At 62.3% G+C, this 49216-nt stretch carries 45 protein-coding genes and 1 pseudogene; 14 read left to right on the top strand and 32 right to left on the bottom strand.

All coding sequences use genetic code 11. From position 1 onward, the window contains the following. Window positions 1-437: 437 nt before the first annotated feature. The 8 genes from QRN46_RS27935 to cpaB are packed head-to-tail and all read right to left on the bottom strand — an operon-like array spanning window position 438 to window position 7885. Window positions 438-710 carry a DUF3613 domain-containing protein gene (locus tag QRN46_RS27935; RefSeq protein WP_197869849.1) on the bottom strand — a complete coding sequence of 91 codons (273 nt, stop codon included), beginning with the start codon at window positions 708-710 and terminating at the stop codon, window positions 438-440. An 11-nt stretch (window positions 711-721) separates the two neighbouring features. Further along, entirely contained in the window at window positions 722-1411 is a 690-nt protein-coding gene (locus QRN46_RS27930; protein ID WP_011332285.1) for a tetratricopeptide repeat protein, read from the bottom strand. Between the two features lie 11 nt (window positions 1412-1422). Beyond that, window positions 1423-2313 carry a type II secretion system F family protein gene (locus tag QRN46_RS27925; protein WP_011332286.1) on the bottom strand — a complete coding sequence of 297 codons (891 nt, stop codon included), beginning with the start codon at window positions 2311-2313 and terminating at the stop codon, window positions 1423-1425. After that, window positions 2310-3191 (bottom strand): type II secretion system F family protein, encoded by an 882-nt coding sequence (locus tag QRN46_RS27920; RefSeq protein ID WP_201817327.1) that lies wholly within the window; start codon window positions 3189-3191, stop codon window positions 2310-2312. Before QRN46_RS27920 ends, QRN46_RS27925 begins: the two co-directional genes overlap by 4 nt. Window positions 3192-3201: 10 nt before the next feature. Continuing rightward, a complete protein-coding gene (locus QRN46_RS27915; protein ID WP_285358644.1) occupies window positions 3202-4473 on the bottom strand; it encodes a TadA family conjugal transfer-associated ATPase in 1272 nt (423 codons plus the stop codon). After that, window positions 4470-5660, bottom strand: coding sequence for a CpaE/TadZ family protein (locus tag QRN46_RS27910; protein WP_011332289.1), 1191 nt, complete (start codon window positions 5658-5660; stop codon window positions 4470-4472). The genes QRN46_RS27915 and QRN46_RS27910 overlap by 4 nt, the downstream gene beginning before the upstream one ends. Then, a complete protein-coding gene (locus QRN46_RS27905) occupies window positions 5657-6925 on the bottom strand; it encodes a type II and III secretion system protein family protein (protein WP_011332290.1) in 1269 nt (422 codons plus the stop codon). The genes QRN46_RS27910 and QRN46_RS27905 overlap by 4 nt, the downstream gene beginning before the upstream one ends. 21 nt (window positions 6926-6946) lie before the next feature. Then, window positions 6947-7885 (bottom strand): Flp pilus assembly protein CpaB, encoded by a 939-nt coding sequence (gene cpaB, locus QRN46_RS27900; protein ID WP_011332291.1) that lies wholly within the window; start codon window positions 7883-7885, stop codon window positions 6947-6949. A gap of 337 nt (window positions 7886-8222) precedes the next feature. On the opposite strand from cpaB, the gene QRN46_RS27895 reads away from it, so the two are divergent. Continuing rightward, complete coding sequence (locus QRN46_RS27895) at window positions 8223-8423, top strand: Flp family type IVb pilin (RefSeq protein WP_041475130.1); 201 nt, start codon at window positions 8223-8225, stop codon at window positions 8421-8423. Between the two features lie 85 nt (window positions 8424-8508). Next, entirely contained in the window at window positions 8509-8916 is a 408-nt protein-coding gene (locus QRN46_RS27890; RefSeq protein WP_011332293.1) for a response regulator, read from the top strand. A 509-nt stretch (window positions 8917-9425) separates the two neighbouring features. On the opposite strand, the gene QRN46_RS27885 is transcribed toward QRN46_RS27890, so the two are convergent. The 4 genes from QRN46_RS27885 to QRN46_RS27870 all read right to left on the bottom strand — a co-directional run bounded on the left by QRN46_RS27885 (window position 9426) and on the right by QRN46_RS27870 (window position 15420). Then, window positions 9426-11090, bottom strand: coding sequence for a ShlB/FhaC/HecB family hemolysin secretion/activation protein (locus QRN46_RS27885; protein WP_285358640.1), 1665 nt, complete (start codon window positions 11088-11090; stop codon window positions 9426-9428). A gap of 134 nt (window positions 11091-11224) precedes the next feature. After that, the gene (locus QRN46_RS27880; protein ID WP_011332295.1) at window positions 11225-12904 is read right to left on the bottom strand and encodes a collagen-like triple helix repeat-containing protein; all 1680 of its coding nucleotides are present in this window, start codon (window positions 12902-12904) and stop codon (window positions 11225-11227) included. Window positions 12905-13210: 306 nt separating this feature from the next. Beyond that, the gene (locus tag QRN46_RS27875) at window positions 13211-14065 is read right to left on the bottom strand and encodes a MaoC family dehydratase (protein ID WP_011332296.1); all 855 of its coding nucleotides are present in this window, start codon (window positions 14063-14065) and stop codon (window positions 13211-13213) included. A gap of 2 nt (window positions 14066-14067) precedes the next feature. Then, window positions 14068-15420: a 3-oxoacyl-ACP reductase gene (locus QRN46_RS27870; protein WP_011332297.1), complete on the bottom strand. Its 1353-nt coding sequence runs from the start codon at window positions 15418-15420 to the stop codon at window positions 14068-14070. Window positions 15421-15597: 177 nt separating this feature from the next. On the opposite strand from QRN46_RS27870, the gene QRN46_RS27865 reads away from it, so the two are divergent. Next, window positions 15598-16875 (top strand): acetyl-CoA C-acetyltransferase, encoded by a 1278-nt coding sequence (locus tag QRN46_RS27865; protein WP_285358637.1) that lies wholly within the window; start codon window positions 15598-15600, stop codon window positions 16873-16875. A gap of 215 nt (window positions 16876-17090) precedes the next feature. On the opposite strand, the gene QRN46_RS29215 is transcribed toward QRN46_RS27865, so the two are convergent. Together QRN46_RS29215 and QRN46_RS29210 are read right to left on the bottom strand one after the other, a co-directional pair. Beyond that, complete coding sequence (locus tag QRN46_RS29215) at window positions 17091-17819, bottom strand: methyl-accepting chemotaxis protein (protein ID WP_371320909.1); 729 nt, start codon at window positions 17817-17819, stop codon at window positions 17091-17093. 129 nt (window positions 17820-17948) lie between these two features. After that, window positions 17949-18881: pseudogene (locus QRN46_RS29210) on the bottom strand (cache domain-containing protein); the annotation flags it as partial. Window positions 18882-19478: 597 nt separating this feature from the next. On the opposite strand from QRN46_RS29210, the gene QRN46_RS27855 reads away from it, so the two are divergent. After that, on the top strand, window positions 19479-20375 hold the full coding sequence (locus QRN46_RS27855) for a PA4780 family RIO1-like protein kinase (RefSeq protein WP_011332300.1): 897 nt from the start codon (window positions 19479-19481) through the stop codon (window positions 20373-20375). A gap of 56 nt (window positions 20376-20431) precedes the next feature. Next, on the top strand, window positions 20432-21649 hold the full coding sequence (locus QRN46_RS27850; RefSeq protein WP_201817349.1) for an MFS transporter: 1218 nt from the start codon (window positions 20432-20434) through the stop codon (window positions 21647-21649). On the opposite strand, the gene cueR is transcribed toward QRN46_RS27850, so the two are convergent. The 3 genes from cueR to QRN46_RS27835 all read right to left on the bottom strand — a co-directional run bounded on the left by cueR (window position 21603) and on the right by QRN46_RS27835 (window position 24867). After that, window positions 21603-22016, bottom strand: coding sequence for a Cu(I)-responsive transcriptional regulator (cueR, locus tag QRN46_RS27845; RefSeq protein WP_007958485.1), 414 nt, complete (start codon window positions 22014-22016; stop codon window positions 21603-21605). The genes QRN46_RS27850 and cueR overlap by 47 nt on opposite strands. Next, the gene (locus QRN46_RS27840) at window positions 22013-24406 is read right to left on the bottom strand and encodes a heavy metal translocating P-type ATPase (RefSeq protein WP_285358628.1); all 2394 of its coding nucleotides are present in this window, start codon (window positions 24404-24406) and stop codon (window positions 22013-22015) included. The genes cueR and QRN46_RS27840 overlap by 4 nt, the downstream gene beginning before the upstream one ends. Window positions 24407-24483: 77 nt before the next feature. Continuing rightward, entirely contained in the window at window positions 24484-24867 is a 384-nt protein-coding gene (locus tag QRN46_RS27835) for a hypothetical protein (RefSeq protein WP_064379277.1), read from the bottom strand. Window positions 24868-25015: 148 nt separating this feature from the next. On the opposite strand from QRN46_RS27835, the gene QRN46_RS27830 reads away from it, so the two are divergent. Continuing rightward, window positions 25016-25213 carry a heavy-metal-associated domain-containing protein gene (locus QRN46_RS27830; RefSeq protein WP_285358625.1) on the top strand — a complete coding sequence of 66 codons (198 nt, stop codon included), beginning with the start codon at window positions 25016-25018 and terminating at the stop codon, window positions 25211-25213. Window positions 25214-25329: 116 nt separating this feature from the next. Then, window positions 25330-26532 carry a multidrug effflux MFS transporter gene (locus QRN46_RS27825; RefSeq protein WP_285358622.1) on the top strand — a complete coding sequence of 401 codons (1203 nt, stop codon included), beginning with the start codon at window positions 25330-25332 and terminating at the stop codon, window positions 26530-26532. A gap of 11 nt (window positions 26533-26543) precedes the next feature. Here QRN46_RS27825 and QRN46_RS27820 read toward each other — a convergent pair whose 3' ends face one another. The 3 genes from QRN46_RS27820 to QRN46_RS27810 all read right to left on the bottom strand — a co-directional run bounded on the left by QRN46_RS27820 (window position 26544) and on the right by QRN46_RS27810 (window position 28222). Continuing rightward, window positions 26544-26717: a hypothetical protein gene (locus tag QRN46_RS27820; protein WP_011332306.1), complete on the bottom strand. Its 174-nt coding sequence runs from the start codon at window positions 26715-26717 to the stop codon at window positions 26544-26546. A gap of 166 nt (window positions 26718-26883) precedes the next feature. Next, a complete protein-coding gene (locus QRN46_RS27815; RefSeq protein WP_285358620.1) occupies window positions 26884-27897 on the bottom strand; it encodes a zinc-binding alcohol dehydrogenase family protein in 1014 nt (337 codons plus the stop codon). A gap of 31 nt (window positions 27898-27928) precedes the next feature. Then, entirely contained in the window at window positions 27929-28222 is a 294-nt protein-coding gene (locus tag QRN46_RS27810) for a putative quinol monooxygenase (RefSeq protein ID WP_011332308.1), read from the bottom strand. A 117-nt stretch (window positions 28223-28339) separates the two neighbouring features. Between QRN46_RS27810 and vimR the strand changes: the two genes are divergently transcribed. The 3 genes from vimR to QRN46_RS27795 all read left to right on the top strand — a co-directional run bounded on the left by vimR (window position 28340) and on the right by QRN46_RS27795 (window position 31814). Next, entirely contained in the window at window positions 28340-29269 is a 930-nt protein-coding gene (gene vimR / locus QRN46_RS27805) for a transcription regulator VimR (protein ID WP_011332309.1), read from the top strand. A gap of 305 nt (window positions 29270-29574) precedes the next feature. Then, window positions 29575-30309 carry an ArsR/SmtB family transcription factor gene (locus QRN46_RS27800; RefSeq protein ID WP_011332310.1) on the top strand — a complete coding sequence of 245 codons (735 nt, stop codon included), beginning with the start codon at window positions 29575-29577 and terminating at the stop codon, window positions 30307-30309. 125 nt (window positions 30310-30434) lie between these two features. Next, entirely contained in the window at window positions 30435-31814 is a 1380-nt protein-coding gene (locus QRN46_RS27795; protein ID WP_285358614.1) for an MFS transporter, read from the top strand. A gap of 49 nt (window positions 31815-31863) precedes the next feature. Here QRN46_RS27795 and QRN46_RS27790 read toward each other — a convergent pair whose 3' ends face one another. The 3 genes from QRN46_RS27790 to QRN46_RS27780 all read right to left on the bottom strand — a co-directional run bounded on the left by QRN46_RS27790 (window position 31864) and on the right by QRN46_RS27780 (window position 34995). Next, window positions 31864-32817, bottom strand: a complete 954-nt coding sequence (locus QRN46_RS27790; RefSeq protein WP_285358612.1) for an adenosine deaminase — start codon at window positions 32815-32817, stop codon at window positions 31864-31866. 81 nt (window positions 32818-32898) lie between these two features. After that, on the bottom strand, window positions 32899-33864 hold the full coding sequence (locus QRN46_RS27785) for an isopenicillin N synthase family dioxygenase (protein ID WP_236197481.1): 966 nt from the start codon (window positions 33862-33864) through the stop codon (window positions 32899-32901). A 57-nt stretch (window positions 33865-33921) separates the two neighbouring features. Continuing rightward, window positions 33922-34995, bottom strand: coding sequence for a BMP family ABC transporter substrate-binding protein (locus tag QRN46_RS27780; protein WP_221615447.1), 1074 nt, complete (start codon window positions 34993-34995; stop codon window positions 33922-33924). Window positions 34996-35281: 286 nt separating this feature from the next. Between QRN46_RS27780 and QRN46_RS27775 the strand changes: the two genes are divergently transcribed. After that, the gene (locus tag QRN46_RS27775; RefSeq protein WP_221615446.1) at window positions 35282-36373 is read left to right on the top strand and encodes a calcium:cation antiporter; all 1092 of its coding nucleotides are present in this window, start codon (window positions 35282-35284) and stop codon (window positions 36371-36373) included. Between the two features lie 137 nt (window positions 36374-36510). On the opposite strand, the gene QRN46_RS27770 is transcribed toward QRN46_RS27775, so the two are convergent. From QRN46_RS27770 to QRN46_RS27760, 3 genes are all read right to left on the bottom strand, one after another. Further along, on the bottom strand, window positions 36511-37869 hold the full coding sequence (locus QRN46_RS27770; RefSeq protein ID WP_285358607.1) for an 8-oxoguanine deaminase: 1359 nt from the start codon (window positions 37867-37869) through the stop codon (window positions 36511-36513). Window positions 37870-38053: 184 nt separating this feature from the next. Further along, window positions 38054-38749: an SDR family oxidoreductase gene (locus QRN46_RS27765; protein WP_074689711.1), complete on the bottom strand. Its 696-nt coding sequence runs from the start codon at window positions 38747-38749 to the stop codon at window positions 38054-38056. Between the two features lie 27 nt (window positions 38750-38776). Continuing rightward, a complete protein-coding gene (locus QRN46_RS27760) occupies window positions 38777-39127 on the bottom strand; it encodes a MerR family transcriptional regulator (protein WP_074689712.1) in 351 nt (116 codons plus the stop codon). An 83-nt stretch (window positions 39128-39210) separates the two neighbouring features. Between QRN46_RS27760 and QRN46_RS27755 the strand changes: the two genes are divergently transcribed. Continuing rightward, window positions 39211-39627: a hypothetical protein gene (locus QRN46_RS27755; protein WP_201817357.1), complete on the top strand. Its 417-nt coding sequence runs from the start codon at window positions 39211-39213 to the stop codon at window positions 39625-39627. On the opposite strand, the gene QRN46_RS27750 is transcribed toward QRN46_RS27755, so the two are convergent. From QRN46_RS27750 to QRN46_RS27725, 6 genes are all read right to left on the bottom strand, one after another. After that, the gene (locus QRN46_RS27750; RefSeq protein ID WP_201817359.1) at window positions 39624-40550 is read right to left on the bottom strand and encodes an ABC transporter permease; all 927 of its coding nucleotides are present in this window, start codon (window positions 40548-40550) and stop codon (window positions 39624-39626) included. The genes QRN46_RS27755 and QRN46_RS27750 overlap by 4 nt on opposite strands. Further along, entirely contained in the window at window positions 40550-41656 is a 1107-nt protein-coding gene (locus QRN46_RS27745; RefSeq protein ID WP_210709645.1) for an ABC transporter permease, read from the bottom strand. The genes QRN46_RS27750 and QRN46_RS27745 overlap by 1 nt, the downstream gene beginning before the upstream one ends. Before the next feature lie 12 nt (window positions 41657-41668). Then, window positions 41669-43219 carry an ABC transporter ATP-binding protein gene (locus QRN46_RS27740; RefSeq protein ID WP_285358597.1) on the bottom strand — a complete coding sequence of 517 codons (1551 nt, stop codon included), beginning with the start codon at window positions 43217-43219 and terminating at the stop codon, window positions 41669-41671. 537 nt (window positions 43220-43756) lie between these two features. Next, the gene (locus tag QRN46_RS27735) at window positions 43757-44338 is read right to left on the bottom strand and encodes an IMPACT family protein (RefSeq protein WP_221615440.1); all 582 of its coding nucleotides are present in this window, start codon (window positions 44336-44338) and stop codon (window positions 43757-43759) included. An 8-nt stretch (window positions 44339-44346) separates the two neighbouring features. Continuing rightward, entirely contained in the window at window positions 44347-44997 is a 651-nt protein-coding gene (locus QRN46_RS27730) for a TetR/AcrR family transcriptional regulator (RefSeq protein WP_011332324.1), read from the bottom strand. Window positions 44998-45092: 95 nt separating this feature from the next. Then, window positions 45093-46013 carry a LysR family transcriptional regulator gene (locus tag QRN46_RS27725; RefSeq protein WP_007958517.1) on the bottom strand — a complete coding sequence of 307 codons (921 nt, stop codon included), beginning with the start codon at window positions 46011-46013 and terminating at the stop codon, window positions 45093-45095. Between the two features lie 139 nt (window positions 46014-46152). Here QRN46_RS27725 and aptA point away from each other — a divergent pair, with 139 nt between their 5' ends. After that, window positions 46153-47502, top strand: coding sequence for an omega-aminotransferase AptA (gene aptA / locus QRN46_RS27720; protein ID WP_011332325.1), 1350 nt, complete (start codon window positions 46153-46155; stop codon window positions 47500-47502). A gap of 76 nt (window positions 47503-47578) precedes the next feature. Beyond that, window positions 47579-49072: a CoA-acylating methylmalonate-semialdehyde dehydrogenase gene (locus tag QRN46_RS27715; protein ID WP_011332326.1), complete on the top strand. Its 1494-nt coding sequence runs from the start codon at window positions 47579-47581 to the stop codon at window positions 49070-49072. Window positions 49073-49216: the final 144 nt, after the last annotated feature.

Below are 49216 nucleotides of genomic sequence, written 5' to 3'. Positions count from 1 at the left end.
TTCGCTGCACCTCCTCTCGATGCATGCGGCTGCGCCGCACGGTCGCTGCGCTCCCCCCCCGGATGAATCCCTCCACTCAGCCTTCCGATGGGGCCGGCACGTCAAAAGCTTTACTCGAGCTAACGCTCATCGTGTTGAGTGGTGGGAAGCGAACAGCGAACAGCGAACAGCAGACTGCTTTTTCTTGATCGTTCCCACGCTCTGCGTGGGAATGCAGCCCGGGACGCTCCGCGTCCCGATTCGAGCTGCCAGCGACTGTCGCTGGCAGCTCGGTTCAGTCAGAGCGGCTTGGCTGTGGGTTGGATGACGCTGTACTTCGACGTTATCCAGTACTCGGTTCACCGTCAGTTCGGTGGGCATGTTGTTGGAAACATCCCCCAAAATCACGCCATCTGTAGGACGACAAACACGTTGGGAAATGTGTGCTTGCGCCCCGTTTATCCTCCCGACCCACTGTCCACAGTCCCACCCTGCTTCTGGTCAAAGAATTCCGGAATCTCGTGTGTGTAGCTCTTCAGCCAGCGTTGCATGCTCAGTTCGCGTTCGGTGGGGGTGCTGGTCTGGGGTTTGGTGGAGGCGGCTTTGTTGCGGCTTTGCAGGAGCAGCCAGCCTTCGGTTTCCTGTTGTTGCGCCGAGGCGGGGCCGGGGTCGATGGCGTGGGTGGTCAGGGGCAGGGCGAGGAGGGTGAGGCAGAGCGCGGTGGCTTTCATGGCGGGGCTCCTTATTTGAGCATCGCGGTGGCGGCTGCGGTGACGGGGCTTGGGGTCTTGAGTTTCTGGGCGCGGGTCTGGGCCTCGTTGAATTGCTCAGGGCTCAGGTTCAGGCGGCTGACCAGTTCGGCGGCGCGGGTCCAGTCGTCCTGGTAGAGCAGCAGCGTCACCAGATTCAGGGCGGCCAGCGAATCGCTCTGCTTGAGTTCCATGGCGGTGAGGAATTCGAAGCGGGCGTCTTCTATGCGCAGTTGGTTGAGGTACACCACGCCCAGGTCGTTGCGGATTTTTTCGTCGGTGGGGGCCAGGCGGGCGGCGCGTTGCAGGTGAGCCTGGGCCTGGCCGTAGTCGGCGCGGGCGGCGGCGAGCTGGCCGAGGCCGTGTTCGGCTTCGGCGGCCAGGCAACTGCCGAGCAGGCCGCGATACAACGGTTCGGCTTCGCTGCGTCCCAGCAGGCGATAGACCTTGGCCTTGCGCAGGCGGACGTCGGCGAGGTTGTCCGGCAAGCTTTGCAGGTTGGCCAGGCTGGCGTGCAGTTTGCCGTCCTTGGCCATGTCGTCGGCCAGGGTCATCGACAGCTGTTGTTCCTGGCTCAACGGGCCGCAACCGGCGTTCGGGTTCAGGGCGCTCCACGGCGTCTGGCCGTTGCTGGCGCAGCCGCCGAGCATCAGCAGGGTCAAACTGGCAATCATTGCTTTCATGGCGATTCCTTCTATGAGCCCAGTGCCCGCGCCAGGGCACTGAAGCCCGGGCCTGCGAGGACGATCAACAGCGCCGGGAAGAGAAACATCATCATCACGACGGACATTTTGGCGGACATTTTCGAGATGTATTCCTGCAGCCTGGTCAGGCGTCGGTCATCGAGCAGTTGCTTGAGCGCCAGCAGCGATTTCATCGCGCCCCCACCCTGTTGCAGCAGTTGCTGAAGGATCACGCAGGTGTCGGTGAATTCGTCCACCGCCAGCAGGCGCGTGGCCTTGTTCAGTTCCTCGCCCAGTTCCAGGCCCGAGTCGACCCGGGCCAGCACCAGGCGCAATTCCTGGGTCAGCACCGGCAGCAACGTCTGGCCTTCGTGGCTGAGCACGCGCAACGCCTGCTCGACGGCCATGCCGGCTTCGAACAGGATGCGCAGCAAAGGAATGAAGGTCGAGATTTCCGTGGCCAGTTGTTTTTGCCGGCGGCCGGCGGCCATCGCCAGCAGGCGTTTGGGCAACAGGTAGCCGATGCCGAGGGCAAACAGCGGGGCGATCCATTGACGCTCGATGTGAGGAAACAGCACCCCTTGCAGCAAGACCGCCACGCTCAGCAACAGCAGCGGCGTACCGATCTGGCAGGCGGCGAACAGCGAGCGCTGGCGGGCGCTGCGCCAGCCGAGGCGGTTGAGCAGGGTCTGGGTTTCGTTGTCGAGCTTGACTGCGCGCTGGCCGAGGGCGCTGCCGCCAAGTACTTGCAGCAGGTTGCCGAAACGATTGTCGCGCAGCAGCGCACCTTCCAGCCGCCGCGTGACCTGTCGCGAGCGACGGCGGCGGTCGAGCAGGCCGCTGATCAGCAACAGTGCAGCGCCCAGCATCAACAGGGCGCTGATCATCAGAGGCATGGTCATAGGCTGCGCAACATCCGCCAGAGCAGCAGGCTGCCGATCACCTGCAGGCCGAAGGCGCTGGCGAGCATCATCTGGCCGGAATGGTCGTTCCACATGGCGATCAGGTATTTGGGATTGGACAGCAGAAAGTACCCGGCCAGCCCCACCGGCAGCAGGCCGAGCACCCAGGCGGTGATGCGGGTTTCGCCGGTCATGGCGCGCAACTGGCGCGATGCCTGGTCGCGTTCGCGGATCATCCGGATCAGGTTTTCCAGCAGTTCGCTGGCGTTGCCGCCGTAGCGGTGATTGACCTTGAGGCCGACGGCGAACAGGCGCAATTCGTCCTTTTCATACAGCTCGGCCACATCGCCCACGGCCTCCGGCAGGCTCACCCCCAATTGCACGTTGCGTTGTACCCGGCCCATGGCGTGTTTCAGCGGGTCCTCGCTGGCGTCGATCGCGCCCAGTACCGCGTCGGCCAGGGTGCGTCCGGATTTCAGGCTGCGCACCGTGTGATCGAGCAGTTGCGGCAGTTGCTCGATCATCCGCCGCAGACGGCGCTGATAGCGCCAGCTGACATAGAGACGCAACGCCAGCGGTGGCAGCACCAGCAGCAACAGAAAGCCGATCCAGCCGCCGATTGCCAGGCCTATCAGGCTGCCGAAGGCCCACAGCAGCAACCACAATTCGAGGCGATCCGGGCGGCCGAGACCCGCCCGCAAAAAGGCTCGCTCCAGTCCGGCCCAGCGCGGTTTCTCCGCCAACAGCTGAGGTTGTCCCTGATTCAAGCGGTCCAGTACCCGTTCGGTGCCGCCCTGGCGCCAACCGTTGTAGAACAGGCGCAGCGACAGCCCGAGCAACGCCAGACAGATCAGGATCAGCAACAGCGGTTTGAGCATGCCGTAGCCCTCACTGTGACAGCGCCGGTTCACGGCGCAATTTGTCACCGGCCGGGTTGACCGCTTCGCGCAGAAAACCGAAACCGGTGCGGCGGTCGAGACGGAACAGGGTGTTGGTGACGTAGACGTCGTCGCGTACCCCGACCACTTCCACCACTTCGCTGACGCAGCGGCGGCCGTCGGGCATGCGCGTCAGTTGAATGATCACGTCGAGTGCCGCGCAGATCATCTGGCGCAGGGTGCGTTCGGCAATGGTGCGGCCGGTCAGGCCCACCAGGGTTTCCAGGCGCAGCAGCGCGTCCTGGGCATTGTTGGCGTGGACCGTGCTCATCGAACCGTCGTGGCCGGTGTTCATTGCGGTCAGCACGTCGACCACTTCGACCCCGCGAATCTCGCCGAGGATGATCCGGTCGGGGCGCATCCGCAGGGCGTTGCGGATCAGGTCGCTGGCCTTCACTTCGCCGTGGCCCTCGGCGTTCGGCGGGCGGGTTTCCAGGCGCACCACATGCGGATGGCCGAGTTGCAGTTCGGCGACATCTTCGATGGTCACCAGCCGTTCGTGGGGGTTGATCAACTGGCTGAGAATGTTCAGCAGGGTGGTCTTGCCGGTGCCGGTGCCGCCGCTGATGAGGATGTTGCAGCGCTTGCCGACGGCCTCGGCGATGAAATCGAAAATCGCTTGGTCGATGGTCTGCATCGCCAACAGGTCGGTGCTTTTGAGCATATCCTTGCGAAACTTGCGGATCGACAGGCACGGGCCGTCGAGGGCGATCGGCGGGATGATCGCGTTGACCCGGCTGCCATCGGGCAGGCGCGCATCGACCATTGGCGACGACTCGTCGAGGCGTCGGCCGAGCGGGGCGAGGATGCGCTGCATCACCCGTTCGACGTGGTGCGCATCGATGAAGCGCAGGTCGCTCAGGTGCAGCACGCCCTCTCGTTCGATGAACACCCGGTGTGGGCCGTTGACCAGAATCTCGGTCACGGCGCTGTCGCGCAGCAGCACTTCCAGCGGGCCGAAACCGGTCAGCTCGTCGACGATTTCTTCAGCCAGACGCTCCATTTCGTAGCGGGAAATCGCCAGGTGCAGGCGGGCGATGTATTCGCCGACCTTGTCGATGACGAACTGCGACAACACTTGCCGCGAGCCTTCCAGCAGGTTTTTCCCCGATTCTTCGATGGCGTCGATGATGTAGCGGTGCAGCACCAGTTTCAGGCCGTCGTGGTCGGTGTTGCCGGTGGCGTTGCGCTGCGGCCCGCCAAACAATTGCTCGCTGCTCATGAGCTGCCTCGCAAGCGATCGAACCAGGTGACTTTGGGTTTGGCCAGGCCTTCGGAGCGCTTGGCCAGTCGTTCGCCGAGGGTGCGCAGACTCTGGCTGATGGCTTCGCGCGGGGCGAGTTCGAACAGGGTCACGCCCTGGTTCTTGGCATTCAGGCGCACTTCCGGGCTGTAGGCCAGCACTGCGATGACTTCCAGGCCGAAGGTCCTGCCGAGGGTGTCGGAGTCCGGCGCGACATTGCGCAGGTAGCGATCCACCAGCAGCCGGCCGTGATCAAGCTTCATGCCTTTTTCGCGCCACAGATTGAGCACTGCGAGGTTGCGTCGGCAGTCGAGGACGTTCTGGTCGGTGTACCACAGCAGCTTGTCGCAATGGCTGACGAAGGTGCGCAGCGCTTCGCTGTCGGGCTGGCCGGTGAGGTTCACCACGATGTGCTGGAAGTGCTGGCGCAGGGCGCTGAGCAACATGTACAGCTCGGCAGCGCTGGTGCGTTCCAGCGGTTCGTCGCCGGGGGCATAGGCGAGAATGCGCAACCCGGCCTCGGCACTGGTGAAGGCGCTGTCGATCAGCGTTGCGTCGAGGCGACGCAAATGACGTAACGCATCGCCGAAATGAAACGAACTCTCCAGCCCCAGCAGGGCCAGGCTGTCGCCGCGCGGCAGGCCAAGGTCAAGCAGCAAGGTCTGCTGGCCGCTCTTCTGCACCACCAGCGCCATGTGATTGGCCAGCAGCGCACCGTCGGCGTTGTTCTGAATGCTGTACAGAACCGTCAATCCGCCGAGCTGGGCGTTCGGCGTCACCGCCGGCAGGCGTTTGCTCAGCCGTCGCACCAGCCCGGCGACTTCGCTGGAGCGCGAGCCGTAGGCCACGAAATCCCGGGCACCGGCGCGCATCGCGTTGAGCACCAATTGATTGTCCATGCCGTCACCGAGGGCGACGATCGCCAGCATCGGCTTGGCTTCGAGCACGCCTTCGATCAACGCACTCTGGGCCACCAGATGTTCACGGTCGAGGCCGACGAACACCAGGCTGGCGAAGGTCACGTCGACCAGCGCCAGCAGTTCGTCGAGGCTGCCGCCACCGGCGCTGACCACCTGGCCCAGCGGCGCCAGCGCGCCTTGCAGCCACTCGAGATCGGTGGTGTTGCGGGTGATGGCGAGAAAGGTCTGGCTCAGGCTCTGGCTCATTGCGATAACCCGCTGCGTTTATCGAAGTTGCCGTTTTCCAGGAAGTACAGGCGATACCAGTTCGGGTCGTAATTGCGCAGTTTCTCGCCGGGCAACGACGGCAATGGCGCGTTGACGGCCAGCGGCTGCACCAGGTGCGGGGTGACGATCATCAGCAGCTCGCGTTCTTCGCGGTTGATCGACGAGTTGCGGAAAAACGCGCCGAGTACCGGAATGTCGCCCAGCCCCGGAAACTTGTTCACCTCCGAGGCATTGCGGGTACTGATCAGGCCGCTGATGACGAAGCTTTCGCCGTCTGCCAGGGAGATGCTGGTGTCGGTGCGGCGAATGGTGAAGGCCGGCACTTTGGTGCCGCCGATGGTCACGCCGTTGTTGTAGTCCAGCTCACTGACTTCCGGGGCGACCTTGAGGGCGATCCGGTCGTTGCTGACCACGGTCGGGGTCAGGGTCAGGCGGATACCGAATTCCTTGTACTCGATGGAGTAGCTGTTGCTGTTGGCGCTGGGCACCGGGATCGGCACCTCGCCACCGGCGAGGAAACTCGCACTCTGTCCGCTCAAGGCAACCAGGCTTGGCCGCGCGAGGGTGTAGGCGAAACCGCTGCCTTCCAGCGCGTTGACGATGCCGAGGAACTTGCTGCTGCCACCGCCCCAGACGATGTTGAACATGTCGTTGGCCAGCGGAATGCTCGGCGCGGCGATGCGTGGGTCGATGTTGAGCAACGGAACCACACCCGGCGTGACCCCGGTGTTCGGCACGGTGCCCGGGGCGCCGAACAGAAAATTGTTGGAGCCTTTGCCATAGATCGACGTACCCGCTTCCTTGAGTTTGGTGCGGCTGACTTCGACGAAGCGGATGTCTGTCTGCACTTGCGAGGGCAGGTTCGGTTCGCTGCTGGACGGCAGCGCCGCCGCAGTCATCGCCGCACTGGCCTTGCCCTGCACGAACACCATGCTTTGACGCGGTGTGCTGGCGCAGGCGGTCCAGATCATCAACGTGGTGGCGCCGGGGCCGACGCCGGTGAGCAACACACCCTGATCGCCGGTCACGCGCACATCGGCGATCTTCGGATCGCCCACGGCCACCCGAGTGATCGCCACCGGCGATTGCACGGCCTGTTGCAGGCCTTCACCGACTTCCAGCACGGCCGGTAGCGGCGCAAGCGCAGCGCAGTTGCCGGTGGCGGCGGCCGCGCTGCCGATCGAAGCCACGCTCAGCAAGGAAAACTGCAGCCAGTGGAACAGGGGCGTAAAGCGTTTGCGCATGGAGGTGCATCCTTGCTCGATTCAGTGCGTGGGTTCGGCGGATTCGGTGCCGCGAATCACTTCCACGGCCGGTTTTCCTGGAACGGTCTGACTGGCGACCGCCATGGGTTTGGGTGGCGGTGTCAACGACAGTTGGCTGAACTCGATCAACTCGCGTCGAGGGCTGTCGAGGCCGGCGGCGACGTTGTTGTCGCCGGCCCAGTAGCGGGCCAGTTGTTGTTCGTCGGCGCTGCGCACGGCCAGCCGCAATACGCCGGCGCTGGAGGCCAGCATCAGGCGGTTGAGCAACGGCTCAGGCACCGCGAGCACCACGCTGCGGGCGGCGGCGCGCAGTTGTTCCTGCTTGAGTTTTTCTTCTTCGCTGTGGGCGGGACTGGCGGGCTGGCCGCTGTTGGTCAGGCCCATCTGACTGCCCACGCCCAGTACCCGCACGGCAGGCACCACCAGTTGGGCGGTCGGCTGCGGGTTGTTCTCATCCTTGCGCAAGAACAGCAGCACATCGACATAATCCCCCGGTGCCAGTTGGCCGCCGGCATTGATCACTTCATCCACCGCGACCGCCAGTGCGCGTTCGCCGGGACGGATCATCCGCGCCAGCGGGCTGCCGGCCTCGAAGCTTTCCTGGGTCAGCCAGGTGCCGGCGGACAGGGCGCGCCAGGGTGTGCGGCCGATCACCTGATCGACGCTGGCCAGGCTGCCGGCGGGGGCGGTGCGCAGTTTTTCCACGGTGACATCGGCGGCGGTGAGGGTCACGAACGGTGCGATATCGCGCACCAGCACCACCACCGGCTGGCGAGTCGGATCCTCCACCGGTGCCGGGGTGTCGACAGGGGTAGCAGGGGCGGCAACCACAGGTTCGGCAGCCGGGGCCTGGCGACTCAAGGTGAGCCCCCAGTAACCGGCGATGACGGCACCCAGCAGCAAGATGCCGGCCAGGCCCAGAGTGACGCGACTGTTCATGACGGCTCTCCCTTTCCCGCTGCGCTCTGTCTCTTGCAACAACCCGTGACGTCCAACGAGATAACTTCGCAATCAGGCAGCTATGAACGAGTAACTATTTCGCTATTTGACGGTAGCGCAGCCCGAACAAAATGCCATTACGCGGGCCGAAATATCCGCCGAAAGCAGGGGACTAAAGCGCCAAACATGGTTTTTTGCCGTTGTATGGGTCGCTAATACTTTGGTGTTAATCCGTTCTTACAGTTGTAGGTCCGGACATTGCCGACAATGCTGATGCTGGCACGGGGAAATCATGTTGCGAACGCATAACACCCGGTGCCTTCAAGGAGAATCAGTCATGTCCTTCGCAAAAAAAACCGTGCAGACAATCAAGTCCCAGATCACTTTTTACAAAGGCCTGGTCAAGGACACCGAAGGGGCGTCGGGTATCGAGTACGCGATCATCGCCGGTATGGTGGCGGTGGCGCTGGCCGCATTCGTGACACCGATCTCGACCGCCATTACCACGATGTTCAACACCATTCAGGCCGCACTCTGATCGGGTAGGCAGCCATGGCCGGCAACTTGCGAATGCGCCCAAGGGGTTCTAACGTCAGCGCTTAGTCCATCGCAGGAATCGCCCTATGTCTTTCTCCCATACGCCCCGCCAACAGTTGCTTCTGGTCGATGACGAGGAGGACGCACTGCTGGAACTGGCGGAGTTGCTGGAGGGGGAGGGCTTTGTCTGTCATACCGCGACCTCGGTGAAACTGGCCCTGCATCATTTGACCCGGCATCCCGATATCGCGCTGGTGATTACCGATCTGCGCATGCCGGAGGAAAGCGGCATGTCGCTGATAAAGCGATTGCGCGAACACACCTCGCGCCAGCATTTACCGGTGATTGTGACTTCCGGGCATGCGGACATGGAGGATGTGAGCGACATGCTGCGGTTGCAGGTACTGGATCTGTTTCGCAAGCCGATTTATCACGTTCGGTTGCTTGAGACGCTGGATAATCTGTTTCCCAAGCCTCGGGTGAATGTTTCTTGAGGGTTTGACTTGGCGGCCTTTGGGCCGACCATGTTGTTGGGGTTTTGGGTGAATATCCGTTTCTGCGGGTGCGCCTGCTGGCGGTTTCGCCCTTACGGCGACTCACTTTTTTGACAAACGCCCGGAGTGCCGGCCCAGTCAAAAAGTAAGCAAAAAAACGCTTGCTCCTGCGTTCGGCCCGCTCGCTGGGGCTCGGGGTTCCTTCGTTCCGGGTTTCATCCGGGGGCATCGCCTACGGTTTGCTTCGCTGCACCTCCTCTCGATGTGTTTGGCTTCGCCAAACGGTCGCTGCGCTCCCCCCCCCGGATGAATCCCTCCACTCAGCCTTCCGACGTCGCCCGTAGATCAAAAGCGGTACTCGAGCTAACGCTCATTGTGTTGAGTGGTGAGGAGCGATAAGCGATAAGCGAAAGCGGACTGCTTTTGTTTGATCGTTCCCACGCTCTGCGTGGGAATGCAGCCTGGGACGCTCTGCGTTCCGATCTGGGATTCGCCGGCGATCAAGCGGCTTACAACTGGTAACTGAAACTGATGCTGTAGCGTGGTCTGCGGTTGAACGTATCCAGCGCTTCATCGGACATCGCCTTGGCGGCTTCCAGGGCGATGTTGTAGTACTTGGCGTCACCGAATCTCAGGCCGAACGCCGCTGATGACAGGTTGTTGGCCTGCACCGGCAATTCATTGAACCAGCTGCGGGAGCGGTCGAGCACGAAGTACGGTTGCAGGATGCGCACCCAGTTGCCATCGCGGTTGAAGCTGTAGTTGATTTCGTAAGCCACGCCCCAGCCCTTGTCGCCGGACGCCTGGTCGTCGGGATAGCCGCGGCCGAAGTTCTGGCCGCCGAATACGGCGCGCTCGCTGTCGGGCAGGGTGTCGTCACTCCAATACAACGCGGCTGACACTACGCCTTGCCAGTTATCAAAGAACTTGTCGCTCTGCACCCCCGACAGACGCACCCGGAAAAAATCCAGGTCGATGGCGCTGTTGTTGGTGTGCGCTCCAAGGCTGTCGAAGCCTTGATACACCCCGCCACTGAGAATTCGCAGTTGCCGGGCATCGGCCTTGCGCCAGTCGCTTTCGAAGGCAAGTGCGCGGATGTCGGTGCGTTCTTCGACGCTCAGCGGGTAGCCGATGACGTTGTAACGGGTCTTGTCGTTGACCGCGTACAGGCGCGATCCGGCTGTCAGCAACTCATCCGAAGCGGCAATCAACGGCAGGCTGAAGCCGAGGGAGTAACGATCATTTTCGCGATGCGGCTTGAGTTCCAGACCGTTATTCAGCAGTACGTTGGTGCCGGGATCGGCCCGGTAGCGTGAGGCCGACAGGCTCAGTTGCGCACCTTCGTCGTTGATGAACTGGTTGTAGTCCAGCCGGTAGTAACGCTCATGGTCATCCCCCGGTGGAAACAGGCCGCTGAGGCTCAGCTGTTCGCCCATCGAGGTTTTTGAATTGCTGCTGATACCGAGCAAAGCCTGGGTGCCGTTGCGGTTGTCTTCGGTGGTGCTCAGGGTGCTGGTGAACGGTTTGCGGCTGGCCTGGGCGATCAGCGTGGTTGCGCCATCGGTGGTGCCGGGCGGTGGCACCTGGGCCTGAATCGTCACGCCGGGAATGCGGGTCATCAGTGTGGTGTAGCGCTCGAACGTCTTGCGTGTGAGAGGGCGCTCGGCCTGGAGCTTGGCGGCCAGTCGGTCGAGCAGGGCTTTGACCCGCCCCACGTCGCCCGCGATCTGCACGTCCCGGACATAGCCTTCCACCAGTACGACGCGCGCCACGCCGTCATTGAAGGTCTGCTGTGGCAGGAAGGCGTAGGACAGCAGATAGCCGTCCTGTTGATAACGTCGAGTGATCGTGCGGGTGGCTTCGATCAGGTCGGCGAGGCTGCTTTCACGACCGATCAGGGGTTTGTAGATTTCTGCCAGTTCATTCAGCGGATAAAGCGTGCCGCCCTCGATCTGCACGGTATTGAGTCGGATCTTCGTGCTCGTCATCAACGGCTCGGAGGCGCCGGGCTCCGGCACTTGCAGTGGCGCAGCACCCGGTCGATAGGCATCGGCGGGCAGGTTCGGCACCGGCAGGTTGCGGATCGTTTCGTTGCTGTTGAGAAAGCTCGGCAGGGTGTCGGCAAGGGCAGAGGAACTGAGACTGAGAAACAGCAGGGATGCCATAACGCGCATAGGACACTCCATGTTCAACCCCCGGCACCGGGCGGGTGTTCTCCTAAGAAAAAAGCGGAAGACTCGTGGGAATCTTCCGCCCTCAACCAAGCGTAGGCGCTGTAGGTTCGGCCGTCGAATCGGCCAGGTGCAATTTAGCGTTTGTTACCTCCCAATGCGCCGGTGAGACCACCGAGTACGCCGCCCAGACCTGCGCCGCTGCCGCCGTTGGTGGCGCCTGCGAGCGCTCCGCCGACGGTATTGACAGTGTTGCTGACGACGGTTGTTACAGGGGTCGTGGCCGGTGTACCCGCACCGCCGTTGAGCAGACCGCCGACGGCGGTTACCGTGCTGCCCACCGTGCCGACGGTACCACCGACTGCAGCGACTACCGGATTGGTTGTGGTGCCGGCGAGAGTGCCACCCAGATTGCTCACGGCGCCACCCACTTGCGCTGTGAGACCGGCTACAGGCCCGCCAAGCCCGGTTGTATTACCGACATTTTGCGTCAGGCTGGTCACTGCACTGGTCACAGGGCTCAGGCCTGCGCCGACGGCGTTGCCGACACTGGCCAGTGCCGTGGTGGGTGTGGTGATGGGGGTGCCGGAGCCACCCAGTGCGGTGTTGAGCGAAGCCACGGTGTTGCCTGTCGATACCAGCACATTGCCGGGTGCGCTCAGCGTAGTGTTGCCGGCTCCCAGACCGGCACCGACATTGGCCACGGCGCCACCGACCGTTTGCAGCAGACCGGTGCCGCCGAGACTGCCACCGATACCGCCCGAATTGCCACCCGTGCCGTTGGCTACCAGCCCGCCGGCCTTGCCAACTGTGGTGCCGACGTTGCTCAGCGCACCGCCGAGGGTGTTGGTAAGGGCATTGCCCTTGCCGGCCGCTGTCACGTTGTCACCGAGACCGTCCACGGTACCGCCGACTTTCTGGAGAACGCCGTTGAGGGGGGCACCAAGACCGGTGGTGCTCCCGAGTTTGTCGGTGGTGCTTTCAACCATGGCAATCACCGGCACCAGTTTCTGACTGACCTGGGTGGTGAGTCCGCCGAGCGGTCCGGTGGTCGTGGCGGTGCTGAGCGTGTCGCCAAGCATCGTGACTTTTTCGCCAACGCCGTCGAGTACCGGTGCCACTTTGGTCACCACCCCGCCGACTACCGGAATACTGCCGGTGGCGGTCGCCAGTTTGCCACTGACATCCGAAACACCGTTGCCAACATCCTGCACCACTCCGCCGACCGCCGAGGCGGTTACACCCACGCCATTCGGGGTGCTGGCCAGTTTGCCGATGCCATTGGACATACCATCACCCAGCGTGCCGACCACATTGCCAGCGGTATTGGCAACGCTCTGCACCACCCCTCCAACGACCGGGACCGTGCTGAGAGAGTCGCCCACCTGGCCGACACCATCGCCCACACCACTGACGGTGTTGCCGACATCCTGTACCAGGGTGGTCGTCACCAGCGTAGGGGTGGTGGGGTTGGTCGGGTTCGTTGGGTCAGTCGGATCAGTTGGATTGGTCGGGTCGGTACCGCCCGTGCCACCGGTTCCTCCGGTACCACCAGTGCCAGCCGTGCCACCAGTCCCGGTCCCGCCGGTTCCACCCGTACCACCGGTGTTGCCCGTTCCACCTGTTCCGCCAGTCCCGGCTGTGTCACCCGTGCCTCCGGTTGCGCCCGTACCACCACTGCCCGCGGCGGCGCTGTCCGGGGAGGAGCTGCCGGAACTGCTGTGATGACCGCCACCGCCGCTGCTGCAGCCGGCCAGGCTCAGGGAAAGAATCAATGTCAGCGCTGTTGCCGATTTGCACCACTCTTGAGTTTTCATGTTGGGTATTCCTTGCACCTGTCACAACGTTCGTTGACTTCGATGGCCCGCCGATTCTGTTGCCGGCAATGCCTTCGTCCGTTGTGCTCATATCAGTCGCAAGGCCGGATCCACGCCATTCTCAAGTTGGTATTAACGCCTTTATGCAGGGGGCTGCGAGTGCCGCCTAACGACTAATACCGAGGATATAGGCGCGCAAAAAAAAGCCTTGAAAATCAAGGCTGGTTATTGGCGAAGAAGATGTACGCGGCGCGGGAAAACTTTAGTGATATATACACAATTGAGCAGGTTTTCCCGGCCTCGATGTCAGGCTACCGGCTGCCAGTTGCCCACCATGTGCTCCAGATCCCCGGCGCCGATCAGGCGTAACTCACCGCTGGAACCGGCCGCGCTGGCGAACAGACTCACCTCGCTCGGCAGCCGCACCGGTTTGCGAAAGTGCACGGTGACCTCAAGGTTGGCCTTGGGCAGATGATCCGCCAGTGCCGCCAGTGTGCGCGCCTTGTTCCACAAACCGTGGGCGATGGCTGTAGGGAAACCGAACAACTTGGCGCTGGCGGCACTCAGGTGGATCGGGTTGTAGTCGCCGGAGACTTTCGCGTACTGCCGGCCGATGTCCGCCGGCGCCTTCCACTGCGCCACTTGCGCGAGGGGCAGCGTCGGCTCCCAGGCCCGTTCGACCGGTTCACCTTCAAGCTTCACGCCGCGACAGAGCATTTGGCTTTCGGCTTCCCACAACGGCCCGAGTTGATCGTCGAGGGTGGTCAGCAGATCGAAGGTCGCGCCCTTCGGATGCGGTTGCAGGTTATGCACCCGGACGCTGACTTGCGCGCGACTGATCCCGCCCATTGGCCGCAATATGCGGATGCGGTTGCTCAGATGAATCAGCCCCAGCAGCGGGAACGGAAACTCTTTGGCGGTCAGCAATTGCATCTGCAGGGCGAACGCCAGGATATGCGGATAGGTCGGCGGCAGCAGACCGTCATCGGCGAAACCGCAGACCTTGCGATACGCCGCCAGACGTTTGCCCTCCACCTCGACGGCGCAACGCAAACCGCTGTCGGGCAGGGTGGTGCCGGTGATTTTGCGTCGGGTCGCCGCCCGGGCATACAGCCCCGGCAGACTCGGCTCGTGGTGCAGCGTATGCCATTCGATGGTCATGGTCAGGCTCCCAGAACGCTTTGGCCGCACACCCGCAGCGCTTGTCCGGTGAACGCGCCGGTGCCCGGTTGGGCCAGCCAGGCCACGGCTTCGGCGACGTCTTGCGGCAGGCCGCCCTGGCCCAGCGAACTCATGCGCCGCCCGGCTTCACGCAGGCCGAACGGAATGTGCGCAGTCATCTGGGTCTCGATGAACCCCGGCGCCACGGCGTTGATGCTGATGCCACGTTCCAGCAACGTCGGCGCCCAGGCCTGGGCCAGCCCGATCAGTCCGGCCTTGCTCGCCGCGTAATTGGTCTGCCCGCGATTACCGGCGATGCCGCTGATCGACGCCAGCAGAATCACCCGGGCGTTATCGCGCAAGGTGCCGCTGTCGAGCAGGGCCTTGGTCAGTACTTGCGGGGCGTTGAGATTGACCGCCAGCACCGCGTCCCAGAATTCCGGGGTCATGTTGGCAAGGGTCTTGTCGCGGGTGATGCCGGCGTTGTGCACCAGAATGTCGAGGCCGTCCGGCAGCTGTTCGATCAGTTGCGCAGCGGCGTCTTCGGCGCAGATGTCGAGGGTAATGGCGCGACCGCCGAGGCGAGCCGCCAGGGCTTCGAGATCGGTCTTGGCTGGCGGTACGTCGAGCAGGATCACCTCGGCGCCGTCGCGAGCCAGAGTTTCGGCAATCGAGGCGCCGATGCCGCGAGCCGCACCGGTGACCAGCGCCTTGCGCCCGGCCAGTGGGCGCGTCCAGTCGGTCACTGGCGTGGCGCAAGGGTTCAGGCGAATCACTTGCCCGGAGACGAAGGCGCTTTTCGGCGAGAGGAAAAACCGCAGCGGCCCTTCGAGCTGATCCTCGGCACCTTCGCCGACGTAGATCAGTTGCAGCGTGCCGCCGCTGCGCAGCTCCTTGGCCAGCGAGCGCGAGAAGCCTTCAAGCGCCCGTTGTACGCTGGCAGAAAACGGGTCACGCAGGGTTTCCGGGGCGCGACCGAGGATTACCAGATGCGCGCTGCTGTCGAGGTTCTTCATCAACGGCTGGAAAAATTCACGCAGTTGCTTGAGCTGGTCGGTGTGCTGCAGATCGCTGGCGTCGAACACCACGGCCTTGAGTTTCGGGCCATGTCCGGGAATCCATTGAGTGGCAGACGCAGGCTGATCGCCGTAGCGATAAATGGCATCGGTCAGCCGATTGGCGAATGCACTGACCCGCTCGGCCAGCGGCCCGCCGCCGATCAGCAGCGCACCCTCCACTGGCCGCAGGCGCCCGGCCTGCCAGCGTTCCAGCCGCACCGGCGACGGCAGGCCCAGAGCTCCGACCAGACGGTGGCCGATGGACGAGTTGGCGAAGTCGATATAGCGGTCAGACATGGAACGCTCTCCAGAAGATGGGGTTCAAAGTGTGGACTGCGAAGGGCAATCAATCGTTCGATCCACGCAATAAGGCCTACGCTAGAACAGCAGAGTAGTTTGCCCTCGGCGCTTTTGTGGCCCGACCGGGTTTTCAGCGCTCGATTTTCAGACCGGATATTTCACAAGGAGCATTTCATGAGTCAGCTGCGCCGCGTCGCGATCATTGGTGGCAACCGTATTCCGTTCGCCCGCTCCAACGGGCCGTATGCCACCGCGAGCAATCAGGTGATGCTCACCGCCGCCCTCGAAGGCCTGATCGAACGCTACAACCTGCACGGCCAGCGCATCGGCGAAGTGGTCGCAGGGGCGGTGCTGAAATTGTCACGGGATATGAACCTGACCCGCGAGTGCGTGCTTGGCTCACGCCTGTCACCGGCCACCCCGGCCTACGACATTCAGCAGGCCTGCGGAACCGGCCTGGAAGCGGCGTTGCTGGTGGCGAACAAGATTGCCCTCGGCCAGATTGATTGCGGTATTGCCGGCGGCGTCGACACCACGTCGGACGCGCCGATCAGCGTCAGCGAAGGCCTGCGCAAGATCCTGCTGCAAGCCAACCGCGCCAAGACCACCGGCGACAAGCTCAAGACCTTTCTGCAATTGCGCCCGAAACACCTGATCCCCGAATTCCCGCGCAACGGCGAACCGCGCACCGGCCTGTCGATGGGCGAGCACTGCGAGTTGATGGCGCAGACCTGGAACATTCCCCGCGAAGAACAGGATCAACTGGCCTTCGAAAGCCACCACAAACTGGCGGCGTCCTACAGCGAAGGCTGGCACAACGACCTGATGACCCCGTTCCTCGGCCTGACCCGCGACAACAACCTGCGCCCGGACCTGACCCTGGAAAAACTCGCGACCCTGAAGCCGGCCTTCGAGAAAAGCGCCAAGGGCACGCTGACCGCCGGCAACTCCACGCCGCTGACCGATGGCGCCTCGGTGGTGTTGCTGGGTAGTGAAGAGTGGGCGAAGGAGCGTGGTCTGCCAATCCTTGCGTATCTGCGCGACGGCGAAGCAGCGGCGGTGGATTTCGTCAACGGCGCCGAAGGGCTGCTGATGGCTCCGGTCTATGCGGTGCCACGCCTGCTGGCACGCAATGGGCTGACCTTGCAGGACTTCGACTACTACGAAATCCACGAGGCCTTTGCTGCGCAGGTGTTGTGCACGTTGAAGGCCTGGGAAGATCCGGAATACTGCAAGACCCGGCTCGGGCTGGACGCGCCGTTGGGGGGGATTGATCGTAGCCGCTTGAACGTCAAGGGCAGCTCACTGGCGGCGGGGCATCCGTTTGCCGCGACGGGCGGGCGGATCGTGGCGAACCTGGCGAAGTTGCTGGATGCGGCGGGGCAGGGGCGGGGGTTGATTTCGATTTGTGCGGCTGGCGGACAGGGTGTGACGGCGATCATCGAGCGCTAGAAGAGCAAAAGCTTGCCCTCACCCTAACCCTCTCCCGGAGGGAGAGGGGACTGATTGGGGGATATTGGAGAGGTTCACCGACGTGAGAGATTGGTTATGAATCCATAATCGACACTTTTTTTCAGGTCGATGTATGACGCAAGACAACTCGGTCGGCTCCCTCTCCCTCCGGGAGAGGGCTGGGGTGAGGGCGCTTTTCAAGCTGCCCCCCAATCTCAAGTCCGGAACCGCCGCACCAACCCATCCAGCTCATTCGACAACCCCGCCAGACTCTGCGAATCCAGCCGCGCCGAATTCGCCAGTTCCGCCACCAACTGCGCATCACCATGAATCTGGCTGATGTGCCGATTGATGTCCTCAGCCACCTGATGCTGCTCTTCCGCCGCCGTAGCAATCTGCGTGTTCATATCGCGAATCACATCCACCGACTCACGAATCTGACCAAAGCTCTCCCGCGCTTCGCCGATGCGTGCCACCGATTGCTGCGACACATCGAGGCTGGCGCGCATTTGCTGGGTCACCGCGCTGGTGCGCTTGGCCAGGTTGCCCAGCAGCCCGTCGATTTCCGCCGTCGAATCCGCCGTGCGTTTGGCCAGTGCGCGAACCTCGTCGGCCACTACCGCAAAACCACGCCCCTGCTCACCGGCCCGCGCTGCTTCGATGGCCGCGTTGAGCGCCAGCAGGTTGGTCTGTTCGGCGATGGAGCGGATGGTGCCGAGGATCGACTGGATGTCGTTGCTGTCGCGCTCGAGTTGCTGCATCGACTGCGCCGATTGCTCCAGCTCCTGGCTCAGTTGATCGACGCTGTGCACCGCCGCATCGATCTGCTGCTGACCTTCGCGGGCCTGGCGCTGGCCGCTGTCGGCCGACTCCGCCGCCTGGCTGCACGAGCGGGCGACTTCGTTGGCGGTGGCGACCATTTCGTGGAACGCGGTCGAGACCATGTCCACCGCTTCGCGCTGGCGCCCGGCCGCTTCGGCCATGTCGCCGGAGACCCGGGTCGAGCTCTGCGAAGTGGCGAGGATTTTCCCGGCCGCGCCGCCGATGTGCTGGATCAGACTGCGGATCGCGGTAAGGAACTGGTTGAACCAGTTGGCCAGTTGCGCGGTTTCGTCGCTGCCACGGATGTCGAGGTTCTTGGTCAGGTCGCCTTCGCCCTGGGCGATGCCTTCCAGACCGCTGGCCACGCTGCGGATCGGCCGCACGATCAGGCTGGCGAAACTGGCGCCGACCACCGCGAAGAACACCGCCAGCACGGCAGCGATGATTGCGATCAGCCAGGTGAGTTTAGTGGCCGAGCTCATCACGTCGTTCTGTTTGATCAGGCCGATGAAGGTCCAGCCCAGTTGCTCAGAGGGCCAGACATTGGCCATGTAGCGCTCGCCGTTGAGCTCGATGTCAACCAGGCCTTTGCCGGCCTTGGCCAGTTGCGCGTAGCCGTCGCCGAGGCTGTCGAGTCGTTTGAAGTTGTGCTCCGGTTGCTTCGGGTCGACCAGCACCGTGCCGGTGTTTTCCATCAGCATCAGATAACCGCTTTCGCCGAGCTTGATCTGTTTGACGATCTCGGTCAGCTGCTTGAGCGACACGTCAATGTTGACCACGCCACCCTGGGCACCCAACTGGTTGGCGACCGCGCGCACGGTGCTGACCAGTACCGCGTCATCGCCGGCCCAGTAGTAGGCTTCGGTGCGCAGGGTCTTGCCCGGGTTGGCCATGGCGGTCTTGTACCAGGGGCGGGTGCGCGGGTCGTAGTTGGCCATCTTCGGATCGCCCGGCCAGAAGGCATAGCCGCCGCTGTTCAATCCATAGGACACGTAGGAGTAGGCCGGGTGGGATTTGGCCAGCCCCTCGAACAGTGCAAACAGTTGTTTGTCGATCTCGCCATCCGAGGTGTCGGAAGCGTTGGCGCTCATGCGGCTGCGCACGCTGCCGTCGGCGTTTTTGACCAATGGTTGCGCCGCCAGGTAATCGACGTTCTGGCTGATGCCGTCGAAAAACAGCTGCATGGCATTGCTGACCTGACGGATCTCGCGCCCGCTGCTGTCGACAAAATCGTCCCGGGCATCGCTGCGCAGGTTCAGTACCACCAGCGTGGCGACCAGCACCACGGGCAAGCAGGCGATGATTGCAAACGCCCAGGTCAACTTCTGTTTGATGTTCATCCGCGCTCCAGATTTTCTTGTAGGCCCACGCAGTGCAGATGACTCGCGGTTATTGGCAGCCGAAAAACCTATTTCTCACCCGTTTCCTTGGGTGCGACATCGACATTTTTTTGGGAACGATTGTCGGACAAATTCCTCTGTCACAGAGGAATTCGGCCGCACGAGAGGGAAATTGAGGCCGGCAGAGAAAATTCTTACGAGCTGTGTGCAGCGGGATGTCAGATTCTGTCGCAAATGCCCTCAAGTCCTGTCTCCAACAACTTCGGCAGCCTCGGCTATGATTCGCAGCGGTCGATAAAGAGGCGGATCGGCCCGGTTTATCCGGCACAGTGTGTGCATCTTCAGGTTCACAGGTCGGCAACCCCTCCCCGCGATGCGAGGATTGCCGTATAACGAGTGACATTCGCGTGTTTGGTAATAAAGGACCCACAATAAAAGCTGATGAAGACTCCAAAACGCATTGAACCCCTGATCGAGGACGGTCTGGTCGACGAAGTGCTGCGTCCACTCATGAGTGGCAAAGAAGCAGCTGTTTATGTGGTGCGCTGCGGCAATCAGTTACGTTGCGCAAAGGTCTACAAGGAGGCGAACAAACGCAGTTTCCGCCAGGCGGCCGAGTATCAGGAAGGCCGCAAGGTTCGCAACAGCCGACAGGCCCGGGCCATGGCCAAGGGTTCCAAGTTCGGGCGCAAGGAAGCCGAAGACGCTTGGCAGAACGCCGAAGTCGCGGCGCTGTTCCGCCTCGCCAACGCCGGAGTGCGTGTGCCCAAGCCGTACGACTTCCTCGAGGGCGTGCTGCTGATGGAGCTGGTGGCCGACGAATACGGCGATGCCGCGCCGCGTCTGAACGACGTGGTGCTGGAGCCGGATCAGGCCCGCGAATATCACGCGTTCCTGATTTCGCAGATCGTGCTGATGTTGTGTACCGGTCTGGTGCACGGTGACCTCTCCGAGTTCAACGTGCTGCTGACGCCAACCGGCCCGGTCATCATCGACCTGCCGCAAGCGGTGGACGCCGCCGGCAACAACCACGCGTTCAGCATGCTCGAGCGTGACGTCGGCAACATGGCTTCGTACTTCGGTCGCTTCGCCCCGGAGTTGAAGAAGACCAAATACGCCAAGGAAATGTGGGCGCTGTACGAAGCGGGTACGTTGCACCCGGCCAGCGTGCTGACCGGCGAGTTCGACGATCCCGAGGACCTGGCCGATGTCGGCGGGGTGCTGCGCGAGATCGAAGCGGCGCGTCTGGATGAGGAGCGCAAGCAAGCCATTCGCGCGGCGGACGACGAGCCCAAGGGCAAGTCCGACGAACCGCCTCCGCCACCGTGGATGCAGTGAGCATCTGAAAAAGAAAACCCGGCTTCGGCCGGGTTTTACACATTCAAGGATTGATTGTGACCACCATTTCCCGCAATTCCCGGCTGATCATCACGGCCCGGCTGATTTCCGATTTCGGCGCTTTCCTGAACATGGTTGCGCTGGCCACTTATGTCTACCTGCTGAGCAACAGCGCGATGAGCGTGGGGATTTTTCTCGCCAGTCGCGTGGGCGGCGGAATCTTTGCGAGTCTGATCGGCACCGCGTTCTATCGTCGATGCAGTGGCCGTCTGCCGTTGATGGCCTTCGATCTGCTGCGCGCCGCTGTGCTCGGGCTGTTGCTGATCGTGCCGGTCAGTCAGCAGGCGTTGTTGCTGCCGCTGATCGCGTTCGGCCTGGGCTTTGGCAATTCGATGTTCGCCATCGGCCTCAACAGCCAGTTGCCGCGCTTGATCGAGCCGGCGCAGTTGCTCAAGACCAATGCCTGGATCACGTCCGCCTCGTCCATGGCGATGGTCGGCGGCAGTCTGGTGTCCGGGTTGTTGGTTGCGGGGTTTGGTTTTGAAACGGTGTTCGCGCTGAACGCGGTGACCTATCTGCTGGCGGCAGTGTTGATTGCGCCGCTGCGGTTCAGTGCACCTGAGCCGGTGGCCGAATCAAGCGATGAGCGCAGCGAATGGTCAGCGTTGGTCCAGGGCTTGCGCAGCGCTCCGGTGGTGGCGGCGATGCTGGCGGTGACCATGGCCGACACCCTTGGCAGCGCTGCGCACAACGTCGGTTTTCCGATCATCTCCAAACTGCTGACGCCGGACTCGGCCAGCACCACGCTGGGCCTGATGCTTGCGGTGTGGGCCGCCGGCAAACTGCTCGGCGCGCGGATCGCCAGTCGCCTGAACGGCTCGGAAAACGTTCATCTCGAGCGCCGCTATTTCGGTGGCGTGCTGCTGATGTCCTGCGGTTTCATCCTGATGTTCCAGCAGCACAGCGTCGTCGGTCTGTTGCTGTTTTCGCTGCCGGCCGGACTGGGCGACGGATTCTCGGAAGTCGGTCTGATGTCACGCCTGCAACGGGAGCCGGAGCCCTTGCGCCTGCCGATCTTCAGTTTCCTGACGCTGTTGCAGATGACCGGATTCGGCGTCGGCATGCTGATCGCCGCACCGTTCTATGAGTGGTGGGCGCCGGGTGCCGTGGTGCTGCTGTTCCACGGCATTCCCCTCGCCACAGTGCTGTCGATGAAAATCCTGCTGCTCAGGCGCGCGCGGGTTGCGCGCAGCAGCCCGACGCCAGTTCCTTGAGGATCGGACAGTCCGGGCGATGGTCGCCGTGGCAGTGCTCGACCAGATCCTGCAGGGTGTCGCGCAGTTCGCCGAGTTCGCGGATCTTCTGATTCAGCTCGTCGATGTGCTGGCGGGCCAGGGCCTTCACATCGGCGCTGGCGCGCTGGCGATCCTGCCAGAGGGTCAGCAGCTTGCCGACTTCCTCCAGCGAAAAGCCCAGGTCCCGCGAACGCTTGATGAATGCCAGCGTGTGCAGGTCATCGTCGCCGTAGACGCGATAGCCGCTGTCGGTGCGATGGGCAGCCTTGAGCAGACCGATCGACTCGTAATAACGGATCATCTTCGCGCTCAGGCCACTGTGGCGGGCCGCTTGGCCGATGTTCATCGGTTGTCCTCCAGATCCTCGGGTTTCCAGGTTTTCAACAGTAGCGCATTGCTCACCACGCTGACGCTCGACAGGGCCATCGCCGCACCGGCCAGCACCGGATTGAGGAAGCCGAACGCCGCCAGCGGAATGCCGATCAGGTTGTAGACGAAGGCCCAGAACAGGTTCTGGCGGATCTTCGCATAGGTCTTGCGGCTGATCTCCAGCGCGGCCGGCACCAGCCGCGGATCGCCGCGCATCAGGGTGATGCCGGCGGCGTGCATCGCCACGTCGGTGCCGCCGCCCATGGCGATGCCGATGTTGGCAGCGGCCAGTGCCGGGGCGTCGTTGATGCCGTCGCCGACCATGGCCACGACGCCGGTTTTTTTCAGCTCGGCGACGGTGGCGGCTTTCTCCGCTGGCAGCACTTCGGCATGGACGTTTTCGATGCCCAGCGCTTCGGCGACCACCCTGGCGCTGCCGCGGTTGTCGCCGGTCAGCAGGTGGCTGTGGATGTGCTGGGCGGCCAGTTGTTGCACCGCGTGCAGCGCGCCTGGCTTGAGGGTGTCGCCGAAGGCGAACAGGCCGAGTACGCGGGGCGCCGGACTTTGCTCGATCAGCCAGGACAGCGTTCGACCCTCGGTTTCCCAAGCCTTTGCGGACTCGCTCAGGTCTCCGGCATTCAGACCGCTTTCTTCCAGCAAGCGCCGGTTGCCCAGGGCCCGGCGCCGACCATCGAGGCTGCCGGCGATGCCGCGCCCGGGCAGGGACTGGCTGTCGCTGACATCGGGCACCGTCAGATTGCGCTCGCTACAGGCATCCAGTACAGCTTTGGCCAGCGGATGTTCGCTGCCGCGTTGCAGCGCGCCGGCGGCTGTCAGCAGGGCGTTTTCGTCACCGTCGACTGCACTGAAATGTGCGATGCGTGGCGTGCCGGAGGTCAGGGTGCCGGTCTTGTCGAACACCACGGCGCTGACTTCATGGGCACGTTCCAGTGCTTCGGCGTCCTTGATCAGAATTCCGTGCCGCGCGGCCACGCCAGTGCCGGCCATGATCGCGGTGGGTGTCGCCAGACCGAGGGCACAAGGGCAGGCGATCACCAGCACCGCGACGGCGTTGATCAGCGCGGTTTCCAGCGGCGCGCCGTACAGCCACCAGCCGATCAGCGTGGCCAGGGCCAGCAGCAGAACCGTCGGCACGAACACCTGACTGACTTTATCCACCAGTTTCTGGATCGGTGCTTTCGCGGCCTGGGCGTCCTCCACCAGACGGATGATCCGCGCCAGCACGCTTTCCGCGCCGAGCGCCGTGGTGCTCACCAGCAAGCGGCCTTCGCCGTTGATCGCCCCGCCGGTGACCTTGTCGCCCGGTTGTTTGGGCACCGGCAGGCTTTCGCCGCTGATCAACGCTTCGTCGGCATGGCTCTGGCCTTCCAGCACTTCGCCGTCCACCGGGAAACGTTCGCCGGGTTTGACCAGTACGAGGTCACCGAGGCGCAGGGCGCTGATAGCGACGTCCTGTTCGCGGCCATCGATGACTTGAATTGCCCGCTCTGGCCGCAACGCTTCCAGAGCACGGATGGCGCTGGCGGTCTGGCGTTTGGCACGGCTTTCCAGGTATTTGCCAAGCAGCACCAGCGCGATGACCACTGCCGAGGCCTCGAAATACAGGTGCGGCATGCGCCCGGCGGCGGTGGCCCACTCATAGAGACTCAGGCCGTATCCGGCGCTGGTCCCCAGCGCTACCAGCAAGTCCATGTTGCCGGCCCCGGCGCGTACGGCTTTCCAAGCGGCGACGTAGAAGCGTGCGCCGAAGATGAATTGCACCGGGGTGGCGAGGGCGAATTGCGCCCAGGCCGGGAGCATCCAGTGAATGCCGAACGGTTGCAGCAGCATCGGCAGCACCAACGGCAAGGCGAGGGCGATGGCGCAGATCAACGCCCAGCGCTCATGGTTCAGGCGTTGCTGGCGATTGTCTGTTTGCGGGTGTTCGAGTTCGAAGAGACTGGCCGAATAGCCGGCCTTGCTCACGGCGGCGATCAGGGTTTGCGGGTCGACCGCGCCGAGCAATTCGAGGTGGGCGCGTTCATTGGCGAGATTGACGCTGACGCTTTTCACCCCCGCAACCTTGTTCAGGGCGCGTTCGACGCGACCGACGCAGGAGGCGCAGGTCATGCCGTCGATGTTCAATTCCACGGTTTGCTGCGGCACGCTGTAACCGGCGCGTTCGACCGCCTCCATCAACGCCGGCAGGCTGTCGCCGGGGGCCTGCACCCGGGCCTGTTCGGTGGCGAGGTTGACGCTGACGGCACTGGCGCCGCTGACTTTGCTCAACGCCCGCTCGACACGGCCGGCGCAACTGGCGCAGGTCATGCCGCTGATGGGCAGATCGAACGTGATGGAATCGGACATCGGTCTTACTCCCTGTAGAAGAGGTCTACAGGATCAACCTTGCCATGCTGGCAAGGTCAAGCGCCAATCCGAAAGTGTCAGTAACCGAGGCCGGTCGGCTTGAGGTACATGCCTTCCTGGTTCATCGCGATGCGGAATTTCAGGATGTCACCGGCATGCAGTTTTATCTCCTGCGAGCCCGGCGCGAGCATGCCCGGGTTGCAGCCCGGCATTTGCCCCGGCAGCAGCTTCAGGCGCAGCGACACATTGCCCGGCGGCAGGTTGAACGAGGTGCTTTGCTCCTGGAACAGGCGCGCCGACAGTTGATCCTGAATGTAAACGCCGATTTCGCAGGAAGTCGCGACTTCCAGGCGCTCGCGGGAAATGATCAGCACCCCGTAATCTTCCCCGGCGGCCTGCACCGAAGGGATTGCGGCAAAAAGGCTGAGTACGCCAAACAGGCTGAAAGCTGACCAGCGCATGGCTGAATCTCCTGAATTCAAGTCATTGATGCACGCAGCTTGGCCGAGCGCGGCGCCGATTGCCAGCCCGGCAGTTTTTTGCAGAACTTGACCTTGCCATCGTGGCAAGCCCGAAACTGCCGGCAACCTCACTCAAAGGAGTCATTCCATGCAAGTGTTCACTGTTGAAGGCATGTCCTGCGGTCACTGTGTCAAAGCCGTCACTCAGGCGGTGCAGAGCAAGGATCCGGCCGCCAGCGTGCGGGTCGATCTGGCGGGGAAGGAGGTCGGCGTCGAAAGTGCGCTGAGTGCCGAGCAGGTGATCGAGGCGATCAGCGAAGAAGGCTACGCCATCAAACTCGCCTGATCTTTTTAATAGTTAGCGAGCTACCGGAATGTTCAAGGCGTCCTCGCGCGGCTAGACTGTCGGGCTGCATAGTCAGTCCGACTGCCCAACCAACCGCCGCCCGAACTGGACGCCTGATGAACTTCCGTACCCTTCTGATTCTCGGTGCCCTGACCGCTTTTGGTCCGTTGGCGATCGACTTCTATCTACCCGCCTTTCCCACCATGGCGCTGGCGTTCGGCACCGATGAGAAAGACGTTCAGCTGACGCTGTCGGCTTACTTCTTTGGTCTGTCCATTGGTCAACTGGCTTACGGGCCGGTGGCGGATCGTTTCGGACGGCGGATTCCGTTGCTGATCGGTCTGACGCTGTTCACGCTGGCGTCAGTGGCCTGCGCCTACGCGCCGAACCTGGAGTGGCTGATCGGAGCGCGGCTTGTGCAGGCGCTGGGCGGTTGCGCGGGGATGGTGATTGCCCGGGCGGTGGTCAGCGACAAGTGCGATGCGGTGGGTTCGGCAAAAGTCTTCTCGCAACTGATGCTGGTGATGGGGCTGGCACCGATTCTGGCGCCGATGCTCGGCGGTCTGCTGGTCAACACCACGGGCTGGCAGTCGATCTTCCTGGTGCTGACAGCGTTCAGTGCCCTCGCCGGGCTGGCGGTGGCCCTCGGCCTGCCGGAAAGTCTGCCGGCGCATGTTCCGCGTCAGCCGTTGTCCGGTGCCCTGCGTCAGTACGGCCGGCTGCTGGCCGATCCGGTCTACATGGGGCATGCCCTGACCGGCGGCATCGCCATTGCCGGGATGTTTGCCTACATCGCCGGCTCCCCGTTCATTTTCATCAAGCTGTATGGCGTACCGGCCGAGCATTTCGGCTGGCTGTTCGGCACCAACGCGGCCGGGTTCATTCTGGTCGCACAGGTCAATGCGCGCCTGCTGGCCAAGCGCGGTCCGGCCTTTCTGCTGTCACGGGCGGTCTGGGTTTACCTGGCCGCCGGGCTGACGCTGTTCGCGGTCAGCGCCTTGCACACCGAGGCCCTGTGGCCACTGCTGATCCCGTTGTTCATCTGCGTGGCCAGCCTTGGTTGCATCAGCCCCAATGCGGCGGCGTGTGCGATGAACGGGCAGGGCGGTCGCGCCGGCAGTGCTTCAGCGTTGCTCGGCAGCATGCAATTCAGCGTCGCCGCCGGGGCTTCGGCGCTGGTGGGCATCCTGCACGATGGCAGCGCCGTGCCGATGGCCATGGTCATCAGCCTGTGCGGTCTGTTGGTCGTCTGCGCGGCGACACTCACCCGGCGCATGCAGAATGCCCGGGCGCTGGCAAAGGCGCAGGCTGAAATCTAAAGAAGAAAGCCTCAGCCGACAGCGCGTTGCTGGCCAAGGTCGGGAATCTGGTGGGGCGCGCAGATACGCGCTTCGAGGGTGCGAGTGAAGGCGCGGGCCTCGGCCTCACTGCGGAAGGTCACGGCGTGCTGGTCGAGACGAACTTGCCATTGGGACTTTGCCACTTCTTTTATCAGGATCTTCATTGCTGACCTCCCGGACGTAAAAGATTGCATCGCAGAGGACTCGATTGTAGTCCTGAATACGATCGCAATTGTGACAAGGGTCAAGCATCTGACTGACGGCAAAACGCGACCGCAGCCCCCGAGCCAGCCACATCGGAGGCTGGAGAAGGCTGCGGTCTCGCGAGTTTTAGAAACCTTCTAAAACAATTTTCCCCTTGGCCTTGCCGCTTTCCAGCAATTCATGGGAACGGCGCAGGTTGCTTGCGTTGATTGTGCCGAAGTGTTCGCCGACTGTGGTTTTCAACGTTCCGCTGTCGATCAGCCCGGCCACCCGGTTGAGCAGTTTGTGCTGCTCGATCATGTCCGGCGTTTCGAACAGCGAGCGGGTGTACATGAACTCCCAGTGCAGCGACAGGCTCTTGCGCTTGAGCTTGGTCACGTCCAGCGCCTTCGGATCGTCGATCAGCGCCAGTTTGCCTTGCGGCGCCAGGGCCTCGACCAGTTGATCCAGATGTTGTTCGGTCTGGGTCAGGCTGGCGACATGGGTCACGTGAGTGACACCGGTGCGTTTCAGTTCCTCGCTCAGCGGCTGACTGTGATCGATCACCAGATCAGCGCCCAGCTCCGTCACCCAGTCACGGGTCTCCGGGCGGGAGGCGGTGCCGATCACCTTGAGTCCGGTCAACTGGCTGGCCAGTTGGGTGAGGATCGAACCGACGCCGCCGGCCGCGCCGACGATCAGCAGGCTCTGGTCTTCATCGGTGTTGCCTTCGCGAATCTGTAGCCGTTCAAACAACAGCTCCCAGGCCGTGATCGCAGTCAGCGGCAGGGCGGCGGCTTCGGCGAAGCCGAGGGTTTTCGGCATGTGGCCGACAATCCGCTCATCCACCACGTGCAATTCGCTGTTGCCACCGGCCCGGGCGATGGAGCCGGCGTAGAACACCTTGTCGCCGGCCTTGAACAGGGTCACTTCACTGCCGACCGACTTGACCACACCAGCCACGTCCCAACCCAGCACCTTGGCGGCGCCGCCTTCCGGCGCGACGTTCTGGCGAACCTTGGTGTCGACCGGGTTGACCGAAATCGCTTTGACTTCGACGAGCAAGTCGCGCGGGCCGGCAACCGGCTCCGGCAGTTCGATGTCTTGCAGGGATTTTTCGTCGCTGATCGGGAGCGAGGCGTAATAGGCGATAGCTTTCATGGAGAACTCCGAAAGTGAATAAAGGAAGGCTTCAGGCGATGACGCGCAGACGCTTGAGTTCGAAGTGTTCGAGGAACGCCTCGGCCTGGCTGCGGAAATGCTGGATATGGGCGCTGGCATCGTGGGCTTGCAGGGCTTCGTCGCTGGCCCACTGCTCAATCATGTAGAAGGCCAGCGGATTGGCCAGGTCCTGGTGCAGTTCGTACTGACCGCAACCGGCTTCGGCGCGGGTCGGTTCAATCAGGGCGCGCAGGTGCTGTTCGAGGGCGTCCTGCTGGCCAGGTCGGGCAATCAGGGTGGCGATGGCGGTGAAAGGCTGGGACATGTTCGACTCCGGGACGGGATGAATTCGATGGATGGCATGATTGGCTATTTCTGCCGGAGATAAAACCGGCTAAAAGAGCAGTCTCTTTCAATATTTTTTTGATAATCGGGGCTGGGAATGCTGCGTTTCGATGACTTGCAGTTGTTTGTCCGGGCGGCGGATCTGGGCAGCCTGTCGGCGGCGGCTCGGGTGATGGACCTGTCCGCCGCTGTGGCCAGTGCCGCGCTCAAACGTATAGAACAGCAACTGGGCGCGCGGCTGTTGGCACGCTCCACTCGCAGTTTGCGGCTGACGGCCGAAGGCGAGGGGTTTCTCGAGTACGCCCGGGCGGCGCTGAGCAACCTCGATGAGGGTCGGCGTCTGCTGGCCAGCGGGCAGGATCAGGTCAGCGGGATTCTGCAGCTGTCGGCGCCTTCGGATTTCGGTCGCAACCTGCTGTTGCCGTGGCTCGACGATTTTCAGCACGAACACCCGAAGCTGACGGTACGTCTGCTGCTGGGTGACCGCATCGCTGATCTGTTTCGCCAGCCGGTAGACATCGCCTTGCGCTACGGCGAGCCGGAGGATTCGAGCCTGGTGGCGTTGCCGATTGCCCCGCACAACCGACGGGTACTGTGCGCATCCCCCGCCTACCTGGCCAGGCACGGCGAGCCGCTGCATCTGGAACAACTCGCGCAGCACAACTGCCTGCTGTACATGCTCGGCGGCCGGGTACATGACCATTGGAGTTTTCATGACGGCAGGCGCGAGGTCGGCCTGACCGTCAGTGGCGACCGCTTCAGTGACGACGCCGATGTGGTTCGCCTGTGGGCGGTGGCGGGAGCCGGCATCGCTTACAAGTCCTGGCTCGATGTGGCCGGTGATGTGCTGGCGGGACGGCTGAAAGTGCTGTTGCCGGAGTTGCTCTGCGAACGCGCTCCGCTGAATCTGCTGTGCGCCCATCGCGCACAATTGAGTAAGCCGGTGAACCTTCTGAGGGAAATGCTCGCCAGTCGTTGCGCCGAATTGAGTAGCCGATTTCCCGTTTTCACGGAGACTGATCATTAGTCGCAGGTAAATAGCGAAATTTCTCTCAGGAACAATCACCAGCCACGGGCGCTCCGGCAGAGGACGCAGCGAGCAACCCGCTTATACTAGCGGCCGCCTGATGCCCGTACCAAAAGGCCGATGCGAGAACGATCAGACCGCAACCGTCCGGGTAGGGACGAGGGTTGCGACATTGCTGCGGTTTTCTCGCTGCGGCGCGCTGCCTCGCTTCGGCTCAAGGTCTTTTGCGCGCCTTGGCCGACGACTGATTACTGGTCAAGATGTCTATGAGCTGTAGACGATACGATTCAACAGGGAGTGAATAGATGGAACATGCACCTTGCATCAGCCAGATCGCCACGTTGCTGGCCGATCCCAAACGCAGCGCAATGATGTGGGCGCTCATGGATGGCTCGGCGCGGCAGACCGAGGAACTGGCGTTGCTGGCGGGGCTTTCTCCGTCGTCAGCCAGTGCGCATCTGGGGCGCTTGTCCGCTGGCGGTCTGTTGAAGGTCGAGGCGCGCGGCCGCAAACGCTTCTTCCGCCTGGCGGCGCCCGAAATCGGTGCGGCCATCGAAGCCCTGGCCAGCGCCACTCTGGCCAGCGCTCCGCGAGAAATCCCTGCCGTGTTCAAGCGTGCCTCGCCGGCCGTCAGACCCCAGGCCGCCCCCTCGTCACTGCTGCGCGCCCGGTTTTGCGACGACCATCTGGGGGGAACGCTGGCCGCCGACCTGTACCAGCGACTGCTCGACGCCGGCTGGATCGAGCAGCTTGAAAACCGGGTGGTCGTGACGCACAAAGGCTCGACACAATTGGCTGGGCGCGGTGTGTACATCCAGGCGCTGGCCCATCGCAACGTCCAGGTGGCGTGTGCCTGCCCGGACTGGAGCGAGCGTCGCCCGCACATGGGCGGATCACTGGGGGCGGCATTGCTGCAGTTGTTCATGCAGTCGGGGTGGCTGGTGCTGCCCAACGATTCCCGTGCCCTGCAATTGACGGCGGCGGGCCAGCGGGAAATTCATCGATTTGCCTGTGAAACCGAGCTGGAAATGGCGTTGTAGAGCGTTCTCTTCCACTGATGTGCTACTGGCGTCGCCAACGGCTGCGAACACGTCGCATCTGGCACAGGCGCGCAACCGCTATCGCGCACACTCGATCCGGGGACTTTTCGGATTGAGGAGGTGGTATGGACACGGGAAACTTCAGCGCGGCAGATCGACTGGAGCGCCTGCCAGTCAGCGGTTATCACCGGATCATCTTCATCATCATCGCCCTGGCGTTTTTCTTCGACTCCATGGATCTGGCGATGATGACTTTCCTGCTCGGCTCGATCAAAGCCGAGTTCGGCCTGAGCAGTGCGCAGGCCGGCCTGCTGGCCAGTTCGAGTTTTTTCGGCATGGTGCTGGGGGCGTCGCTGTCCGGTCTGTTGGCTGATCGGTTCGGTCGCAAACCGGTGTTCCAGTGGAGCATCGTCCTGTGGGGGCTGGCCAGTTACCTGTGTTCCACGGCGCAGACGGTCGAGAGCCTGACGCTGTTTCGCATTCTGCTGGGAATCGGCATGGGCATGGAGTTTCCGATTGCCCAGTCGATGCTGTCGGAGTTGATCCCCGCCCAGCGTCGGGGTCGTTATATCGCGTTGATGGACGGTTTCTGGCCGCTGGGTTTTGTGGCTGCCGGGGTGCTGTCGTATTTCCTGCTGCCATTGATTGGCTGGCGCGACATCTTTCTGGTGCTGGCGGTGCCGGCGGTGTTCGTCCTGGCGATCCGCTTTTTCATTCCCGAGTCGCCGCGCTGGCTGGAACAGGCCGGCAAGCATGACGAGGCGGACAAGGTTTTACGCGGCATCGAGGCGCGGGTACAGGCCTCACTCGGTGGTGCCGCATTGCCGGAGCCGGTTCGCCTGCCGCGAAGCGTGACACCTCCGGGCCATTTCCTTTCGGCGCTCAAACAGATCTGGTCGCCGCTGTATCGCCAGCGCACGACGATGATCTGGAGCCTGTGGTTCTTCGCGTTGCTCGGTTTTTACGGCCTGACCTCGTGGCTCAGCGCGTTGCTGCAACAATCGGGTTTTGCCGTGACTCAGTCGGTGTATTACACCGTGCTGATTTCCCTCGGCGGGATTCCCGGCTTCCTGATGGCGGCCTGGCTGGTGGAGCGTTGGGGCCGCAAGCCGGTGTGCATCGTCACGTTGCTTGGCGGCGGGGTGATGGCGTTTCTGTACGGACAAAGCGCTGTGTTTGGCGGCAACGTGGCGCTGCTGATCGGTACTGGGCTGTTGATGCAGTTTTTCCTGTTCGGCATGTGGGCGGTGCTCTACACCTATACGCCGGAGCTGTATCCGACCTCGGCGCGAGCGACGGGCTCGGGGTTCGCCTCGGCCATTGGACGCGTAGGTTCTCTGCTCGGGCCATTGGTCACCGGGCTGGTGTTCCCGATCACCGGGCAGGGCGGGGTTTTTGCGCTGGGGGCATTGTGCTTTGCGATTGCGGCGGGGGTGGTGTGGCTGTTCGGGATGGAGACCCGGGGCAAGACGCTGGAAGAGTTGACTGAAGCGGTTGTGCGCTGAGAACTGAAAAGCCGTTCGAACACGGGTGTGTTCGAACGGCCTTGTGCTGTTACGGTTTCACCAACTGCGCATCCAGGCTGTTCTGCGCCAGGCGTTTGGCCTGATCCTGGGTCATGCCCAGATGTTCGTGCAGCGCATGGAAGTTCTCGGTGACATAACCGCCGAAGTACGCCGGGTCATCGGAGTTCACCGTGACCTTCACGCCACGCTCGAGCATGTCGAGGATATTGTGCTGGGACATGTGATCGAACACGCAGAGCTTGGTATTCGACAGCGGGCACACGGTCAGCGGGATCTGCTCGTCGATGATCCGCTGCATCAGACGCTCGTCTTCGATGGCGCGTACGCCATGGTCGATGCGCTGGATTTTCAGCAGGTCGATGGCTTCCCAGATGTACTCCGGCGGACCTTCTTCGCCAGCGTGAGCCACGGTCAGGAAACCTTCATGACGGGCACGGTCGAACACGCGCTGGAACTTGCTCGGCGGGTGGCCCATTTCGGAACTGTCCAGACCTACCGCAACAAACGCATCACGGAACGGCAGCGCCTGGTCGAGGGTTTTCTGTGCTTCTTCCTCGCTCAGATGGCGCAGGAAGCTCAGGATCAAACCGCTGGTGATGCCCAGTTGCTGCTCGCCATCCTTCAGCGCGGCGGCGATGCCGTTGAGCACCACTTCAAACGGGATGCCACGGTCGGTGTGGGTCTGCGGATCGAAGAACGGCTCGGTGTGAATCACGTTCTGTTCTTTGCAGCGCAGCAGATAGGCCCAGGTCAGGTCGTAGAAATCCTGGGAGGTGCGCAGCACGTCGGCGCCCTGGTAATACAGGTCGAGGAATTCCTGCAGGTTGTTGAAGGCGTAAGCCTTGCGCAGGGTTTCGACGTCGCTCCACGGCAGGGCGATCTTGTTGCGTTCGGCCAGGGCGAACAGCAGCTCGGGCTCCAGCGAGCCTTCGAGGTGCAGGTGCAGTTCGGCCTTGGGCAGGGCGTTGAGCCAGTCGTACATATTCTTTTCTCATCAGGTGCAATGGCGAGCATTCTACAGATGCCCGCCGAAACAATTGGCAAAACCTGACCAACCGATCCATCACACCGCTTCCTGCTCCCGTCGATAGGCGTAGGTATCGGCGAAGCGCGACAGCAGGAATTCGGCGCAGGTGGTGGTCGGATATTTCGCCGGATGCTGTGCGTCCTGGCAACCGGGCAGGCACTCGATACGGGTGTCCGGGTGCGGTTCGGCGAAGAACGGCATCGAGTAGCGATCCACCCCGAGCGGGCTGATCACCCGGTGCGGGGTCGAGCGATAACGGTCGTTGCTCCAGCGCGCCATCATGTCGCCGAGGTTGACCACGAAGGTGCCGTCGATGGGCGGTGCGTCGATCCACTGGCCTTTGACGTTTTTCACCTGCAAGCCGCCGGCCGCGTCCTGATACAGCAGCGTGATGCAGCCGTAATCGGTGTGCGCGCCCGCACCTTGCTGTTCGGCGGAACTGGCGGTGTGGCGCGGCGGGTAGTGGATCATCCGCAGCACGCTGACCGGCTCGTTGAAGCGCGTGTCGAAGAAGTCGCGTTCGATGCCCAGCGCTAACGTCATGGCGCGCAGCAGGGTTTGCGCGAGCGCTTGCATGTCGAGGTAGTGCTGTTCCATCAACGTTTCCCAGCCGGGAATGGCAGGATGACGGTTGGGGCCACGCAAGGGTTTTGCTGCCAGCACCTCGGGATGATCGGCCGGCAGATGCAGGCCCATGTCGAAGGTTTCCTTGAGGTCGCTGGGTTTGTCCGGGTCGAGCTGTTCGGTGGCGATGGCCCCGTAGCCGCGGTGATGACGGGTCTGGGTGATGTCGATCCTGAGCTTTTCTGCTTCCGGCAGCGCGAAGAAGCGTTGCGCGTGATCGAGCAGGGATGCAATGCGCTGCGCAGAAATCGGATGCCCCTTGATGTAGAAGAAGCCCCATTCGCGGCAGGCGTGGTCGATCTGTTCGGCGACGGCCGGCCAGGCGTTCTGGTCGTCGGAGTAGAGCGGCGAGATGTCGATGATCGGAAGTTGGTTCATTTCGAATGCTCGTTAGCGACCGCTCCGATGCAGAGGGAGCGGTCAGGGGCAGGTGGATTACTTCGGCATCTCGGCCTTCATGCCTTCGACGTAGTAATTCATCGACGCCAGTTCGGCGTTGGTGGCGCTGACCCCCGCCGGGATTTTCTCGGCCCCGGCCTGATCCTTGATCGGCCCGGTGAACGGTTGCAGGGTGCCGCTCTTGATGTCAGCGATGATCTGCTCGGCTTCGGCCTTCACCGGTGCCGGCACCAGATCGCTGATCGGCAGTTCGACTGTGCCTTCCTTCAACCCGCCCCAGTAGTCCTGGGATTTCCAGTTGTGGTCGATCACGCTCTGGGTCGCCTGAATGTAGTGCGGCGCCCAGTCGTTGACGATCGAAGTCAGCACCGCTTTCGGGCCGAAGTGCGCCATGTCCGAAGCGTAGCCCACGGCATACACACCGCGTCGCTCGGCAGCCTGGATCGGCGCCGGGCTGTCGGTGTGCTGGAACACCACGTCCACGCCCTGATCAATCAGCGCGTTGGCCGCGTCGGCCTCTTTGCCCGGGTCGAACCACGAGTTGACCCACACCACTTTGATTTCGGTGCCGGGGTTGTACTTGTTCAAGGCCAGTTGAATGGCGTTGATGTCACGGATCACTTCCGGGATCGGGAACGAGGCGACGTAGCCGATTTTTTTGCTCTTGGTCATCTTCGCCGCGAGGAAACCACCGACGTAACGGCCCTCGTAGGTACGCGCGAGATAGGTGCCGAGGTTCTTGTCCTGCTTGTAGCCGGTGGCGTGTTCGAAGGTCACCTTGGGAAACTGCTTGGCGACTTTCACCGTCGGGTTCATGTAGCCGAACGAGGTGGTGAAGATCAGGTCGTAATTGTCCTTGGCCATGTTGCGGATCACCCGCTCGGCATCCGCGCCCTCGGCGACGTTTTCCACATAGTTGGTGGTGATCTGTGTGCCGAGTTTTTCCGCCAGCGCCTTGCGTCCCTGTTCATGCTGATACGTCCAGCCGTGGTCGCCGATGGGGCCGATGTAGACGAAGCCGACTTTCAGTGGATCGGCGGCACTGGCGCTCAGGCTGAGGCCAAGGCCCATGGCGATGCACAGCAGTGTTTGCAGTGGACGTTTTTGCATGAACGCGTACTCCCTTTTGTTGTGTGTGGGGAGGGCAATGCAAAAGGCTGACCAAGCGGACAACAATCTGGCTTGAAACCGAGGCGCGCCCATCGCGGGCAAGCCCGCTCCCACAAAACGCCGCGATCCCTGTGGGAGCGGGCTTGCCCGCGAAGAGGCCGTAAAGGCCAATAAAAGTGCAGGCGTAGATAAAGCTGCCATCCACTGGTGCGCTAAGGTGTAACGAACCATTAGCGCCGCCCCGCAGTCAGTAGCTCATTCGCACTCTTCGGTAAAAAGGCCCGCCATGCTCACCATCCTCAAGCAAGAAAGTTTTCTGCTGCTGGCCGTTATCGCCACCTGTGTTGCGTATCCACTGGAGCACTGGTTGCTGCACAGCGGCCAGATCGTTGCGCTGACGGCCGGGCTGGTGCTGATCGCCTTTATCGTCGCCGCCTCGATGCGCGTCGCCCATCAGGCCGAACTGCTCGCGGAAAAAGTCGGCGACCCGTACGGCACGATGATCCTGACCCTCGCCGCCGTGCTGGTGGAAGTGGTGATCCTGGCGATCATGATGAGCAACGAAGCCTCGCCGACGCTGGTGCGCGACACGATTTATTCGGCGGTGATGCTCGACATCAACGGCATCCTCGGCCTCGCCGCGCTGATGGGCGGGATCAAGCATGGCGAGCAGTCCTACAACGACGATTCGGCCCGCAGTTACAGCGTGATGATTCTCACCGCCATGGGCGTGTCGATGGTGGTGCCGGAGTTCATTCCCGAGGCCAACTGGAAAATCTATTCGGCCTTCACCATCGGCGCGATGGTGGTGCTTTATGCGTTGTTCCTGCGCATGCAGGTCGGGCCGCACAGCTACTTTTTCAGCTACAGCTACCCGGACAAACGCCGCAAGAAAGAGCCGGTGGAACAAGAGCCGAAACCGGTCAGCCTGGCGCTGTCGATCGGCATTCTGGTGTTCGGTGTGGTGGTGATCGGCGCACTGGCCGAGGTGATGTCCAAGACCCTCGATCTGGGCCTGGAAGGGACGGGCGCACCACCGGTGATCACGGCGATTCTGGTGGCAGCGATTTCCGCGGCGCCGGAGATTCTGACCGCGTTGCGCGCGGCGTTGGCCAACCGTATGCAGTCGGTGGTCAACATTGCGATGGGGGCTTCGTTGTCGACGGTGATCCTGACGGTGCCGGTGATGGAGGCGATGGCGCTCTACACCGGGCAGCCGTTTCAGATGGCGATGACGCCGGTGCAGACGGTGATGATCTTCATCACGCTGATCGTCAGCGCGATCAACCTCAATGACGGGGAGACCAATGCCATCGAGGGCATGACCCACTTTGTGCTGTTTGCGACGTTCATCATGTTGTCGCTGCTTGGGTTGTAATTGATCGTTGACCGATCGTTCCCACGCTCCGCGTGGGAATGCATACCGGGACGCTCTGCGTCCCAACGTCGGACGCAGAGCGTCCATGGCTGCATTCCCACGCAGAGCGTGGGAACGATCAGAGACTTCCGCTTGGATCAGGTACCGGCAATCAACTGCCGAGCCGCCTGGCTGTGATCGGCAATCAGGCCTTTGAGATCCAGACCTTCAACCTGCCCGTCAACCACACGCCACTTGCCGCCGACCATCACCCGATCCGCCCGGTCCGCGCCGCACAACAGCAGCGCCGAAATCGGGTCATGGCTGCCGGAGAAGCGCAGTTCATCGAGCTTGAACAACGCCAGATCCGCCTGCTTGCCGACCGCCAGTTCACCGATGTCGGTGCGACCCAGCAGGCTCGCCGAACCCTTGGTCGCCCAGCCCAGCACACGTTCCGGAGTGATCTTCTCGGCGCCGTAACGCAAGCGCTGGATGTACAGGGCCTGACGCGCTTCGAGGATCATGTTCGACGCATCGTTGGACGCCGAGCCATCCACACCGAGACCGAACAACGCGCCGGCATCGGTCAGTTCGATGCTCGGGCAGATGCCGGACGCCAGACGCATGTTCGAGCTCGGGCAATGACAGATACCGGTGCCCGCCGCGCCGAGACGGGCGATTTCGTCGGGGTTGAAATGGATGCCGTGGGCCAGCCACGTGCGCGGGCCGAGCCAGCCGACGCTGTCCAGATAATCCACCGTGCGCAGGCCGAAGCGTTGCAGGCAGAAGTCTTCTTCGTCGAGGGTTTCGGCGAGGTGAGTGTGCAGGCGCACATCGAGTTTGTTCGCCAGTTCGGCGCTGGCGGACATGATTTCCGGGGTCACCGAGAACGGCGAGCACGGCGCCAGAGCGATCTGGATCTGCGCGCCGTCGCCACGTTCGTGGTACTCGTGAATCAGACGCTGACTGTCGTCGAGAATTACTTGGCCTTCCTGCACGGTCTGTTGTGGCGGCAGACCGCCGTCCTTCTCGCCGAGGCTCATCGAACCACGGGTGAGCATGGCGCGCATGCCCAGTTCACGCACGGTTTCGACTTGCACGTCGATGGCGTTTTCCAGGCCATCCGGGAACAGGTAATGGTGATCGGCAGCGGTGGTGCACCCCGACAACAGCAACTCGGCCAGTGCGACTTTGCTGGCGAGGGCAAGTTTTTCAGGCGTCAGGCGCGCCCAAACCGGATACAGGGTTTTCAGCCACGGGAACAACGGCTGATTGACCACCGGCGCCCAGGCGCGGGTCAGGGTCTGATAGAAGTGGTGATGGGTATTGATCAGGCCCGGAAGGATCACGTGCTCACGGGCATCGAACACTTGATTGCATGGGGTCGATGGCTGCTGACCGGCGCCGAGCACTTCGGTGATCACACCGTCTTGCAGCACCAGACCGCCACGGGCATCGAGACCGTTGGCCGTGAAAATGGCGAGGGGATTTTTTAACCAGGTACGGGTCGCAGGCATTGTGGCCGGCTCCTCTGAAAGTGGGGTTCAGGGTTGCCAGCTCAGTGTTGCCCTGTCTGCTGATCCAGGGTCGCCGCGAGGGGCGAGGTGCGGAGTTTCGAACAAAATGTTGCGACGGGCAAGCCCAACCCGACCAGACACCGGCATAACCCTGCGGAGGCAAGCCCCCCACAGGGTCCAGTGATTACCAGGGAATGGTTTCACCCTTGTAGTTCACGAAGTGATGGCCGCCCTTGCCGGCGAACGCATCCACCTGATCCACCAGGCCACGGGTGCTGGTCTCCACGTCGATGTCGGCACCTTCACCGCCCATGTCGGTTTTCACCCAGCCCGGATGCAGCGACAGCACCGTAAGTTTCTGCTCGCCCAACTGCGTGACGAAGCTGTTGGTCATCGAGTTCAGCGCCGCTTTGCTTGCCTTGTACAGCGCCAGTTCCGGCGCGTCGGGCATGGTCACGCTGCCGAGCACCGAACTCATGAACGCCAGCACGCCACTGCCGTCGCGGATCTGCCCGACAAAGCGCTGGGCCAGATTGATCGGTGCCACCGCGTTGGTGAAGAACAACTGACCGACTTCCGCCAGCGTCGCGCCGCCCGGGGTCTGCACTTCGGGGCCTTTGACCCCGGCGTTGACGAACAGCAGGTCGAAGGTCTGGCCCTTGAGCTTCTGGCTCAGGGCGATCACCGCTTGCTGGTCGTCCATGTCGAGTTTTTCGATCTGCACGTTGCCCAGAGCTTCGAGAGCCTCGGCATTGGAAGGATTGCGAACCGTGGCGGTGACTTGCCAGCCGTCGGCCAGCAGGGTTTTCACCAGTCCCAGGCCCAGGCCCCGGGAGGCGCCGATGATCAGTGCGTGCTTGGCAGGATTAAGTGCGGACATGACGGGCTTTCCTTGAAAGTTGAAAGATCACGGGTTCAATGGACAGCGTTGACCGAGCCGATGCTGCAATTCGAGGCGCAGCTCGCCGAGTTCGGCCATGCGGGTTTCGACCAGCTTGAGTTTGTCTTGCAGCAGTTGCGTGACGGTGGTGTCAGGATTTGGCGATTGCCACAGCGCGCCAACGCTGCTGCCGATCTCGCCGAGAGTAAAGCCCAGACGCTGCGCCGTTTTGATGTAGAGCACCAATTGCACCATCTCCGGCGGATAGTCGCGATAACCGTTGGCGCTGCGTTGCGCCGCGATCAATCCGCGCTCCTCGTAAAAACGCAGCGTGTCACGGCTGACATCGCAGGCCTGGGCCAACTCACCGATGCGCATCTTGCAGGTCTCGAAAGTGTTTGACCCTGGAGCATACTCCAGGCTTTACCGTGGTTGCTCCCTGAATTTTCGGAGCAAGGATGATGTGGACTTCAACGCAGTATCGGCAGGTGGTGCGCGGCAGCGCCTGGTATGACTTGATCGTGACGGCGGCGTTTGTCACACCGTGGAGTTTTGCTGTGTTGCACGGGTTGCTGACGGCGCTGAGTCAGGCGCTGGAGCTGCCCGGCGAGCTGCCGCCGTTCGAACCTGCGCATCTGTTGATCGCCAATTTGTTCGGTTCGGTGGTGTGCATGTGGGCGGTGCTGCGGATTCGTGATCCGCAGCCGGTTTATGGGCGCTATGACGCGGTGACGCGATTTCTGTTCGCCGCGTGGATGACGTATGCCGTGGCCCACGGCGCCAGTTTGTTGGTGGTGGGATTCCTGGTTCTCGAAGTGGCATGGGGCATTGCTCAGGCGTTGCCGGTTCGGTCGCTGTCGCGAGCCGTAACGGCTTAGTGCCCGGCCTGCCACGGCTGCCCCAGTGATACCGGCGCATACAGCCGTGTACGCACTGCATCGCGCGACAACAGCACCAGCACCAGAATGGTCGCGACGTACGGCAACATCGCCAGCAGACTCGAAGGAATCGCCAGCCCCAACCCCTGCGCCACCAGGTGCAGGATGCTGGCGAGTCCGAACAGATACGCGCCGAGCAGCAACCTCCATACCCGCCAACTGGCGAACACCACCAGCGCCAGGGCAATCCAGCCGCGTCCGGCGGTCATGTTCTCGGCCCACATCGGCGTGTAAGCCAGCGACAGATATGCCCCGGCCAAACCGGCCATCGCCCCGCCGAACAATACCGCCAGTGTGCGCACGGTCAGCACCGGCAAACCCATGGCACTCGCCGCATCCGGGTTCTCGCCGACCGCTTGAATGATCAGCCCGACACGGCTTTTCACGATCACCCACGCCACCAGCGCGAACAGCGCGAACGACAGGTACACCAGCAGATCCTGGGCAAACAGCATGCGGCCGATCAGCGGGATTTCACTCAAGAATGGAATCGCCAACGGCTCGAATCCCGCCAGCGGTTTGCCGACCCACGCCGCGCCGACAAAGGTCGACAGGCCGACGCCGAAAATCGTCAGCGCCAGCCCGGTCGCCACCTGATTGGCGTTGAACACCAGCGCCACCAGAGCAAACAGCGACGACAACAGCATCCCGGCGAGCATCGCCAGCGCCACACCGAGCCACAGGTTGCCACTGTTGAACGCGACGATGAAACCGATCACCGCGCCAAACAGCATCATGCCTTCCTGACCGAGGTTGAGTACGCCGCTCTTCTCGCAGATCAGTTCGCCCAGTGCTACCAAGAGCAGTGGCGTACCGCAGCGCACCATGGCGTAGAAAATATTGCTCAGCAGATCGATATCCATCACAGCGCTCCGGCGGTTACGGCGGTGGTAGAAGTGCGCCGCACCCAGCGCAGGTTCAGGCGTGGCCGATAGAGGATCAGCACGTCACAGGCCAGCAGGAAAAACAGCATCATTCCCTGGAATAACTGAGTGATCGCCTGCGGCAGATTCAGCGTCATCTGCGCGCTCTCGCCACCGATGTACAGCAGTGCCATCAACAGGCTGGAAAACAGAATGCCGATCGGATTGAGTCTGCCGAGAAACGCGACGGTGATCGCCGCATAGCCGTAGCCCGGCGAGACCTGCGGCACCAGTTGGCCGATCGGTCCGGTGACTTCGCAGACACCGGCCAGTCCCGCCAATCCTCCGCTGATCAGCAGTGCGAGCCAGATCAGACGCTTCTCGCGAAACCCGACAAACCCTGCCGCACGCTTGTCCAGGCCCAGCACCTTGATCTGGAAGCCGACGAAGCTTTTCTGCAGCAACACCCACACCGCGACCAGCGCGAGCAAGGCGAAATACACGCCGATGTGTGCCCGACCGTCCTCCATCAACAGCGGCAGGCGGCTGGCGTCGCTGAACATTGCCGATTCGGGAAAATTGAATCCGGCCGGATCTTTCAGCGGCCCGTGTACGCAGAACAGCAGCAGGTTCAGCGCGATGTAATTGAGCATGATGCTGGTGAGGATTTCGTTGGCGTTGAAGCGGGTACGCAACCAGGCGGTGAGCCCGGCCCACGCGGCGCCGGCAAACGTGCCGGTGAGCAGGATCAGTACCAGCGCCCAACGGCTTTGCAGATCGATGATGTTCACCGCCAGCGCACTGCCGGCCAGGGCGCCGAGCAGCAACTGGCCTTCGGCGCCGATGTTCCAGATCCGCGCCTGATAGGCCACTGCGAGGCCCAGCGCACAAAGCAGAATCGGCAAGGTTTTGACCAGCAGCTCGGAGACGCCATACAGGTCGCTGACCGGGGCAATCAATAACGTGTGCAGGGTTTTCAGCGGGTCGTGACCGAGGGCGATGAACAGCAACGATCCGCAGACCAGCGTCAGCACCGCCGCCAGCACCGGCGAGCACCACAGCATCAGGCGTGATTGCCGGCCACGGGGTTCGAGGGAAAGCAACATGGGAAAACTCCGTTAAACCGTGGCCGGTTGTGATTGAGGGGTGTCGAACTGGCCGGCCATCCAGCCGCCGACGTCGCTGAGGCGGGTTTGCGCCGTGTCCTGCAACGCCGACAGGCGCCCGCCGCACAGCGCGCCGAGGCGGTCGCTGATCTGGAACAGTTCGTCGAGGTCTTCAGAGATCACCAGAATCGCCGCCCCGGCATCGCGCAGGGCAATCAGCGCGCGGTGAATGGTGGCCGCCGCGCCGACATCCACGCCCCAGGTCGGGTGCGCGGCGATCAGCAGTTTCGGTTGTTGGAGGATTTCCCGGCCGAGGATGAATTTCTGCAGGTTGCCGCCGGACAGGCTGCGGGCGGCGGTCTGGGTGTCCGGGGTTTTCACGCCGAAGCGCTGGATGATCGTTTGTGCCAGGGCTTCGACCTTGCCGCGCTCGATCAAGCCGTGGCTGACCAGGCCTTGTTGAAAGGCGGTGAGCAGGGCGTTGTCCGCCAGGCTCATGTCCGGCACCGCGCCATGCCCGAGGCGTTCGGCGGGGACGAAGGCCAGGCCGAGTTTGCGTCGCGCATCCGGGCGCTGATCGGCGACGGCGTGTTCTCGGAAGCGGATGGTTTTCGCTGTGTCGCGATGCAGTGTCTGTTCGCCGCTGAGCAAAGCCAGTAATTCGTCCTGACCGTTGCCCGCCACGCCGGCAATGCCGACGATTTCACCGCTGCGCACCTGTAGATCGATGTCGCTCAGGGAGCAGCCGAAGGGGTCCGGGTTGTGCCAGTTCAGACCGTTGACCTGCAGAAACGCCGCGCCACCGGTGACCTTTGTAAAGTCGCCGATCAAGGTCGCGGCGTCACCCACCATCAATTGCGCCAGTTGCCGATCAGTGCAGTCGGCCGGTACGCAATGCCCGGCCACTCGCCCACCACGCAGCACCGTGGCGCTGTGGCACAAGGCGCGCACCTCGCCGAGTTTGTGGCTGATGAACAGAATGCTGCAGCCCTCGGCCGCGAGTCGGCGCAGGGTGATGAACAACTCGTCGGCTTCCTGCGGCGTGAGCACCGAGGTCGGCTCATCGAGAATCAGCAGGCGAATGTCCTGCATCAGGCAACGCACGATCTCGACCCGTTGCCGCTCGCCGATCGACAGGCTGTGGACAAGTCGCTGGGGTTCCAGCGCCATGCCATATCGGCGCGACACTTCACGGATTTTCGCCTCAAGCTGTTTCGGCGAACCGGCCGCTGCACCCATCGCCAATGCAATGTTCTGCGCCACGCTCAAGGTCTCGAACAGCGAGAAATGCTGGAACACCATGCCGATGCCCAACTGCCGCGCCTGGGCCGGGTTGCGCATGTTCACCGATTGGCCCTGCCAGAGCATCTCGCCTGAATCGGCCTGGGTGACGCCGTAGATGATCTTCATCAACGTGCTTTTACCTGCACCGTTTTCACCGAGCAGCGCGTGGATTTCACCGCGGCCGATGCTCAGGTCGATGGCGTCATTGGCAAGGCAACCGGGATAACGTTTGCTGATTTGGCGCAGTTGCAGCTGCGGTGTGGACGTGGGGTTTGGCATGACAGGCTCGGGTCGCTTGGAGTTGTGCCTGTGGATAAAGCAATTTCCTGGCCATTGAGTCAGGAACGCAGGCGGCTGCTGTTTGCCAGCCTTCGGCGCAGAGCCTGTGAATCGAATTCGTTTGCCTGCACGGCACCACTTGGGGGCAAAGCCTCTGATCAGGCTCCAGTTTTGCCCGCATCCGACTGATCAAAAAACGAGCAACCCCGTCGAAGCCATGCAGAACCTGCGACTGCGCGAGGCATGAACGGCTTATCCACAGGTTGCTCCACAGTATTTGTGCGCAAGACAAAATCCCGGGCATAAGCACCGCCGGGCTTTCTTCCAAAGGCGATAAAAGACGCTAAGCGATTGTTTTTACGTGAAATTGTTTGTTGTGATGAGCGATTGGACGAAAAGTGAACAAATCCCGCAAAGCCACGTGACAGAAGGGTTACAGCCTCCTGTGCTCAGGTTATCCACAGCCGGGTGCACAGCGGATGTGGGCAAGTCACGGGTATAAGCAAATCGGCTTGTGCCCTAAAACATGGCGGGGCTTCAACGCTGTAGCAGGATTCGCCCACGGCTCAGATCGGCCAACTGAGTTTGCAACAACTCGATGTGCGCTTCGCCCACGGCCAGTTGCAACTCGACACCATTGGCGGTGAAGTTTTCCTCGACCACCAATCCGCCCAGATCCGCGACCCGCAGCTTCACCAGCGCCAGTTCGCCAAAGGCGCAGGCGCAATGCACGGGCACGCGACTGATCAACTCGATCTTCGGCGCTGCTTGCAGGCATTTGTTGGCGCCGCCGCCATAGGCCCGGGCCAGACCGCCGGTGCCCAGTTGAATGCCGCCGTACCAGCGGATCACCAGCACCGCGACCTGATCGCAGTCCTGCGCTTCGATGGCCGCGAGGATCGGCCGCCCGGCAGTGCCACCGGGTTCACCGTCGTCGTTGCTGCGGTACTGATCGCCGAGTTTCCAGGCCCAGCAATTGTGCGAAGCGTTCAAGTCGCTGTGCTGCTCGATGAAGGCTTGCGCCTCAGCGGGGCTGGTGATCGGCGCGGCGAAGGTGATGAAGCGGCTTTTGCGAATCTCTTCGCGGAATTCGCAAAAGCCGCTGAGGGTGAATGGCATAAAACGACTTATATAGAAGAAGTGAGGCCGCAGCCTTTGAGGATGATGCGGATCAGGTTGTTGCCGGCGTCTTCCATATCCTGTTTGGTCAACTTGCTGCGACCGGTCACCCGGCAGATCTGGGTGGCGAAGTCGGCGTAATGCTGGGTGCTGCCCCACAACAGGAAGATCAGGTGCACCGGGTCGACCGGGTCCATCTTGCCCGCGTCGATCCAGGCCTGGAACACGCCGGCGCGGCCCTGGAACCAGGCGCGGTAATCCTGATTGAAATATTCGGTCAGGCATTCGCCGCCGCTGATCACTTCCATCGCGAAGATCCGCGACGCTTGCGGCTGGCGACGGGAGAATTCCATTTTCGCGCGGATGTAGCGGGTCAGCGCTTCGGCCGGATCGTCCTCGGCCGTCAGGGTATTGAAGGTGCTGTCCCACAATTGAAGGATGTTGCTCAGCACCGCCACGTACAACCCGAGCTTGTTGGTGAAGTAGTAATGCAGGTTCGCCTTGGGCAGTCCGGCCTTGGTGGCGATGGTGTTCATGCTTGTGCCTTTGTACCCGTGACGGGCGAACTCGTCTTCGGCGGCTTTGATGATGGTCTCTTCGTTCTTCTGACGAATGCGGCTGGCGGGTTTGCCGCCGTGGGCTGGGACTTCAAAGGTCATAGGCACTTCCGGGTTTGTCTGTGGGGTGCAACCAGTTGCGTTGATAGCGCAACCACCGGCGCGGGACAAGCCCCGGGCGAATAAAACCCCGGTCGTCAGCGGGTGGCGGCGAGGCTTTCGAGAAAACTTTCCAGTACCAGATGAGGGCGACGGCCCTTGCGGGTAACCGAGGCAAGGCTCAAATCATAGAAGCGGGTACTGGCCTTGAGCGCGCGCAAGCGACCTTGTTGAACCCAGAGACTGGCATAGTGATCCGGCAAATAGCCGATGTAACGCCCGGTCAGAATCAGGAACGCCATGCCTTCACGGTCGGATGCGCTGGCGGTGCAATTGAGCGCCTGATAGTGCGCCTGGATCTCCGCTGGCAAACGGAAGGTCGGGGCGATGGCGTCCTGGCTGTTGAGGCGCTCGTCATCCAACTGTTTATCGTCAACGTAAAACAACGGATGACCAACTGCGCAGTAGAGCAACGAGCGCTCGCTGTACAACGGCTGATATTCCAGTCCCGACAATGCGCTGGCCTGCGGCACCACGCCGACATGCAGGCGGCCGTCGAGCACACCTTGTTCGACTTCGTTGGGGGCGATCATGCGGATCTGGATTTGCACGTCTGGCCCGCGTTCCTTCAATTGGGCCAATGCGTGGGTGATGCGCATGTGGGGCAGGGTGACGAGGTTGTCAGTCAGGCCGATGATCAACTCGCCGCGCAAGTGCTGGTGCAGGCCATTGACCTCGGTGCGGAAACTTTCCAGTGCACTTAGTAGCTGCAACGCCGATTGATAGACCTCGCGGCCTTCTTCGGTCAGGGAGAAACCGGCGCGCCCGCGTTGGCACAGACGCAGGCCGAGACGTTGTTCCAGATCACTCATCTGCTGGCTGATCGCCGAGCGACCGATGCCGAGTACGGTTTCCGCCGCCGAGAAGCCACCGCACTCCACCACGCTGCGAAAAATCCGCAGCAGGCGAATGTCAAAGTCACTGACCTGGGCCAGCGGATCGGGGCGGCGGCTGCTCATACTGTTGTTCTCATTGTTTAGCAGAGTTCTAACTGAAGGTTAGAAGAGTTGAATTTCAACGACTTTATCCCCGTGGCAATTTAGCTGCAACAACGCTTTCTATCGCTCCGAAGCTTATTGCCCTGCGAGGTTTTGCCCGATGAACATGCCTGAAAACGCGCCGTCGCCACTGGCCAGCCAACTGAAGCTGGACGCGCACTGGATGCCGTACACCGCCAACCGCAACTTCCAGCGCGACCCGCGCCTGATCGTTGGTGCCGAAGGCAGCTGGCTGATCGACGACAAGGGCCGCAAGGTGTACGACTCGCTGTCCGGTCTGTGGACCTGCGGCGCCGGGCATACCCGCAAGGAAATCCAGGAAGCGGTGGCCAAACAGTTGGGCACCCTCGATTACTCGCCGGGCTTCCAGTACGGCCACCCGCTGTCGTTCCAGCTGGCGGAGAAAATCACCGACCTGACGCCGGGCAACCTGAATCACGTGTTCTTCACCGACTCCGGTTCCGAGTGCGCCGATACCGCGGTGAAAATGGTCCGTGCTTACTGGCGCCTGAAAGGCCAGTCGACCAAGACCAAGATGATCGGCCGCGCCCGTGGCTATCACGGTGTGAACATCGCCGGCACCAGCCTTGGCGGCGTCAACGGCAACCGCAAGCTGTTCGGTCAGGCGATGATGGATGTCGATCACCTGCCGCACACTTTGCTGGCGAGCAATGCTTTCTCCCGTGGCATGCCGGAGCAGGGTGGTATCGCCCTGGCCGATGAGCTGCTGAAGCTGATCGAACTGCACGATGCGTCGAACATCGCAGCGGTGTTCGTTGAGCCTATGGCGGGTTCCGCTGGCGTGCTGGTTCCACCACAGGGCTACCTCAAGCGTCTGCGTGAAATCTGCGATCAACACAACATCCTGCTGGTGTTCGACGAAGTGATCACCGGCTTCGGCCGTACCGGCACCATGTTCGGCGCCACCACCTTCGGCGTGACCCCGGACCTGATGTGCATCGCCAAGCAAGTCACCAACGGCGCGATCCCTATGGGCGCGGTGATTGCCAGCTCCGAGATCTACCAGACCTTCATGAACCAGCCGACCCCGGAATACGCCGTTGAATTCCCGCACGGCTACACCTACTCGGCACACCCGGTGGCTTGCGCCGCGGGCCTGGCGGCACTCGACCTGCTGCAAAAGGAAAACCTGGTGCAGAGCGTGGCCGAAGTCGCACCGCATTTCGAAAATGCCCTGCATGGTCTGAAAGGCGCGAAGAACGTCATCGACATTCGTAACTTCGGCCTGGCCGGTGCGATCCAGATTGCGGGCCGTGACGGCGACGCCATCGTGCGTCCGTTCGAAGCCGGTATGGCGCTGTGGAAAGCCGGGTTCTACGTGCGCTTCGGTGGCGACACCCTGCAGTTCGGCCCAACCTTCAACAGCAAGCCGCAGGACCTTGATCGTCTGTTCGACGCGGTCGGCGAAGTGCTGAACAAGCTCGACTGATTTTCCTTCTATATAGATAAGCCAATGGCAGGCGCCCCTTGCGGGCGTCTGCGCACAAGAATTCAGGAGTTCCCCGATGAGCGTTATCCCGCATTTGATCAATGGCGAACTGGTGACCGAGAACGGTCGCGCGGTCGATGTGTTCAACCCGTCCACCGGTCAGGCTATCCACAAGCTGCCGCTGGCCAGCCGCGAAACCATCCAGCACGCCATCGATGCCGCCAAGGCTGCGTTCCCGGCCTGGCGCAATACGCCACCGGCCAAACGTGCCCAGGTGATGTTCCGTTTCAAGCAACTGCTGGAGCAGAACGAAGCACGCATCGCGCAGTTGATCAGCGAAGAACACGGCAAGACCCTGGAAGATGCTGCCGGTGAACTGAAGCGCGGTATCGAGAACGTCGAGTTCGCCTGCGCAGCGCCGGAAATCCTCAAGGGCGAGTACAGCCGCAACGTCGGCCCGAACATCGATGCGTGGTCGGACTTCCAGCCGCTGGGCGTGGTGGCCGGCATTACGCCGTTCAACTTCCCGGCGATGGTGCCGCTGTGGATGTATCCGTTGGCGATCGTCTGCGGCAACTGCTTCATCCTCAAACCCTCCGAGCGTGATCCGAGCTCGACCCTGCTGATCGCACAACTGTTGCTGGAAGCCGGTCTGCCGAAAGGCGTGCTGAGCGTCGTGCACGGTGACAAGACTGCGGTAGACGCGCTGATCGAAGCGCCGGAAGTCAAAGCGCTGAGCTTTGTGGGTTCGACACCGATTGCCGAGTACATCTATGCGGAAGGCACCAAACGCGGCAAGCGCGTGCAGGCCTTGGGCGGCGCGAAGAACCACGCGGTGCTGATGCCGGATGCGGATCTGGACAACGCAGTCAGCGCGCTGATGGGCGCGGCTTACGGTTCCTGCGGCGAACGCTGCATGGCGATTTCGGTGGCCGTGTGTGTGGGCGATCAGGTGGCGGACGCACTGGTGGCCAAACTGGTTCCTCAGATCAAGGCGCTGAAAATCGGTGCCGGCACTTCGTGTGGTCTGGACATGGGGCCTCTGGTGACCGGTCAGGCGCGCGACAAGGTCAGCGGTTATGTGGAGGACGGCGTGGCGGCGGGTGCGACCTTGGTGGTCGACGGTCGTGGTCTGAGCGTTGCCGGTCATGAAGAAGGTTTCTTCCTGGGTGGCTGCCTGTTCGACAACGTCACTCCTGAAATGCGCATCTATAAAGAAGAGATCTTCGGGCCGGTGCTGTGCGTCGTCCGGGTGAACAGCCTGGAAGAGGCGATGCAGCTGATCAACGATCACGAATACGGCAACGGCACCTGCATCTTTACCCGTGACGGTGAAGCGGCGCGTCTGTTCTGCGACGAGATCGAAGTCGGCATGGTCGGGGTCAACGTTCCATTGCCGGTGCCGGTGGCTTACCACAGCTTCGGCGGCTGGAAGCGTTCGTTGTTCGGCGACTTGCATGCCTACGGTCCGGATGGCGTGCGCTTTTACACCCGTCGCAAGGCGATCACCCAGCGCTGGCCGCAGCGTGCGAGCCATGAGGCTTCGCAGTTTGCATTCCCTAGCTTGTAAGTAGAAAGGCAGTGCAAAGAAGGCCGACCTTTCAAGGTCGGCCTTCGCGTTTCAGGGCTTTTTTGACCGATATGACAGAATTGTGAAAATAAGGGTTGACGGCAGATTCTGAGTCTCTATAATTCGCCCCACTTCCGGCGCAGT

Origin of the sequence: Pseudomonas sp. lyk4-R2A-10 (assembly GCF_030209075.1) — a bacterium.
GTDB lineage: Bacteria > Pseudomonadota > Gammaproteobacteria > Pseudomonadales > Pseudomonadaceae > Aquipseudomonas > Aquipseudomonas glycinae.
This window is presented reverse-complemented; position numbering and strand designations above follow the sequence as displayed.

Coding starts and splice junctions, on each gene's coding strand:
- QRN46_RS27935 (WP_197869849.1), bottom strand. CDS start 710: ATGAAAGCCACCGCGCTCTGCCTCACCCTCCTCGCCCTGCCCCTGACC.
- QRN46_RS27930 (WP_011332285.1), bottom strand. CDS start 1,411: ATGAAAGCAATGATTGCCAGTTTGACCCTGCTGATGCTCGGCGGCTGC.
- QRN46_RS27925 (WP_011332286.1), bottom strand. CDS start 2,313: ATGACCATGCCTCTGATGATCAGCGCCCTGTTGATGCTGGGCGCTGCA.
- QRN46_RS27920 (WP_201817327.1), bottom strand. CDS start 3,191: ATGCTCAAACCGCTGTTGCTGATCCTGATCTGTCTGGCGTTGCTCGGG.
- QRN46_RS27915 (WP_285358644.1), bottom strand. CDS start 4,473: ATGAGCAGCGAGCAATTGTTTGGCGGGCCGCAGCGCAACGCCACCGGC.
- QRN46_RS27910 (WP_011332289.1), bottom strand. CDS start 5,660: ATGAGCCAGAGCCTGAGCCAGACCTTTCTCGCCATCACCCGCAACACC.
- QRN46_RS27905 (WP_011332290.1), bottom strand. CDS start 6,925: ATGCGCAAACGCTTTACGCCCCTGTTCCACTGGCTGCAGTTTTCCTTG.
- cpaB (WP_011332291.1), bottom strand. CDS start 7,885: ATGAACAGTCGCGTCACTCTGGGCCTGGCCGGCATCTTGCTGCTGGGT.
- QRN46_RS27895 (WP_041475130.1), top strand. CDS start 8,223: ATGTCCTTCGCAAAAAAAACCGTGCAGACAATCAAGTCCCAGATCACT.
- QRN46_RS27890 (WP_011332293.1), top strand. CDS start 8,509: ATGTCTTTCTCCCATACGCCCCGCCAACAGTTGCTTCTGGTCGATGAC.
- QRN46_RS27885 (WP_285358640.1), bottom strand. CDS start 11,090: ATGCGCGTTATGGCATCCCTGCTGTTTCTCAGTCTCAGTTCCTCTGCC.
- QRN46_RS27880 (WP_011332295.1), bottom strand. CDS start 12,904: ATGAAAACTCAAGAGTGGTGCAAATCGGCAACAGCGCTGACATTGATT.
- QRN46_RS27875 (WP_011332296.1), bottom strand. CDS start 14,065: ATGACCATCGAATGGCATACGCTGCACCACGAGCCGAGTCTGCCGGGG.
- QRN46_RS27870 (WP_011332297.1), bottom strand. CDS start 15,420: ATGTCTGACCGCTATATCGACTTCGCCAACTCGTCCATCGGCCACCGT.
- QRN46_RS27865 (WP_285358637.1), top strand. CDS start 15,598: ATGAGTCAGCTGCGCCGCGTCGCGATCATTGGTGGCAACCGTATTCCG.
- QRN46_RS29215 (WP_371320909.1), bottom strand. CDS start 17,819: ATGGTCTCGACCGCGTTCCACGAAATGGTCGCCACCGCCAACGAAGTC.
- QRN46_RS27855 (WP_011332300.1), top strand. CDS start 19,479: ATGAAGACTCCAAAACGCATTGAACCCCTGATCGAGGACGGTCTGGTC.
- cueR (WP_007958485.1), bottom strand. CDS start 22,016: ATGAACATCGGCCAAGCGGCCCGCCACAGTGGCCTGAGCGCGAAGATG.
- QRN46_RS27840 (WP_285358628.1), bottom strand. CDS start 24,406: ATGTCCGATTCCATCACGTTCGATCTGCCCATCAGCGGCATGACCTGC.
- QRN46_RS27835 (WP_064379277.1), bottom strand. CDS start 24,867: ATGCGCTGGTCAGCTTTCAGCCTGTTTGGCGTACTCAGCCTTTTTGCC.
- QRN46_RS27830 (WP_285358625.1), top strand. CDS start 25,016: ATGCAAGTGTTCACTGTTGAAGGCATGTCCTGCGGTCACTGTGTCAAA.
- QRN46_RS27825 (WP_285358622.1), top strand. CDS start 25,330: ATGAACTTCCGTACCCTTCTGATTCTCGGTGCCCTGACCGCTTTTGGT.
- QRN46_RS27820 (WP_011332306.1), bottom strand. CDS start 26,717: ATGAAGATCCTGATAAAAGAAGTGGCAAAGTCCCAATGGCAAGTTCGT.
- QRN46_RS27815 (WP_285358620.1), bottom strand. CDS start 27,897: ATGAAAGCTATCGCCTATTACGCCTCGCTCCCGATCAGCGACGAAAAA.
- QRN46_RS27810 (WP_011332308.1), bottom strand. CDS start 28,222: ATGTCCCAGCCTTTCACCGCCATCGCCACCCTGATTGCCCGACCTGGC.
- vimR (WP_011332309.1), top strand. CDS start 28,340: ATGCTGCGTTTCGATGACTTGCAGTTGTTTGTCCGGGCGGCGGATCTG.
- QRN46_RS27800 (WP_011332310.1), top strand. CDS start 29,575: ATGGAACATGCACCTTGCATCAGCCAGATCGCCACGTTGCTGGCCGAT.
- QRN46_RS27795 (WP_285358614.1), top strand. CDS start 30,435: ATGGACACGGGAAACTTCAGCGCGGCAGATCGACTGGAGCGCCTGCCA.
- QRN46_RS27790 (WP_285358612.1), bottom strand. CDS start 32,817: ATGTACGACTGGCTCAACGCCCTGCCCAAGGCCGAACTGCACCTGCAC.
- QRN46_RS27785 (WP_236197481.1), bottom strand. CDS start 33,864: ATGAACCAACTTCCGATCATCGACATCTCGCCGCTCTACTCCGACGAC.
- QRN46_RS27780 (WP_221615447.1), bottom strand. CDS start 34,995: ATGCAAAAACGTCCACTGCAAACACTGCTGTGCATCGCCATGGGCCTT.
- QRN46_RS27775 (WP_221615446.1), top strand. CDS start 35,282: ATGCTCACCATCCTCAAGCAAGAAAGTTTTCTGCTGCTGGCCGTTATC.
- QRN46_RS27770 (WP_285358607.1), bottom strand. CDS start 37,869: ATGCCTGCGACCCGTACCTGGTTAAAAAATCCCCTCGCCATTTTCACG.
- QRN46_RS27765 (WP_074689711.1), bottom strand. CDS start 38,749: ATGTCCGCACTTAATCCTGCCAAGCACGCACTGATCATCGGCGCCTCC.
- QRN46_RS27760 (WP_074689712.1), bottom strand. CDS start 39,127: ATGCGCATCGGTGAGTTGGCCCAGGCCTGCGATGTCAGCCGTGACACG.
- QRN46_RS27755 (WP_201817357.1), top strand. CDS start 39,211: ATGTGGACTTCAACGCAGTATCGGCAGGTGGTGCGCGGCAGCGCCTGG.
- QRN46_RS27750 (WP_201817359.1), bottom strand. CDS start 40,550: ATGGATATCGATCTGCTGAGCAATATTTTCTACGCCATGGTGCGCTGC.
- QRN46_RS27745 (WP_210709645.1), bottom strand. CDS start 41,656: ATGTTGCTTTCCCTCGAACCCCGTGGCCGGCAATCACGCCTGATGCTG.
- QRN46_RS27740 (WP_285358597.1), bottom strand. CDS start 43,219: ATGCCAAACCCCACGTCCACACCGCAGCTGCAACTGCGCCAAATCAGC.
- QRN46_RS27735 (WP_221615440.1), bottom strand. CDS start 44,338: ATGCCATTCACCCTCAGCGGCTTTTGCGAATTCCGCGAAGAGATTCGC.
- QRN46_RS27730 (WP_011332324.1), bottom strand. CDS start 44,997: ATGACCTTTGAAGTCCCAGCCCACGGCGGCAAACCCGCCAGCCGCATT.
- QRN46_RS27725 (WP_007958517.1), bottom strand. CDS start 46,013: ATGAGCAGCCGCCGCCCCGATCCGCTGGCCCAGGTCAGTGACTTTGAC.
- aptA (WP_011332325.1), top strand. CDS start 46,153: ATGAACATGCCTGAAAACGCGCCGTCGCCACTGGCCAGCCAACTGAAG.
- QRN46_RS27715 (WP_011332326.1), top strand. CDS start 47,579: ATGAGCGTTATCCCGCATTTGATCAATGGCGAACTGGTGACCGAGAAC.